A 56,844-nucleotide genomic window follows, 5' to 3' on the forward strand; every position below is an offset into this window, starting at 1 on the left:
AACACGGGGCGTCCCGCGTCCGAGGGTTCTGCCCGTCGGCTCTGCTGCAATGGGGAGGGCTCCTCCTCCGGCGGCTCCTCGAGGGAGCTCTGCTCGGACTCGTCGACCTCGTGATCGGCCTGCCTGGGATCGGGTGTCTCCTGCGAGGCCAGGCCCGGGCCGTCGAGGGGATGGTCCACTCCGGTGCGGTCCGTCGGCTGGGTCATTGCTGCTCCTCCTGCTCATCACTGCTCTGTTCGATCGAGGCGCCGTCGGCTCCGGCGCGGGCCAGGAAGTCGTCGGCGCCGCCCACCAGCTCGATGTGACCGGTGGGCACGTCGGCCGTGGCCATGCGCACGATCTCTGCAGCGAACTCGTCCACGGAGTAGAGGCGACCGGCGGCCTCACGCCGCGCCTCCAGAGCACCGGGGCGTGCCCGGTCCAGCAGGGTGGCGGTGACGGTTCCCTCGATCATGTCGGCGCTGACAACCACGAAGGAGACGCCCTTCTCGGACATCACCGGGATCTGCTCGCTCAGGGCGTCCTCGCCGGCGCGCTTGGAGCGGGCGACCGCCTCGTACTCCGGCATCGTCTCGACGTCCTTGATGAAGTGGGCCTGGTGACTGGTCACGAACACCACGCGGCCACCGGCACCGAGGTGCTCCAGGCCGGCCTCGAGCGCATCCAGCTGGGCGTCGCGGTTCAGGCGGGTGGCGTAGTCCTCCCCGAGGTCCTTCTCCATGCCGCCGGAGGCATTGAGGACCAGCAGGTCCAGTGCGCCGAACTCGTCGACGGCTGTGCGCATCAGAGTGCGCACGTCCTCGGGGCTGGTCAGATCGGCGCCGACGGCCACGGCCCGGCCACCGGCGGCCTCGATCTCGGCGACCACCTTGTTCGCCCGGGGCGCCTTCTGCCGGTAGTTGATCACCACGTTCGCACCCAGCTCGGCCAGCTGCTTCGCGGTGGAGGCTCCCACGCCGCGGGAGGATCCGGTGACGACAGCGGTCTTGCCTGAGAGGACGGCCATGTGAACTCCTGGTCCGATCGGGGGATGTGGTCGATGCAGCGACGGACAGGCGAGCGTCCGGGCTGGGTCCGAGCCTACCGGGAGGGCCCGCCCCAGCGGCAGTGCGGTCCGGGTGCCGTGACCCGCTACCCTGATCAGGCGCGCGAGTGGCGGAATTGGCAGACGCGCTGGATTTAGGTTCCAGTGCCCGAGGGCGTGAGGGTTCGAGTCCCTTCTCGCGCACGATCCCGAGGCGCCGAGCCCCGTTCGGCACCCGGCCCCATGGCACCCAGGCCATATGAGAGGTGAGCACTCGTGACCCTGTTCGGTCTCGTCCGCCACGGGCAGACGGAGTACAACCGCCGGAGCCTGTTCCAGGGCTCCTCGGACATCCCGCTCAACGACGACGGCATCGAGCAGGCCCATCGGGCGCTCGACCACATCCCGGACGTGGACTGGGACGTGGTGATCACCTCCCCCTTGCAGCGGGCCGAGCAGACCGGGCGCATCATCGCGGAGGACCACGGGATCCCCTTCGGCCAGGTTGTTGCTGACCTGCGGGAGATCGACTGGGGCCAGGCCGAGGGGATGGACGTCGACGAGGCGGAGGCTCGTTGGCCGCAGCGCTCCTTCCCCGGGCGTGAGGACCACCAGGAGGTGGCCGACCGCGGCTACGACTCCCTGGAGAAGCTCGAGGAGCAGTACCGGGGCAAGAACGTGCTGGTGGTGGCCCACGGGACGATCATCCGCTTCATCCTCTCGGGCATCGCCGAGCGCGCCCTGGACTCGATCCCCAATGGCACCCTGTCCCTGGTGCGCCTGGAGGGTACCGAGTGGACGGTGGAGATGATCGCCAACGAGCGCGTCCAGAACACCGTGCGCACCGCGTCGCGCGATCAGAACCCGCGCTTCGTCGTCGAGCACCGGAACCTGACCCCGGGGGCCGATCCCGCCGTGGACGCCACCGATCCGAACACTGAGCACTGAGCACTGAGCACTGAGCACTGATCGACCGCTGAGCCGAGGAGGCCCGATGAACAACACCGCCGTGGACACCGAGGGCGCCTGGTTCGAGCCCGAGCGCATCCGGGAGCTGCGACGCCGCCTGCCCATCCCCTACGTGGACATCGTGCCGGTGCGCACCGACACCGACGGCACCATCTCCGAGGTGGGCCTGCTGCTGCGCGCCTCCGGCGCCGGGCGCATCGTGCGGGCGATCGTCTCGGGTCGCGTGCTGGTGCACGAGACGCTGCGCGAGGCCATCGCCCGCAACGTGGAGAAGGACCTGGGGCCGATGGCCCTGCCCCGCATCCCGGTGGCGCCCCAGCCGTTCACGGTGGCCGAGTACTTCCCCACCCCCGGCCAGTCCCTGTTCACAGATGCGCGGCAGCACGCGATCTCCCTGGCCTACATCGTGCCCGTTGACGGCGAGACCGCCCCGCAGGAGGACGCCCTGGACCTGGCTTGGTGCTCGGTCCCCGAGCTGCTGGACTCCGGGATGCTGGACGAGATGGAGGGCGGGCACGACATCATCGTGCGCCGCGCCCTCGCCCACGGCGGGCTGATCTGACAGCCGTCAGTTAGCATGAGACAGCCCGCACGCCCGTGGGCCACGATCCTCTCCCGAAAGGACCACGGCCACATCGTGCCGGATTCACCATGAGCAATCCTCCCCAGCCTCCGCACCCGCAGGACCCCAGTGGCTCGCAGGACCCCCAGGGCCACCCGGGCCAGCAGCACTCCGCGCACCCCGAGGGCGCGCAGCCGCAGTACGCAGCCCCCGGCACCGGTGCCGGTCAGCCGCCGACAGGGGCCGAGGCACCGAAGTCCGGGATGGGCAAGGGGCCGATCCTCGCGGTCGTGGGATGCGTGGCGCTGTTCCTGGTGCTGCTGCTGGCACTCGGCGCGTTCTTCGGCATCCGCGCACTGACCGGAGGCGACGACAGCACCCCCGGGGAGCAGACCACCGCCCCGCAGGAGCAGACCCCCACCGAGGACGCCACCGAACCGGCCGGGGAGACCACCGAGGCCCGGACCACCACCGCAGAGGAGACGCCGTCCGAGGAGGCGACCACCTCCGCCGATCCCAGCGAGACCGAGAGCGAGGCCGTCGCCGGCGGTGAGGCCAATGCCGTGCCCAAGGGCACCGCTGTCACGCTTCCCGACTCGGACTACCAGCCCACCGGCACCGTGGACACCGTGATCGGTGACGTCAACTGGGACGCCACAGCCTGGGTCGCGGAGCAGAACAAGTTCAACGAGGTGCCGCCGGAGGGCCAGAAGTACATCATGGTCCAGGCCGAGCTGACCTACCACGGGCCTGATGAGTGGTCCACCTACGCGTGGCCGCCGGCAGACTTCGTGGACGCCGATGGCAACGCGTACGAGGACGCCGGGGTCGTCACACCGGACACCATCGACAAGCCGACCCTGACCGATGGAGGAACGGTCACCCGCCACTGGGTCTACCTGGTCCCTGCCGACACCCCTGAGGGCGGCCACTTCGTGCTCGCCAACCGCCTCCCCCTGGACGAGGCGCTCGTGGAAGGGCAGTGGGTCGAGGCGACCTGATGCATCGCTGCAGCAGGTGCTGACGCCACGGGCCCCGCAGTTCCGGATTCATCCGGTCTGCGGGGCCCGTGCCATGCAGACGTATCAGCTCTCCAGGAGCCGCGCCACGTGGGGGGCGATGGCCCGGAACGCCTTGCCGCGGTGGGAGATCGCGTCCTTCTGCTCGGGGGTCAGCTCTGCGGCGGAGCGCTGCTCACCGTCGGGCCGGAACAGCGGGTCGTAGCCGAAACCGCCGTCCCCGTGCCGCTTCGTCAGGAGCACACCGGTCATCTCCCCTCGCTCGACGACCTCGGCTGAATCGGGTGCCACCAGGGCCGCCGCGCACACGAACCGTGCAGCGCGGTGCTCGGTGGGCACGTCGGCCAGCTGGGCCAACAGCAGGTCGTTGTTGGCGTCGTCATCGCCGTGGCGGCCGCTCCAGCGGGCCGAGAAGATCCCGGGCGCGCCGCCCAGCACGTCCACGGCCAGCCCCGAGTCATCGGCCACGGCCAGCAGGCCCGTCGCTGCAGCAGCGGAACGGGCCTTCAGCAAGGCGTTGCCCTCGAAGGTGACGGCGTCCTCCACCACGTCCGGGAGCGCGATGCCGGCCGAGGAGATCACGGCCTCCTCGGCGAGTCCCGGGACGGCGGCGGTGAGGATGCGCCGCAGCTCCCGCAGCTTCTTCGCGTTATGAGAGGCCAGGATCACCCGGGCTCCCTCGGGAACGGGTGTCGTGACCGCAGCGTTCATCGGCCGACTGCCGGGCGGCCGGGGGTGGTCTCGAGGGTTGCCCGCTGGATGCCTGCCAGTTCGGCGCATCCGGCGACCGCCAGGTCCAGCAGCGAGTTCAGCTCGGCACGGTCGAAGGGCGCGCCCTCGGCGGTTCCCTGGACCTCCACGAAGTCACCGCTGCCGGTGACCACGACGTTCATGTCGGTGCCGGCGGCGACGTCCTCGCGGTACTCGAGGTCCAGCAGGGGCCTGCCGTCGATGATGCCGACGCTGACAGCGCTGACGGTGTCGGTGAGGACGGTGCGGGAGGAGGGGATCGCGGTGTGCCGCTTGCCCCAGGTGACGGCGTCGGCGAGGGCCACGTAGGCGCCGGTGATGGCGGCGGTGCGGGTGCCGCCATCGGCCTGGAGCACGTCGCAGTCGATCTGGATGGTGTTCTCGCCCAGTGCCTCCAGGTCGATGATCGCGCGCAGGGACCGGCCGATCAGGCGGGAGATCTCATGGGTACGGCCACCGATCTTGCCCTTGACGCTCTCTCGGCTGGAGCGGGTGTTGGTGGCACGGGGCAGCATCGCGTACTCGGCGGTGATCCAGCCGGAGCCGGAGCCCTTCTTCCAGCGCGGCACGCCCTCGGTGAAGGAGGCGGCGCACAGCACCCGGGTGCGGCCGAACTCGATCAGGGCGCTGCCCTCGGCGTGGTCGAGCCAGCCGCGGGTGATGCGCACCTCGCGCAGCTGCTGGGGGGTGCGGCCGTCCACGCGGTCGCCGTTGCTCTGGGGGGTGGTGCTGGTGGTGTCTGCGCTCACGGGCGCGACCTCCTCGGTGGGTGTCAGTGGGACACGTCGAGGATATCCATCGGGGACACGACCTCGATCGGCCCGTCGTACACGGCGCGCGCCTCCTCCAGTGCCTGCCGGGGCTCGGTCCACGCGGGGATGTGGGTCAGGGCCAGCACCTTCACCCCGGCCCTGGCGGCGCACTCCCCCGCCCGGCGGCCGGTCAGGTGGACCCCGGTGAAGCGGTCGTCGCGGCCCTCGAGGTACCCGGCCTCGCACAGGAACAGGTCCGCGCCGGCGGCGAGCTCGTCCAGCGCCCGGCAGGAATCGGTGTCCCCGGAGTACACGAACACCTCGTCACCGCAGGTGACACGGAACCCGTACGCCTCGACCGGGTGCAGCACCAGGCGGGTCTCGAAGCGCAGCGGCCCCACCTCGAACACGTGGCGGTCGCTGATCGCGTGGTACGCGAAGGGGACGGTGTCCACGCCGTCGGGCACATCGCTCTCCCGGCACATCACCGCGGCCAGGCGCTGCGGCAGGGAGGCCGGGGCGTGGATCGGCAGCTGGGGAAGGTCGGTGCGCTCGTGGTACGCCCAGAACACCTCCAGGCCCGTGAGGTCCAGGAAGTGGTCGGGGTGCAGGTGGGAGAAGACCACGGCGTCCAGTTGGGCGGGGTCGATCACCCGCTGCAGGGGGCCGAACGCACCCGAGCCCAGGTCGATCAGCACCCGCCAGGTGCGGCCGGTCTCGTCCTCGTGCTGCAGCAGGTAGGCGGACGCCGCGCTGCGGGGGCCGGCGAAGCTGCCGGAGCAGCCGATCACGTGGATCCTCATCCGGTCACCACCGGCAGGGTCGCGGTCATGGTGACCATGGGGCCAAGGAAGCGGCGGGAGAGGCGTGCGAAGGCGTTGTCGTCGCCGCGGCCGGTGGCGGTCTGGGCGAACACGTGGCGCGGCGGCGTGGGATCGGTGCGCAGCAGGTCGGTGCGGCGCAGCTGACGGTAGATGTCCAGTGCGGTCTCCTCGGCGGACGAGACCAGAGTGACCTCCGGTCCCATCACGTAGCTGATCGGGCCGGCGAGCATCGGGTAGTGGGTGCAGCCCAGCACCAGGGTGTCCACCCCGGCCTCGCGCACGGGTGCCAGGTACTGCTCGGCGACCTCGACGATCTCGTCGCCGGCGATCTCACCCCGCTCGACGAACTCCACGAAGCGGGGGCAGGCTGCGGTGACGATCTCCAGGGCGGGGGCCGCGGCGAAGGCGTCCTCGTAGGCGCGGGAGGTGATGGTGGCCTGGGTGCCGATCACGCCGACCCTGTGGTTGCGGGTGGCGGCAACGGCGCGGCGCACGGCCGGCTGGATCACCTCGACCACGGGCACCTCGTAGCGTTCACGGGCATCGCGCAGCACTGCGGCCGAGGCGGTGTTGCAGGCGATCACCAGCATCTTCACGCCGCGGTCCACCAGGGAGTCCATGATGTCCAGGGCCAGTGCGCGCACCTCGGCGATCGGGCGGGGGCCGTACGGGGTGTGTGCGGTGTCGCCGATGTAGACCAGCTCCTCCTGTGGCAGCTGGTCCAGCACGGCCCGGGCGACGGTGAGGCCCCCGACGCCGGAGTCGAAGATCCCGATCGGCGCGTTGTTCATCCCGGCCAGCGTAGGCTCCGGGGGGCCTGCCTGCAGTGACGGCGCGCTCACTGGGTGCAGGGTCACAGCAGGAGCGGCCGACGGGGCTCAGCGGGGCGGGCGGACGGGATGCGCGGCGGGCCCGTGACCCGGGTGCGGTCAGTCCATGGCGCGCAGCAGGCTCTCCTGAAGCCAGCTGAGCAGCTCGTACACGGCGATCACCACATCGCCTCCCACCTGCCCGGCATCGGCAGGGGTGGCGTCCTCCACCCGCTCCCCGATCTGCTGCAGCATGCGCACGGTGTCGAAGTCGCCGTCCCGCTCCAGCCCCAGGCGGTCCGCCAGCACGATCCGCACGTCGTTGACGGCACGCAGGAACGAGACGGCCTCCTCCTGGTCCAGTGCGACCTCGCTGCGGCCGGCCCCGGAGGCGTCCATCACGGTCATCACGCTGCGCAGATCGGCGATCTTGCCCTCGGCGAGGTCCAGCTGGCCCAGGCGCCGGTACTCGGCCGCCAGGGCCGGGTCGCGGGAGGCGTCGGGGAACAGGCGCTTCACGGCGGTATCCGACGGTTCGCGGGCGTCACGGGAGGCGAACTCGGCCTCCAGGCGCTGCAGCGGGTCCTCGCTGTCGGCGGCCTGCTGGATGGCGCTGGAATCAGCACCGATGCCCAGATCCGCCCGGATCAGATCGGCCGTCTCCTGCGCCACCTGGGCGATGATCGCCTTCTCCTCGGCGTCCAGGCGGCACACCAGGGAGCCGTCGGGTCGACGGCGGAATGCGTGGGCCATTCAGTCCTCCCCCGCCCTCTCCAGGGTGGCGTGCAGGCCGTAGGAGTGCATGGCCTGCACATCGGTCTCGACCCGCTCGCGGGAGCCGCGGGAGACGATCGCGCGGCCCTCCTGGTGCACCTGCATCATCAGCTGCTCGGCAATGGGGCGGGAGTAGCCGAAGTAGCGGCGGAACACGAACACCACATAGCTCATCAGGTTCACCGGGTCGTTCCACACCACGGTGCACCAGGGCCCGGTGGTCTCGGCCAGATCCTGGGGCGACCGGGAGGTGTCGGTGAGGCCGCCGGGTGCGGACGTGGCCCGCGGTGCCTGGACCGGCATCGATCTCCTCCTCGCTGGGGCCGCACAGGATCTCCGAGCGGTCCGCAAGATTCTACGTGCCGGGTGCGACGGAGGAGCCGTGCGACGCACTACGGTGGAGCGGTGACCACCTCTCTGCTCACCGACCTCTACGAGCTGACCATGCTGCGCGCCGCCCGTCAGGCGGGCGTCGCGGATCGCCACTGTGTGTTCGAGGTGTTCACCCGCTCCCTTCCCGAGGGCAGGCGCTACGGGGCGCTGGCCGGCACCGGCCGGGTGCTGGAGGCGATCGCCGAGTTCCGCTTCGACGACGCTGATCTGCGGTACCTGCGCAGTACGGGCACCCTGGACGAGGACACCCTGCAGCATCTGGCGGAGTACCGCTTCACCGGGGACGTGCACGGCTACGCGGAGGGCGAGCTGTACTTCCCGAACTCGCCGGTGCTGCGGGTGGAGGGCACCTTCGGCAACGCGGTGCTGCTGGAGACGGTGATCCTCTCGATCATCAACCATGACAGCGGCGTGGCCTCGGCCGGCTCGCGCATGGTCACCGCGGCGCGCGGCAGACCCTGCATCGAGATGGGAGGCCGGCGGGTCCACGAGGACGCTGCGATCCACGCGGCCCGCGCCGCGTATGTGGTGGGCTTCGACTCCACCTCCAACCTGGCAGCGGGTGCCCACTACCGGATCCCGGTGGCCGGGACCGCCGCCCACGCCTTCACCCTGCTGTTCGATACAGAGGAGGAGGCGTTCCGCGCCCAGCTGGCCGCCCAGGGCACCGACACCGCCCTGCTGGTGGACACCTACGACGTGGAGCAGGCGGTGCGCACCGCCGTGGAGCTGGCCGGTCCGGAGCTGGGCACCGTCCGCCTGGACTCCGGTGACCTCGAGAAGCAGGCCGCCTCCCTGCGTGAGCTGCTGGACTCCCTGGGGGCCACCGGCACCCGCATCACCGCCACCGGTGATCTGGACGAGTACCGGGTGGAGGACCTCAAGGACGACCCTGTGGACGGCTACGGGATCGGCACCAAGCTGGTCACCGGCTCCGGTCACCCCGCCCCCGGTTTCGTGTACAAGCTGGTGGAGCGCGAGGGCGCCGATGGCCTCATGCATCCCGTCGGCAAGATGTCCGAGTCCAAGGCCACCCTGGGTGCCGGCAAGCACGCCTACCGGATGCTGGTGGGCGGGAAGGCCCACGCCGAGCTGGTGCTGCCGGGCGAGGCCGAGGTGGCCGAGTTCGAGCGGGAGCTGCACGCGGAGCTGAACTCCGCTGGCGCCTCCCCCGAGTGGAGCCGCACGGACCTGCGGCCCCTGCAGGTACCTCTCATCCTGGGCGGGGAGCCGGTGGAGCCCCTCTCCCAGCCCGAGCTGGTGCAGCGGGCACGGCAGCGCCACCAGGAGTCCCTGGCCGAACTGCAACTGGACCCGGACGATGGTCCCGACGGCCCCGTCGCGATCCCGACCGTCACCGACGGCATCGAGGCGGCACGAGTGCTGCGCTGAGGCTCGCTCGGACCGGCAACGCAGCCTTGGCGGGGTCGAGGGGTGCATCCAACCCACTCTGTTCTTCGGCCCACAGGTCTGTCATCGAGAATTCCTCCGCGCGAATGGCCCCTGCCCGGCCAGCGCTGAGCGCGGCAACAATGGGCGTTCCGCGTCCGGGGGCGTGAGCCACGTTGCTCAGGAATTATCCCAGGAGGCAGCGCGAGGACGACAGCAACTCGGCAGGGAAGTGCCGTCGGCGGCTAGAGCTGGGGACGACGGCGGCGGGCTGTCGTCGCGGTGGTAGACCCCAGGAATGACGGCGCCACCCAGTCTTGACGAAATGCCTGGATGCACTGGTTGGCTCGGACCCGGTTCTCTGGCGCAGCGAGCGACCAAGCCTCTGCAGTTGTCGACAGACACTTCACCAAGTGATTCAGGTTCGCCCGCATTGACTTGCTCGGCACCGGCCTGAGCCCATCAGGCCCGGCGCAGGCCAGCAGGGTCACCGAGTCCTGCAAGTGACGTACAGGATTTGCACTGGGGACCTGATGAGCGGCGCCCTTCAGGGACAACGCTGAAGGCAGGTCGGGGATACGGATGCGCTCCCCGCTGGGGAGCAGGTGCACGATCGATCGTTTCAAGGCAGATCCAGACCCGGGAACCTTGACGAGATCACGACCAAGGTATCGCGGTGACCACGATTCCCGGTCAGAGACCATGAGGTCGACGGTGTCGCCATCCCGCACGAACCGGTGAAAGGGTGCGGCGGCGTCCACCGGCTCACGCGGGGTGAACCCCAGGTCCGCGAGTGCCAGAGCGTGGGCAACGTACGCCCCGGACTGGAGTTCCACGACGATGTCCGCGTCATCTGTGGGACGCACGTGCGTGACCCCAGCCCTCTGGGCGTGACGGTGCACCATGAGCCCACCCACAAGGAGCCAGCTGTCCAGCTCGAACGACATGGCCACCTCAGTCAGCAAGGCGTGCGGATCAGAGCGCATGGGCAACCGACTCCAGCTCGGAGGTTGCAGCAGCGGACTCCCGCGCATCACCGAGCACATACGTGTCCACCAGCCATCTGGCTCCGCGATTGTCGTGGGGCCGCTCGATGACGACGAGGTCGCCATCGGGATCTGCTGCAACCGGCTGGCTCGCCTCGAACTGGTCGAGGTCGACCACCTCGGCGAACCGCATCCACGACTCACCCGCCACGATCCCCAGGGCGGATAGATCTGCAATGCTGGGGCCGATCAGGTGAGCATCCACCTCGCCGAGGGTTCGATACCTCGACCATGTGCCGATCCACGACGAGGAGGCGATCTGCCGGGCGGTCATTTCGCGCAGTGCCGCCCGCAGTCTTGATCGCTCAGATGATGAGACCGAATCGCCTTGCCCGCCGGACAGCAGATCAATGGCTGCCTCGAGTGTCCTGCTGGACCACTTCCGTCCACGTGATGTCGTCCGGACCCACGCCTGCACGGCTAGGTCGTCCGTCGTGACCTGTCGCCCGAGCACCCGGGCCATACCAAGCCTTCCATCCCCCAGCGCCCGCTGCACCGTTCGCCGGCTCACGCCGGCAATCTGCGCTGCGTCTGCGACGGTCAACTCCATGCAGAAATCGTCGCATGAGCGACGCTTTCCGTCAATCACCGGGCCGCGGCTCACCAGACTGAATACCAGCGCTCGTGATTCCGGGCAGCGTTTGCCGTACCCCTCAGCGCCTTCCCACGAACCAGCCGCGCAGGGTGTCGATCCGCTCCTGCAGCTGATCGGCGCTGGCCTGGGGAACGGCGGGGCCGCCGCAGCGGTTGCGCAGGCTGGTGTGCACCGAGCCGTGCGGGGTGCCGGACTTGCGCGACCACGCCGAGACCAGGGAGCTGAGTTCCTTGCGCAGGTCCATGAGACGGCGGTGGTCCACCACGCCGGGCTGCGGGGCGCGGGAGGTGCCGTTCTGACGACGGGACTGCTGCTGGGCCTGGTGTTGCTGCAGCACGGTGCGCATCTGCTCGGTGTCCAGCAGGCCGGGGATCCCCAGGAACTCCTGTTCGTCCTCGCTGCCCACCACTCCCCCGGCGCCGTACTCGCCGCCGTCGAACAGCACCCGGTCGAAGGACGCCTCGGACTCGAGGGCCTCGAAGCCCATCTCCAGCTGCTCGGAGGCCCGCTCGGAGCGGTTGGCCTCCTCGATGAGGGCCTCGTCCAGCCCCGTGAGCGCATCGCCCGCATCGGGCCTGCGGTCCAGCACATGGTCCCGCTCGGCCTCCATCGCGGCTGCGTGCGCCATCAGGATCGGCACCGAGGGGATGAACACGCTGGCGGTCTCCCCACGGGTGCGGGAGCGCACGAAGCGGCCCACGGCCTGCGCGAAGAACATGGGGGTGGCGGTGGAGGTCGCGTACACGCCGACCGCCAGGCGGGGCACGTCCACGCCCTCGGAGACCATGCGCACCGCCACCATCCAGCGGTCCTCGGAATCGGAGAACGCCTCGATGCGCTTGCCGGCGCCGGCATCGTCGGAGAGCACCACGGTGGGCTGCTCGCCGGTGAGGTCGGCGAGGGTGGCGGCGTAGGCGCGGGCAGACTTCTGGTCGGTGGCGATCACCAGTCCCCCGGCGTCGGGCACGTGGCGGCGCACCTCGGTGAGGCGACGGTCCGCGGCCGAGAGCACGGCCTGGATCCACTCGCCCTTGGGGTCCAGGGCGGTGCGCCAGGCCTGCTGGGTGATGTCCTTGCTCTCCAGGGCGCCGAGCTGAGCGGAGACCTCGTCGCCGGTCTTGGTGCGCCAGTACATCCGTCCGGAGTAGGTCATGAACAGCACCGGGCGCACCACGTGGTCCTGCAGGGCGTCGCGGTAGCCGTAGGTGTAGTCGGCCTTGGAGCGCAGGAAGCCCTCGCCGTCCTCCTCGTAGGTGACGAAGGGGATCTGGGAGTCGTCGGAGCGGAACGGGGTGCCGGTCAGCGCGAGCCGCCGGGTGGCGGGGTCGAAGGCCTCACGCACGCCGTCGCCCCAGGTGAGGGCGTCGCCGGCGTGGTGGATCTCGTCCAGGATCACCAGGGTGCGATCGGCCTCGGTGCGGGCGCGGTGCAGTCCCGGGTTCATTCCCACCTGTGCGTAGGTGATGGCCACGCCCTGGTACTGGGCGCCATGGCGGCCCTGGGCGTTGGTGAAGTTCGGATCCAGGGAGATGCCCACGCGGGCGGCGGAATCGGCCCACTGCGCCTTGAGGTGCTCGGTGGGGGCCACCACGGTCACCCGACGCACCGTGCCGGCCGCGAGCAGCTGGGCCGCGACCTGCAGCGCGAGGGTGGTCTTACCGGCGCCGGGGGTCGCCACGGCCAGGAAGTCCTTCGGCTGGGCCTCGCGGTACTGGTCCAGCGCGGCCTGCTGCCAGGCTCGCAGCTTGGGGGCGGTGCCCCAGGCGGCGCGTTCGGGGTAGGCGGGCGGGAGCGACCGGGCTGCCGCCTCGGAGGGGCGGCGCGGGTCACTGGCGGAGAGATGGTTCGGTGCAGTCACAGCGTGCTCCACCGTACCGCCGCGCACCGACGAACCGGCGTCGTGCCGCGTGTGAGGAAGTTGCCTTCCCAACGCCGCCGGGGACCGAGCCGAGACACCGGAGACAGGTGACGGGTGCAGTACGGCCGCTGGACCAGTTGCTCGTTGTGGATGACCCCAGTCGCGGGCATACCGCCGCCTACACTGGCTCCGAGGCGCCAGTGTGGGGAACCGGCGCAACGAAGGGGGAAAGATGACCGAGTTCTGGGGAATGGACACCGCGCAGGTACTCGAGCACGTCGAGAAGCACCGTTCCGCAGTCGGTTCGTTCCTCGGGCTGGTGAAACGGCTCGATCAAGCGAATCCGGCGGAGGACACCTGGTTCGGGCCCGACGCTGCGGCCTTCAGCACAGCGCTGCACAGCACAGCGCTGGTTCCTCTTGCAAGATGCGCCGACGATCTCGAGGAGTTCGGCGAAGCACTCCGTACCCAGGCTCACGAACAACAGCGTGCCAGCGCAGCAGGGCGTGACCTCACCGTGTCCGACTCGATCCTCGCGGTGGCGAAGCTGGTCGAGGACCTACTTCTGGCAGGTCTCTCTTTCGGCGCCCGCATGCCGACTGCACCGCCTGGTCCGCTGTCGCTGCAGAACACCCTCAGTGAGGCATACACCGACGACGGCCTCGACGTGCCCGAGTCATCTCGGTGGGACCCGTTCGACCCGGGCGAGGTTCCTGAAGGGATGACCGAGACCGAGGCAACAAGGGATCGCATCAAGGCTCTCCGGGTGGCGGAAGGTGACTACGCGCTCTCCCAGGATGATGCCGATGCCATCCTGAAGCACTACCAAGTCGAAGAAGACGAGATGGTCATGTGGGAACTCTCGGGGCCGAATCGTTGGATCTCCGACTTGCTAGGAATGACTCCGGAGCCCGTACCGATGACCAGGACAGAGGCTCAGATGCTCGACGCGCTGGGACCTCTGGAAGCAAAGGCCTTCCACGATGACAAGCTCCGTGCCGAGCAGGAGGCCGATGCTCGATACGTAGTCGATGGGCACAACGGCCTGCATGACCAGGAGGACGCCTTCCGGCACGCGTACCTCAATGCACTGCATGCCCAGAGTCTCGGTGATGAATGGACAACAGACTTCTGGACTGCTCACGAGCGCAAGCCGAACAACCTGTCCGCAGAGGAGGCCATGGACCTCCACAACAATGAAGTAGGTCGACGGATCGCGGCGCAGAACCCGCACGCCTCGAAAGACGAACTGGCTGATCTCGTCGAGCAAGCAGTCGCGGACGGGCAGATGGTTGTCATTGACCCCTCCGGTCGTCTGGTCCCCTCGAACTCCGTCGGACTCGGGGAGACGGGCGCTCCGGAGAGGGAGACTCTGCCCGGCCACGGTCAGGAGAAAGCGAGCAACTGATGTCAGAAGTCATCCTGGTGCCGCGGTCGAAGGGGCTGCTGTCCGAACCGTCGCGACGTACTGCCTTGAAGGCTGCTGCCGCGACTGCCCTCTCCTTTCCGACCCTGACTGCGTGCGGGTTCCTGCACGACCCTGCAGACGACATCGTCCGAGGTCCACACCAGCCTTTCAGCGATGCGCTGCACGCTCTCGCAGAGGGGACATCGACGAGGTTCCAGATCGCGGATGTCGTCGACTGGCAGTGGACCCACGTGCACCTCTTCAACTATTCGAGCACGGGCGATGAGATCAACGAGGCCGCTGGCATGCGGGTTGCGACCCCAGGTCAGACTCTGTACTCCAACGGGATGATGATAATGCTCGTCTTCCACCTCGACGGGGTGACAACCGCTGCTATCAACGACGCTCACCCATGGCTGGACACTGAGCTTCCTCCCGATGAACTGGGAATCCGAACGTACGTCGAACTACACGACGACCGGGGGTTCGCCTTCGTCGATCCGGGCTGAACCCGGACCGCAGAGCGCACTGTCATCCGCCGCCGTAACGACTCAGCGGCGCCCGCCGAAGAAGCCGCGGAACCCTCCGCGACCGGAGCCCTTGCCGCCCTCGCCGCCGCCGTCCTGCGGGCCGCGGATGCCGTCGTAGATCTCCTTGCACGCCGGGCACACCGGGTACTTCTTCGGGTCACGGCCCGGCACCCACACCTTCCCGCACAGAGCGATCACGGGCGAGCCGTCCAGGGCGGCCTGGGTGACCTTGTCCTTGCGCACGTAGTGGGCGAAGCGGTCGTGGTCGCCGTCGTCGGTGGTCTGCTCCTTCTCCTGCACCTGCCTGTCCAGCACCGCGGTGGAGGTGGGCGAGGCGCCCGGGTCCTCCCGGTACGGATCGGTGTGCGAGGGGTCCGAGGTCATGCGAGCCCCGGGTGCGGAACCGACGGTGATGGTACGGGCAGCAGTGGTGCGGATGGTCATGGCGACTCCCTCGGTCGTTGCGCGGATGCCCCGAGCCTAGCGGCCCTGCCTCCCTGAGGCACGGGGGGATCCGTGCCACCATGCCCGCTATGAGCATCGCCTCGGACCTGATCGCCCGCACGCCCACCGAGATCCGCCGCGCCGGGGGCTCGGTGCCGTGGCGGCTGGGCCTGCTGGGCCTCGCTCTGCTGCTCAACATCGGCTTCTACCTGCCGACCGTCCCCTCGAGCATCCCGGGGCTCGCAGTGCCCGGCCTCGACAAGGTGGCCCACGTGCTGGTGTTCTCCCTGACCGTGTGGGCGGCCGGGCGCGTGCTGGCACCGGTGAAGCGGTTCCCGATGGGATGGGTGGTGATCGCAGCCCTGGCGCATGCTGTTCTGTCCGAGCTCGTGCAACTCGTGGCCCTCCCCGAACGTGCGGGGACGGCGGGCGATCTGATCGTCGACGTGGTCGGCATCGCCCTGGGCCTGGGGCTGTGGATCGGCGAACGCCAGCGCCGCCGGCGACTGCTGGAGACGATCGACGAGCTCGAGCCCGCGCCGCTGGCCCAGCGCTGAGCCGCAGGACGACCGGGGCAAGCCGCCATCGGGCCGGCGGCCGTCGTGCCGGGGTGGAAGCGCCGACGCCGACCGTGCTCAGCCCTCCAGGCTGATCTCGTCGGCGTACACGGCCTGGATGGCGCCGGTGATGGTGTCCACCGTCCCGGCGTCCTCCCGTGCCACCTTCTCCACTGCGCTCGCGACGGCCTTGGTGACACCTTCGTGGAACACGCTGGGCACGATGTAGGTGGGGTTGAGCTCCTCGGGCGTGACCACGTCGGCCAGGGCCTTCGCCGCGGCCAGCAGCATGCGGTCGGTGACCCGGGTGGCACGAGCATCGAGCAGGCCGCGGAAAACGCCGGGGAAGGCCAGCACGTTGTTGATCTGGTTGGAGAAGTCGCTGCGTCCGGTGGCCACGACCTCCGCGTGCTTGGCGGCCTCGGAGGGATCGATCTCCGGGGTGGGGTTGGCCATCGCGAACACCACGGAGCGATCTGCCATGGTGGCCACGTCCTCGGCGGTGAGGATGTTGCCGGCACTGACGCCGATGAACACGTCGGCCCCGGCGACGGCGTCGCGCAGGGTGCCGGTGATGCCGCGCGGATTTGTGACCTCGGCGATCCACGGCAGGCGACCGGCGAGCCGCTCGCGGCCCTCGTGGACGACGCCGTCGACGTCGGTGACCACGACGTCCCGCGCCCCGGCGGCGCGCAGCAGGCTGAGGATCGCGGTGCCGGCCGCGCCCGCGCCGGACAGCACGATGCGGGCGGTCTCGATCTTCTTGTCGACCACCCGCAGGGCGTTGCGCAGCGCGGCCACCACGACGATGGCGGTGCCGTGCTGGTCGTCGTGGAACACGGGGATGTCCAGCTCAGCCCGGAGGCGGTCCTCGATCTCGAAGCAGCGGGGGGCGGAGATGTCCTCGAGGTTGATGCCGGCGAACACGGGGGCGATCGCCTTGACGTGGGCGACGATGTCGTCGACCGAGTGGGCGTCCAGGCAGATCGGGAAGGCGTCGATGTTGGCGAAGCGCTTGAACAGGGCCGCCTTGCCCTCCATCACCGGCATGGCCGCCAGCGGCCCCAGGTCTCCCAGGCCCAGGATGGCGGAGCCGTCGGAGACCACCGCGACGGTGTTGCGCTTGATGGTCAGGCGGCGGGCGTCCTCGGGGTTCTCCGCGATGGCCTTGACCACCCGGGCCACGCCCGGGGTGTAGACCATGGAGAGATCGTCACGGTGGCGGATGGGAACCTTCGACTCGACGGTGAGCTTGCCGCCCAGGTGGGCCAGGAAGGTGCGGTCGGAGACCTTGCCCAGCTCCACGCCGTCCAGCACGCGCAGCTCCTCGACGATCTGCATCGCGTGATCGTGGCCGCCGGTGAGGACGGTGATGTCGGCCCGCATCCGCTCCGGCCCGGAGGCGGAGACGTCCAGGGCGGTGACCGAGCCCCCGTGGCGCTCGATGCTGCCGGTGATGTCGCTGACGGCGGCGGAGCGTGCCGCGAACTCGAGACGGATGGTGATGGAGTAGCTCACGGAGGGCATCGGTGACATGGGACACAGCGTATCCGTCGGCCCGCCGGACCGTGGTCATTCAGCCGGCGAACGGTGTCTCGTCGTGCGCGCGGCGCACCCAGATCGCCTGAGCGGCGGGCACCATCTGGCTGGGGCGCTCACCCCAGTTCTGCGATGGCCTTGCGGATCCGCTTGTCCGAGACGGTGTACTTCGTGCCCAGGGTCTGGGCGAACAGGCTCACGCGGAGCTCCTCGAGCATCCAGGGGATCTCACCGGCGTCCGGTTCGGCCAGGCGACGAGCGGAGAGCTTCGCCCGGACTCCCTCCCAGTACCGGGTGATGTCGTCGATCTGCCAGGCGAGCTGGTCGTCGCGACGGGGAATGCGCTGCAGCTTGTCCAGGCGAACCAGATCGGCCTCGAGATAGCGGCGCAGGTCCCCCAGGTGGTCCAGCCCCGTGCGGGAGATGAAGCCGTCGCCCAGCAGGGAGGCGGCGTGCTCGCGGATCGCGGTGAGCGTGTTCAGGATCGCCAGCGAGGAGGCGCGGGAGACCTCCTTCTGCAGCCGGCCGTGGACGGCGAGCGCACCGGCGGCGTCCTTGACGGCCTGGGCGGCGAGCACGTCGTGGCGTGCGCGCACCTTCTCCAGCAGTGCGTCGTACTCGGCACGGGTGCGGGCGGTGCCCTCCCCCACCAGGTGGGCGGTGGCCGCGCGGGAAGCATCGGCCAGCAGGGCCGCGGTGGAGGGGTAGTCCGAACCGGCCACGGCCAGCTTGGTGGGGTTGGGAAGGGAGTTCAGCACCCCGGACAGGTCCGTCCCCACCTCCCGGTCGATCAGGGCGATCAGACCGGCGCGGTGAGCCAGGGACTGCTCGTCCGCGGTCGCGAGGACGGCCAGGTCGATGCGGCTGACGGTGCCGTCCTTGTCGCGACGGGCCACCAGTGCGGGGTAGCCGGTGACCTTCAGCCCGCCCACGGTGGACTCGTGGACGCGCGGCACCCCGTCCTCGGGGAAGCTGCGCAGGTCGGTGCGGGCCAGGTCGTCACCGCGGGAGGAGACCGAGGCCTCCACGCGCTGTTTGAGGCGGGCCTTGAGATCGGCCAGGGAGTCGCCGCTGCCGATCTGGCGGCCCTTGGCGTCCACCACCCGGAAGTGCATGCGCAGGTGGGCGGGCAGCTTCGCCAGGTCGAACTCGGCCCCGTACAGGGGGAGGTCCTGGGGCACCCCGGGCAGGGCCACCAGCTCATCGGCCACGGCCTCCACGAAGGGCTCGCCCGCATCGGGGTCGTCGTCGTGGAGGGTTGCGGCCACGGCCTTGGCCCGCTCGGGGGCCGGCACCAGGTGGCGGCGGATCGGCTTGGGCAGGGAGCGGATCAGCTCGGTGATCAGCTCGTGGCGCATGCCGGGCACCAACCAGTCGAAGCCGCGCGGCTCGAGACGGTTCAGCACGGCCAGCGGCACGGTGGCGGTCACGCCATCGGCCCCCTTGGCCCCCACCTCGCCGAACGAGTAGCTCAGCGGCAGGGTGATGTCGCCCTGCACCCAGGTGTCCGGGTAGTCCCGTGCCAGGTGGGCGACGTCGGCGTCCGGGTCCAGCAGGTCGTCCTCGGTGAGGGTGAGCAGGTCCGGCGTCTCGTGCCGCTGCTTCTTCCACCAGGAGTCGAAGTGGGCGCCGGAGACCACCTCGGCGGGGATCCGCTCGTCGTAGAAGCGGAACAGCTGCTCGTCGGAGACCAGCAGGTCGCGCCGACGGGTCTTGGCCTCCAGCTCCTCGAGTCGGGCGATCAGGGCACGGTTGTCGCGGAAGAAGTGGTGGCGGGTGCGCCAGTCCCCCTCGATCAGGGCGTGCTGGATGAAGATGTCGCGAGCGGCCTCGGGGTCGATGCGTCCGTAGCCCACCACGCGGTCGGCCACGATGGGAACCCCGTACAGGGTGACCTTCTCGTGGGCCATCGCGCCGGCCCGCTTGGAGGACCAGTGCGGTGCGGAATGTGAGCGCCGCACCACGTGGGCGCCCACCTCTTCGGCCCAGGCGGGGTCGATGCGGGCGGCGGTGCGGCCCCACAGCCGGGAGGTCTCCACCAGCTCGGCGACCATCACGTAGTCGGGTCGCTTCTTGGCCAGGGCCGAGCCGAGCCAGATCGCGAAGCGGGCGCCGCGGGCCCCGGTGTACTCGCGGGAGCGCTCCTCGTACAGGCCCACATGGCTGAGCAGGCCCGCCAGCAGCGCCTGGTGGATGGCCTGAGGGCTCGCGGGGGTGTCGTTGCGGGAGAGCCCCACGTCCTTGGCCATGTCCCGCAGCTGGGAGTGCAGGTCCCACCATTCACGGATGCGCAGGTAGTGCAGGAACTCCGAGCGCACCTCGCGGCGGAAGGCGGAGCCGGACAGCGCATCGCGGCGCTGCTGCAGGTGCTCCCACAGCTTCAGATAGGCCAGGAAGTCGCTGGTCTCGTCCTCGAAGCGGCGGTGCTTCTCCTTGGCCTGCTGCTCCTGGCCCAGGGGCCGCTCGCGGGGATCCTGGATCTCCAGGGCCGCCACGATGATCAGCACCTCCCGCAGCGCCCCGAGGCGGTGCGCCTCGATCAGCATGCGCGCCATGCGGGGATCCAGGGGGAAGCGGGCCAGGGTGCGGCCCACCTTCGTCAGTCGGCGCCCGCCGGGCTGACCAGGGGCGTCCTCGATGGCACCCAGCTCCTCCAGCAGACGCACACCGTCGGTGATGGCGCGCGTGGCGGGGGGCTCGACGAAGGGGAAGGACTCCACGTCGCCCAGGCCCAGCGAGGTCATCAACAGCACCACGGAGGCCAGAGAGGTGCGCAGGATCTCCGGCTCGGTGTACTCGGGCCGGGCCTCGTAGTCCTCCTGGGAGTACAGGCGGATGGCGATGCCGGGGGCGGTACGGCCGGAGCGTCCCGAGCGCTGGTTCGCGCTGGCCTGGGAGATCGCCTCGATCGGCAGGCGCTGCACCTTGGTGCGCTGGGAGTACCTCGAGATCCGGGCCAGGCCCGAGTCGATCACGTACGTGATGCCCGGGACGGTCAGGGAGGTCTCGGCGACGTTCGTGGACAGGATGATGCGGCGGAAGGTGCCGGCGGGGGGCGGGGTGAAGATCTTCTGCTGGTCGGCGGCGGAGAGCCGGCCGAACAGGGGCAGCACCTCCACCGGCAGGGCGGCCCGGCCCCGGGTGCCGCGCCCCAGGTGGGAGCTGAGGGCATCGGCGATCTCCCGGATCTCCCGCTCACCGGGCAGGAACACCAGCATGTCGCCGGGGCCCTCAGCAGCCAGTTCGTCCACAGCGTCGGTGATGGCCTGGGTGAGGTCACGCTCGACGGAGTGGATGTCGTCCAGGTCGTCGTCCTCGCCCGCGTCCCCCTCGAGGTCGGGCTCGAGCACCAGGGGGCGATAGCGGATCTCCACGGGGTAGGTGCGGCCGGAGACCTCGAGGATCGGCGCCGGCTCCTGGTCGCCGGAGGGGAGGCGGCAAGAGAAGTGGGCCGCGAAGCGCTCGGGGTCGATGGTGGCGGAGGTGATGATGACCTTGAGATCGGGTCGCTCGGGCAGGATCTGCCGCAGGTAGCCCAGGATCACGTCGATGGTGAGGGAGCGCTCGTGGGCCTCGTCGATGATGATCGCGTCGTAGCGCTTCAGCAGCCGGTCCCGGCCGATCTCCGCCAGCAGGATGCCGTCGGTCATCAGCTTGAGGCGGGCCCCGCGGCTGGTCTCCTTGGTGAACCGCACCTGGTAACCGACGGTGCCCTCGCCCAGCTTCTCCCCCAGCTCCGCGGCGATCCGCTGCGCCACCGAGCGGGCGGCGATGCGTCGCGGCTGCGTGTGGCCGATCAGGCGGCCCTTGGCCCCGTACCCCAGCTCGAGCAGCATCTTGGGGATCTGGGTGGTCTTGCCGGATCCGGTCTCGCCGGCGATCACCACCACCTGGTTCTCGCGGATGGCCGCCTGGATGTCCTCGCGGCGCTGGGAGACGGGCAGGTCCGTGGGGTAGGTGATCCGCAGGTCAGTCCTGGGGCGGTCGGCGGGGGCGTTCTCGGTCATGACGGGCCAACTCTACGGCCCGTACCGAAGGAGCAGGCGGTGCGCCCGCACTAGGATGAAGGTCACTGATCGGACACGGGCTGCCGGCTGTCCTGGCCGGGCCCGTGGTGTGACCGAGGAGACGACCGCTGCGATGCGTGCGCTGCGCAAGACCGAGCCCGGGCCAGGCCTGATGCTCACCGAGGTGCCGGAGCCGAAGTGCGGCCCTTGGGACGTGAAGATCCGGGTGATGCGCGCCGGGATCTGCGGGACCGACCTGCACATCCTGGCCTGGGACGCCTCCGCCCAGGCCATGTGCGACACCGTCCCGTTCACCCCCGGCCACGAGTTCTACGGCGAGGTGGTCGAGGTGGGCGACCAGGTTCCCGATGTGCGCATCGGCGACCGCGTCTCCGGTGAGGGGCACGTGGTGTGCGGGACCTGCCGCAACTGTCGGGCCGGACGCCGGCAGATGTGCATCCGCACCCGCTCCGTGGGCGTGCAGAGGGATGGCGCCTTCGCCGAGTACGTGGTGATCCCGCACCTGAACGTGTGGGTGCACGAGTCGGGCGGCGGCACCGAGCTGATCTCCCCCGAGCTGGGCGCGCTGTTCGATCCGCTGGGCAATGCCGTGCACACCACCGTGAAGTTCCCCGTGGTGGGTGAGGACGTCCTGGTCACGGGCGCGGGCCCGATCGGTCAGATGTGCGTGGCCGTGGCGCGCCATGCCGGTGCCCGCTACATCACCGTCACCGACGTGGCGCCGCACCGGCTGCAGATGGCCGTCGAGAGCGGGGCGGACGTCACGGTGGACGTCTCCACCACCCGTGTGCGCGAGGCCCAGCAGGAGCTGGGCATGCGCGAGGGCTTCGACGTGGGTCTGGAGATCTCCGGGCAGGCCTCCGCCCTGCAGGAGATGATCGAGAACATGAACCACGGTGGCAAGATCGCGCTGCTGGGGCTCCCGCCCAGGCAGTTCGAGATCGACTGGACGGTCGTGGTCACGCGCATGCTCACCCTGCAGGGCATTTACGGCCGGGAGATGTTCGAGACCTGGAACGCGATGGCCGCGATGCTCACCAGTTCGCAGAAGCTGCGCGAACTGGTCACCCGCACCGTCACCGACGTGCTGCCTGCCTCCCGGTTCGAGGAGGGCTACGAGATCGCCCGCTCCGGCAGCGGCGGCAAGGTGCTGCTGGACTGGGAGAGCATCGATTGACCACTCACCCCCACCCCCAGGAAGGAACCCCGTGTACACGGACCTCAAGGATCAGCTGACCGCCGAGCTCGCACAGATCGAGGAGGCCGGGACCTTCAAGCACGAGCGGGTGATCACCACCGCTCAGTCGGGCCGCATCACCGCGGGCCCCATCGGCCGTGACGGCTCTGAGGTGCTGAACTTCTGCGCCAACAACTACCTGGGCCTGGCCGATCACCCCGACCTGGTCGCCGCCGCCCACGATGCCCTCGATGAGCGAGGTTTCGGCATGGCCTCGGTGCGCTTCATCTGCGGCACCCAGGACCTGCACCTCCGGCTCGAGGACGCCATGAGCGAGTTCCTGGGGACCGAGGCCACCATCCTGTTCTCCTCCTGCTTCGACGCCAACGGGGCCGTGTTCGAGCCCCTGTTCGGCAAGGAGGACGCCATCATCTCCGACGAGCTGAACCACGCCTCCTTGATCGACGGCATCCGCCTGTCCAAGGCGGCGCGCTTCCGCTACCGCAACGCCGACATGGCGGATCTGCGCACCCAGCTGGAGGCAGCCGCGCAGCTGCACGACGGGAAGGGCGCTCGCCGCACCGTGATCGTCACCGACGGGGTGTTCTCCATGGACGGGTACCTGGCACCGCTGGAGGAGATCTGCGACCTCGCCGAGGAGTTCGGCGCGCTGGTGATGGTGGACGACTCCCATGCGGTGGGCTTCATGGGCGCCACCGGGGCCGGCACACCGGAGCACTTCGGGGTCTCGAATCGGGTGGACATCTACACCGGTACCTTCGGCAAGGCGCTGGGCGGCGCGAGCGGCGGCTATGTCTCCGGTCGCGCCGAGATCATCGCCATGCTGCGGCAGAAGGGCCGTCCCTACCTGTTCTCCAACTCCCTGGCACCGGCGATCGTGGCCGCCTCGATCAAGGCCCTCGAGCTGGTGGCCGCCTCGCACGAGCTGCGCGGCACGCTGTTCGACAATGCAGCCCGGTTCCGTCGACGCATGGGCGAAGAGGGCTTCGAGCTGCTGGACGGCGAGCACGCGATCGTCCCGGTGATGTTCGGGGACGCCGCGCTGGCCGGTCGGATCGCCGATGCGATGCTCGAGGAGGGCGTGTACGTCACCGCGTTCTCCTACCCGGTGGTGCCGCGCGGAAGGGCGCGCATCCGCGTGCAGCTCTCCGCCGCGCACACCGAGGAGGACATCGAGGCCTGCGTGCAGGCGTTCGTGCGCGCTCGGGACCGGGTGCAGGCGAGCTGAGCCCCGGTCAGCCACCGCTGCGCGCGACGGCAACCGCTGCCAGCGCGGGCACGGGCTCTGCTTCGACTGAGCCACGGGTGGTGGCCGGCCCCCGCTCGGCTGTTCGTCGATCCTGCCCGGTGCCGTGCCCCCGTCACGACAACGGGCGGCAACCTGCCGCAGCAGGACCGGTCGCGCTGGATAGGCTGGTGCGCACCCGACTGCCTCGAGGAGAGTGCCATGGCGCGCATCGGAATCCAGCTGATGATGCTGAGGGACCACATCGCCGAGCAGGGGGTGCTGCCGGTCCTGGAGCGGGTGCGCGAGACCGGCTACAGCGTCGTCGAGGTCTCCCAGATCCCGATGACCGCGCAGAACGTGGCCGACATGGAGCGGGCTCGCACGGAACTGGGCATCGAGTACGCCGCGATCTCCGCGAAGACCACCGCGCCGCCCTCCTCCCAGGACCAGACTCTGGCCGATCACTTCGATCTGCTGGTGGAGGAGGCGCAGACGCTCGGCACCTCCATGATCCGGATCGGCATGATGCCGATAGAGGCCATGCGCTCCCCGGAGGCGTTCTTCGCGTTCTGCGATGAGACCGAGCAGTACGCGGCCCGGATGCAGGAGGCGGGCATCTCGCTGAGCTACCACAACCACCACGTGGAGTTCGCCCGGATCGACGGGCGCACGCTGCTGGAGCACCTGCGCGAGAAGGCCCCGAGCCTGCGCTTCGAGATCGACTGCCACTGGGTGCAGCGCGGCGGCCGTGACCCGGAGCGCACCCTGCGGCAGTTCGACGGCGTGCTGGACATGGTGCATCTGAAGGACTACCGGATCACCCTTCCCCCGGCCGAGGTGCTGGCGGCGATGGATGCAGGGGACACCACCGCCTTCCCCACCTACTGGCAGGGCTCCATCGTGCAGTTCGCCGAGGTGGGACAGGGAACCCTGGACTGGGCACCGGTGATCGAGCAGGGCATCGCCTCCGGTGCGGAGCACCTGCTGGTGGAGCAGGACCTCACCTACGGGCGCGACATCTTCGAGTCGCTGGCGATGAGCAGGGCGCACCTGGTGGAACTGGGGTACGGGGCACTGATCGACGGCTGAGCCGACAGTCGGCGCTGTCCGCGCCCTGGCGGCCCGATGTGCGCGCGCCACGGGCCGGCTGTGGTCACTCGTGCAGGGCGGCGTCACTCGTGCAGGGCGGCCCAGGCCTCCTGGCGGCGGATCTCCTCCGTCTCCAACTGGATCGTCGAGTGCTCGAACGCGATCGGGAAGTGGCTGCGCAGGCAGGACTGCACGTCGGCGAGGATTTGCGGGGCATGACCGGATTCGAAGCAGCCGTCCGCGATCACCACGTGCGCCGAGATCACCGGCAAGTCGCTGCCGATTGCGGAGGCGTGCAGGTCGTGCAGGTCTACCACGTGGTCCAGCGCCAGGATGTGCTCGCGGACCTCGTCCAGATCGACACCGCGCGGGGTGTACTCCATGAGGATCCGCAGGGTCTCGTGGAGGATCCGGAACGCCCGGGGGACGATCAGGGCGGCGATGAACAGTCCCGCCAGTGCATCGGCCCGCTGGAACCCCGTGGTGGCGATGACCACGGCTGCCACGATGACGCCCAGGGACCCCAGGGCGTCGTTGACCACCTCGAGGGTGGCGGCTCGCAGGTTCAGGTTGGCCGATCCGCTGCCCGAGAGGATCAGGATGGCGGCGATGTTCGCCGCCAGGCCGACGACGCCGAAGATCAGCAGCTCCCGGGAGGGCACCTCCGGGGGCGCGGCGAGCCGGGAGAGCCCTTCGACCGCCGTGTACAGCCCCACCACCAGCAGCAGCACCGCCTGCCCGAGGGCGGCGATGACCTCGATGCGCGCGAAGCCCCACGTGCGCGCGCTGCTGGGCGGACGCAGCATCATGGTGGCGGCGATCAGCGCCACGGCGAGTCCCGAGGCGTCCGCGAGGGCGTGGACTGTGTCCGTCAGCAGTGCCAGGGAGCCGGTGATCACGCTGCCCACGGCCTGGGCGAGCACGATCACCAGGGTGATCCCGAAGGCGATGGCCAGGCGCCCCCGGGCGGTGCGGGCGCTGCCGTGGGCATGGCCATGTGCGTGGCCGTGCGAGTGGACCCCGGCCATCAGAACCGATCCCGCACACGCGTCATGTCCATACCGGAGATGGTACCGATGGGACGGGAGCGCCGACACCGGGTGCAGCCAGGCGCGTGCGAGAAATGCTCACCGCGTGATGACGACGCATGCAGAAGGCCCCCTCCCCCGCGCTTCAGCGCAGGTGAGGGGGCCTTCTGGTACTTCTCATCGAGTGGAGACGGCGGGAATCGAACCCGCGTCCGATAGTGCGAAGCCAGGGCTTCTCCGGGCGCAGTCCGTGAAAGGCGCTTTCTCAGTCCCGACGCTCGCACGGACACGTCGTCGACGGACTCAGTCACTCTGAGGTGTTCACCCGGCCCCGATGACGAGGGACGGAAGCAGTGGCTCCTTTGATGATGGAACGATCCGGGTCAGGAGCACGCCCGGGGTTCCAGACTGCTGTCGCTGATCAGGCAGCGAGAGCGAAGTCAGTGCGCTTGGGTTCGGCACTTATTGGTTTCCAGAGGACATTAACGAGTTGACTCTGGATTCTCGGCCCGCTTCCCCTCGCTGGACAACTACCGTCGAAACCGATCGTCCCCGAGCGTGGAGCAGTGGCATGGAGCGGCAGCTGATGGGCTGCCGGTGCACTCGATGTTCACTTGTCAATCAGAGGAATCCTCAGCCGTACGGCTGGTGGACCCTCGTCCACGGTCATACCAGTGTAGCCGGTGGCGCGCGTTCGCCCAAGGTCTTTTCTACGTGGGCAGGCCCACCGGGATCCGGGGAATACCGGGTCCGGTGGGCCTGCGGACGGGCGGATCAGCCCGATTCGCCCTCGGTGGACTGGTCGCCGATCTCCAGGGCCACCAGCAGCCCGGGGTCGGAGTCCACGAACCACACAGCCATCGCCTCGGCATCGAAGCCGGCGTCGGTCGAGTGCTCCCAGACGACGTCGCACCCGACGGGATCCGGGGAGCCGGCCGGGAGCGCACCCTCGCACTCGGTCACCGCGATCGGGGAGTCGAGGGGGGCGTACCCGGCATCGCTGTTCGCAGTGGCCTGGACAGCCTCGCCGAGCTCCGCGGCACTCAGCTCATCCGTGCCGAACATGGAGCCCTGCCCCACTCCGACGAGATGGTTGTCCTGATCGGTGAAGGTCTCCAGTGCCTGCGCCGATGGCGGGGCACCGATGCTCACCAGCAGTGCCGGGGAACCGGCCGGGTCGAACCCCACCGGCGCGCGTACCGCCATCACGGTCAGCTCCTGCTCCCCGTCGAGGCCCTCCATGTCGAAGGATGCCGTGCAGTTCACGGAGGACCTATCGGTGTAGGCGAGCTCGCCGTCACAGGAGGGGGCGGTACGGTCGCTGATCACCTCGTGCCCGGCAAGCACGCCTGCCAAGCCGTCACCGGTGAGCGTCCACGGGGTCTGCGAGGTGTCCACGGCCTCCTCCACCCCGTCGACGATGTAGAGCACGGCCGGCGGCCTGCCTGCACTGCCCCGGGCCTCCGGGGCATCCGCCCCTCCCCCGTCGCTCGCTCCGACCTCCGACTGGTCGTCGGTGGCCTCATCGGAGTCGGTGGCGGTGCCTCCGCCGTCCGATGATGCCGGGCCCTGGTCGCCCCCGGTCGCCTCCTCGCCCGCTGTCGGCTGATCGACCGGTTCTGCATCGTTGCTGCATCCGACCATGCCGAGTGCCAGCACGGCGGCCGCCACTCCGGTCATGAGCGCTCGAGCCGTGCGGCCCGCCCTGGTCGTGCGCGATTCCCTCATCGGTACCCCTTCGTGGTCGAGCTGCTCCTCGCAGCTCCGTCGGTGTGCCTGGTCCGGCGCACGCCAACTGTATAAGGGAACCCAACATCAGCTCAAGCGATAGTAAAACTGTGTGGTCAGACGAGTTCTCGCCGGCGCATCGCGCGCTGGGCCTCACGCAGATCCTGCTGTTCGCGCAAGGTGTGCCGCTTGTCCCACTCCTTCTTGCCGCGGGCCAGGGCGATCACCACCTTCGCGTGGGATCCGAGGAAGTACATCTCCAGCGGGACCAGGGTGTAGCCCTTCTCACGGGTCTTCCCGGCGAGCTTGGCGATCTCGTGCTTGTGCAGCAGCAGCTTGCGCTTGCGGCGGGCGGCATGGTTGGTCCAGGTGCCCTTCACGTACGGGGCGATGTGCACGGCATCCATCCACACCTCGCCGCCATCGAGATAGCAGTAGCCGTCGACGAGGGAGGCACCGCGGTCACGGAGGGACTTCACCTCGGTGCCGGTCAGCACGATGCCGGCCTCCCAGGTGTCATCGATGTGGTAGTCGTGACGGGCCTTCTTGTTGGAGGCGATGAGCTTCTTGACGGGTCCGTCCGCAGCGCCCTGCCTCTTCGCGGCCTTGGTCGCCTTCTTCTCGGCCTTCGTGGCCATGGTCCCTCCTCACCTCGTGATCCACCAGCGCCACCGTTCGGCCTCACCGGAGCCGACGCGGTCCCCGCGCCAGCGTCCCAGCCTACGCGCCGCTCCTGGTCGTGTGCGAGCGATTATGCGCAGGGCGCGAGGGCACGGCACCGGGCGCCGGCCTCAAAACCGCTCCCGGGCGGCGCGTCCTGGTTCAGATGTACTTCGCGGGGTTGACGGCGTTGCCGTCCTCGTGGATCTCGAAGTGGAGGTGGCAGCCGGTGGAGCTTCCGGTGGTGCCCACGTAGCCCACGGTCTGCCCGGCTGAGACGCTCGCCCCCACCGGAAGTGCGAAGCCTTGCAGGTGGTGGTAGGAGCTGGTGATCAGCTTGCCGTTGTGGATGCCGTGGCTGAGCACGATCTTGTTGCCGGCGCCGCGGTTGTAGGTGCGCTGGATGACGCGGCCGGACTGGGTGGCGCCCACCGGGACGCCGCAGGCGGAGGGGAAGTCCACCCCGGCGTGGAGGCGGCGGGTGCGGTAGATCGGATGCACGCGCCAGCCGAAGTTGGAGTTCAGGCGCTCACCGACGGGGCGGGTCCATCCGCTGCCCGAGGGCGTGACTGCGGGCTGCGCCCCGCCGCTGCCGCTGCTCTCCTCCCGCTCGCGCTCCTTGCGGGCCAGCTCGGCGATCTCGTCGTCGAGGGAGGAGCTGCGCGACTCCAGGTTCTGCTCGTCGTCCTCGTACTGCTTCTTCTTGTCCTCGAGGTCGTCGCGCTGCTGCGTCTGCTGCGCATACAGGTCGTCGAGCTCCTGCTTGGCGTCCTCGGCGTCCTGCTCGGCCTGGGTCTTCCGCTCGAGGGTCTCCTCGGCCTCGGCCTTGAGGTCGTCGATCTCCTCGCGCACGGCGGTGAGGCGGTCGGCGGAGTTCTCGCTCACGGCCTGGTCGGTGCGCAGGGTGTCCAGGCGCGACCCCTGGGACGCCATGGTGAGGCGGTAGTTCATGGTGCGATCCACCGTGTCCTGGGGGCTGCCGCCCACGAAGACGGTGGCCGGGTTGGGAATCCCCGCGCCCTTGTAGGCCGACAGTGCCACCTGGGCGAGCTCGTCGTCGGTGCGGTCGACCTCGTCCTGGCCGGCGGCGACCTCGTCCTCCAGCTCCTTCTCCTCGTCCTGGGCCTTGCTCAGCCGTTCGCCGACCTCGCGGTCCTCCTCCTCGGCGATCGCGAGCTCCTCCCGGGCGTCGTCGAGAGCGTCCTGGGCCTGAGGGATCAGCAGCTCGGTCTCGGCCAGTTCCATGTAGGTGTCGGCGAGGTCGTCGTTGACCCCGTCCAGCTCCAGGCGGAGGTCCTCGAGCTGCTGCTCGATCGAATCGCGCTCGGCGATCTTGTCGTCCTTGGACCCCTCCGCGAGCGCCGTGGTCGGCACCGCCAGCAGCGGGAACAGCACCATCAGTGCGGAGGCGAGCACGCACAGCGGGCGGCGCAGGAGGCGATCGGTCATGCTCACACCTTCAGGTAGCGGTTCAGGGAGACCACACAGGACACGATGGACAGCGCCGCGCCCAGCACGATGATCACCGGCGCCGCCCACACCAGGTCGGCGGTTCCCACGGTGATCAGCTGGGGGCCGAGGGTCTCCACCAGCCAGCCCTCGACGATGTACCGCAGGCCCACCCACAGCATCGCTGAGGCGATCACTCCTCCGATGAGGGCGGCCGCGGCGCCCTCGAGCAAGAACGGTGCCCGGATGAACACGTTGGAGGCTCCCACCAGGCGCATGATCGCGATCTCGCGGCGGCGGTTGGCCACCGACATCCGGATCGTGGTGGCCACCAGCAGAGCGGCGGCGACCAGCATCAGCACCGCCAGTCCCAGGGCGAACATCGTGGACTGGTTGAGCACGTCGATGAACGGGGCGAACACGCTGAGCAGGTCGGTGACCTCGTCCACGCCGTCGCGTCCCTGGAAGAACTCGACCACCGCGTCGGAGTCCTCCGCGTTCTTCAGCGTGATGTGGAAGGAGACGGGCATGTCCGCGGCCGTGAAGTTCGAGACGAACCCCTCCCCCGCGAACTGCTCCTGGTAGATCTCCAGGGCCTCGTCCTGACTGCGTTCGGAGAACCTGTCGATGTACGGGGAGAGCACGTCCCCCTCGAGGGCCTCGCGCGCGGAGTCGATCTGCGCATCGGTGGCCGCTCCCCCGGCGCACGAGGCCGCCGTCGAGTGGGGCGAGCACATGAAGATGGTCACCTGCGACTGCTCCACCAGGGTGTTCTTCATCTCCAGGATCTGCTTCTGCATCAGCAGGCCGGTGCCCACGAAGGTCAGGGAGACCGCGGTGACGATCACCACCGAGATCACCATGGAGATGTTGCGCCACAGACCGGTGAGGATCTCGCTGAGGATGTACCGCGCCCTCATCGTGCGGACTCCGGATCGTGCAGGTCCTCGGCGAAGGCCTCGTCCTCCTCGCGCAGGTGGGCATCGCGCTCGTCGAGCAGGTCGTCGCCGTCATGGGGGACGCGGTGGGATCCGCCCGCCTGTCTCCCGGGACGGTCGTCGGGGGAGCGCTGGGCATCATCGGTGCTGTCCCGGTGATCCGTCTCCGGATCGGCGAGGGCCTGTGCGTCGAGGTCCTCGGCCCCGTCGGGGAGGTTGCCGGAGATGACGCTCTCCGGGGCGACGGACTCGTAGGTGCCGTGGGCGTCGTCGCGCACCACCCTGCCCGCGACCATCTCCACCACTCGGCGGCGCATGCGGTCGACGGCGGTGCGGTCGTGAGTGGCCATCACCACGGTGGTGCCGCGATCGTTGATCTCGGCCAGCAGGTCCAGGATTCCCTCCGCGGTGGAGGGGTCGAGGTTGCCTGTGGGCTCGTCGGCCAGCAGGATCGAGGGGCGGTTGACGTAGGCCCGGGCGATGGCCACGCGCTGCTGCTCACCGCCGGAGAGCTCGTGTGGCAGGCGGCGGCCCTTGTCCTCCAGTCCCACCATCTCCAGCATCTCGGGCACCAGGCGCCGCACCACCTTGCGGGGGGTGCCGATCACGGCCAGGGCGAACTCGATGTTCTGGTAGGCGGTCTTGGAGGGCAGCAGGCGGAAGTCCTGGAACACCATGCCGATGTCGCGCCGCAGCGCCGGCACCCGCCACGAGGGGATGCGGGAGAGGTCCTTGCCGGCCACGTGCACGGTCCCACTGGTGGGCGCGGTCTCCTTGAGCACCATGCGCATCAGGGTCGACTTGCCGGAACCGGAGGCCCCCACCAGGAACACGAACTCCCCGCGGGCGAACTCGATATCGAGGTTCTCCACCGCGGGGTTCTGTCCACGCATGTACGTCTTGGTGACGTCGTCGAAACGGATCACGAGCGCCTGTCGGGGTCGGGGAAGCTGAGCGCTTCCAGGGTAGGCGCCCCAGGAGCAGATGCGCCGTTGCCACCGTCACCGGGACGGTCAAGTCCTGGTCAAACCTCGGTGCGCAGCGGGACTCGACGGGATCAGGCGTCGGATTCCTTGCCCTGCTCGGCGCGCCAGCGGATGCCGGCGTCGATGAACTCGTCGATCTCGCCGTCGAACACGGAGGAGGGATTGCCCTCCTGGTACTCGGTGCGCAGGTCCTTCACCATCTGGTACGGGTTCAGCACGTAGGAGCGCATCTGGTCGCCCCAGCTGGCCTTCACGTCCCCGGCGAGCTCCTTGCGCTCGGCGGCCTCCTGCTCCTTCTTCAGCAGCAGCAGGCGGGACTGCATCACGCGCAGCGCGGCGGCACGGTTCTGGATCTGGGACTTCTCGTCCTGCATGGACACCACGATCCCGGTGGGGATGTGGGTCATGCGCACGGCGGAGTCGGTGGTGTTCACGCTCTGACCACCGGGGCCGGAGGAGCGGAACACGTCGATCTTCAGCTCGTTCTCGGGGATCTCGATGGAGTCGGTGGACTCGATCAGCGGGATCACCTCGACGGCGGCGAAGGAGGTCTGGCGCCGGCCCTGGTTGTCGAAGGGGCTGATGCGCACCAGGCGGTGGGTACCGCCTTCGACGGAGAGGGTGCCGTAGGCGAAGGGGGCACTGACCTCGAAGGTCACGGACTTCAGTCCGGCCTCCTCGGCGTAGGAGGTGTCCATCACCTTGGTGGAGTACCCGTGGCGCTCCGCCCACCGCAGGTACATGCGCAGCAGCATCTCGGCGAAGTCCGCTGCGTCCACGCCGCCGGCGCCGGCGCGGATGGTGATCACCGCGTTGCGCTCGTCGTACTCGCCGGAGAGCAGGGTGCGCACCTCGAGCTCGTCGAGGGACTTGCGAATGGCGGCGAACTCCGCCTCGGCCTCGGCGAGCGCCTCGGCGTCGTTCTCCTCGGCGGAGAGCTCGACCATGATCTCGAGGTCGTCGATGCGCTGGCCGAGCTCGGTGACGCGGCGCAGCTCGGCCTGGGCGTGGGACAGGGCGGAGGTGACGCGCTGGGCGTTGTCGACGTCGTCCCAGAGGTTCTGGTCCGATGCCTCCTTCTCGAGCTCGGCGATCTTCGCCTCGAGCGCGCTGACGTCCGTCACCTGCTCGATCGAGCTCAGGGTCGAACGGAGGTGCGGGATCTCTGCGGAGAAGTCGATGGCTGCCACAAGGGGGGAGTCTACGGCAGTGCTGCCGGGGAGCCGTCAGGAGGGTTCCCGGCCCTGGCCGAGCCGGGCCTCGCTCAGGTGCGCACCGATCTTGCGGCCGACGTCCTCGAGCAGCTCCTCGGTGCGGGCCATGGCCTGGGCGCTGCCGCCGGCCCGGGAGAGCAGGTCCCAGGCCCGCTCGATGCGGGCCTCACGCAGGCGGGACGGGTCCAGCCGGACCGCGCCGGCCACGGCGAGCACCGGCAGGCTCCGGGCGGCGGCGCGGCGCGCCACTTCGGCGGGGCCCTTGCCCTGGAGGGTCTGCTCATCGAGCGCTCCCTCCCCGGTGATCACCAGGTGGGCGCTATCGAGGTGCTGGTCGAAGCCGGCGAGCTCGAGCACGGCGTCGGCCCCGGAGCGCGGGAGCGCACCGAGCAGGTGCAGGGCGAAGCCCGCTCCCCCGGCCGCCCCAGCACCGGGCCGGTCCCGGAGGTCACCGCTGGGGTCGAGGACGGCGGCGGCCCGCTCGAGGATCGCCTCGGCCTCGTCGATCTCGGTGGCGGCGAGCCCCTTCTGCGGGCCGAACACGCCAGCAGCGCCCTCGGGCCCCAGAAGGGGGCTGGTGACGTCGCTGGCGATGATCAGCTGCACCCCGTCCAGGGCTTCTCGGGCAGGGTCCAGGTCCGCGGTCACCAGGCGCGCAAGACCGTCGAGCCCTGGCCCGATGCCGACCCCGTCCGCATCGAGCAGCCGCGCCCCCAGCCCCTGCAGCAGCCCTGCCCCGAGATCGGTGGAAGCGCTGCCGCCCAGGCCCACCATCACACTGCGAGCGCCCGCGGTGACGGCGGCGAGGATCAGTTCCCCGAGACCGCGGGTGGAGGCGGTGCGGCCGGCGAGATCGCCCCCGGGGAGTGCTTGGAGGCCGACGGTCTCGGCCAGTTCGACCACGGCGGTGCCGTCGGACCCCTGGGCCCAACGGGCGGCGCGCTTCTTCCCGGTGGGCCCGGTGACGGTGGCGGGGTGCTCGGTGTACCCGGCGGTGAGGGCGGCGTCAACGGTGCCGTCGCCGCCGTCGGCGATGGGGCAGTGGATCAGGCGGACCTCGGGGGCCGTGGCCAAGATGCCGCGGGCGAGAGCCTTCGCCACCTGGGCGGCGGTGGCCGAACCCTTGAACTTGTCGGGAGCCAGCAGCACGGTGTCGGCTGCTGACCGGAGCGGGCTGTGCGGGGAGCTCACTGCTGCGCCTGTGTTCATCGTGAGCGTGCCTGCCCTTCGACCGTGAGGGGGACGGCGATGCCCGTGCCCCGGGTGAACCATCCTGCCAGCGGTGGGTGGGTGGTGGCCGAGAGCTGGATGCGCACCGTGCCATCCGTGTCCACCTGTACCCCGGTGATGTCGAGATCCTCGGTTCGGGTGGAGTCGATCGGGTAGGTGGACAGATGCTCGATCGCGGCGGAGCGCGCATCGGCCTCGGAGGGGACGCCCCCGGATCCGTGGCCGTACAGGTCGGCAGGGTCCAGCGCCTGGGTGGCGGCCAGGGCGGCTCCGTCGGCGGCGTGCTGGAGCCGGTTGCGCTCCAGGTGCACCCCGGTGATCGAGGTGCCCACGGCGATCACCATCAGGATCACCACCAGGACGCCGGTGGTGAGGATCGTCATCGATCCATCGGTGCTGCGCAGCCGCGTCATCAGCGCGCCTGCTCCGTTCCCGCGCGGGATCATCCGTTGCCTGCCCGGTACTGGTCCACCTGCACCGCGTGTCCGGAGCTCACGGCCACCGGGCCCTTCTGGCCGAGGACCGGCCCGAGCCCGGGAATCGGCACCGGGATCCGGACGGTGGCAGTCACGGTGCCGCCGGCGGTGGCACAGGGATCGTGGGTGCAGGAGACCTCCACCGCATCGCGAGCGGACAGACCGAAGTCCTCCAGGACCATCTCGGCGTGATCGCTGCTGCGCTGCTGGGCACGCACGGGTTCCTGCTCGACGGCATGGATGCGGGCAGTGTCCCGGGCGATGATGTCGGCGGCGAAGACAGCGGACTGCACGGATCCCAGGGTCAGCACCAGGTACAGGGCAGGGAGCAGCAGTGCGACGGCCAGCACCACGAACTCCACCAGCGCATTGCCGTCCTCGGCCCGCCATCGGCGGTACAGAGTTCGCACGACATCCCTCCTTCCATCGTGACGAGCGCGCAGCGGTATCCGACTACCAGGTGCTCTCGTCGATCGCACGCCCTTCCACCTGCAGACCGGCCGAGGGCCCGATCATCCCCACCAGGGGCAAGGTGGCGCTCACCTGGACGCGAATGGTCCCGCTCCCGTCCGTGGTCGCTGTGGCCTCGGCATCGAGCGAGTCACCGAAGCGACCGCTGATGAGGGACTCGGCTCGGGCAGCACCGTCCTCGGGTGTCGAGCCGACCAGTGCCGCATGGTGCGCGCCCTGGACAGCCGCATCGATCAGGGTGTTGCGAGTGTGGAGTATCAGCGCCGCCTGGATCACCCCGAGCGCGATCATGATGATCAGCACGGACACCAGCGGGAACTCTGCCACGGCCGATCCGTCCTCACCGCGCAGCCGACGCGCCAGCCCCGCCAGAGGGCGCGGCCGGAGCGGGAGCGCCGGGGCCATCGCACCCACCATGGGCTGTCTCAGAGCTCCTCACCGAGGAACGGGCGCAGGGCGTTGTTGAAGATCGCCACGAACTGCTCGGATGCGATCGCCCACAGGGCGACCACGATCGCCGCGGTCATGAGCGTGATCATCACCCACCCCGGGACATCGCCCCTGTCAGCGGCGAGGCGAGCAAGAAGGCGCGCCCCCAGGGACGCACGTCGTCGGGCCTGGGACGGGATCGACGGGCTCTCCTGCCTGGATCGGACGGTGCGTGGGGCGACGGCGGATCGGGTGAGTCGGGTGCGGTGGATGGTCATCTCAGCCTCCTGGGGTGAGGCCCGGGAACCGTTCCCGGGCGAATGATGGGTTGTCAGGTCGATCGTTCACGGGGGGATCCTGGGCTTTCGGGGGTGATGGGCGCGTTCACAGGCTGATCTCCAGGACTGCGAGACCCGGGAAGATCGCGAACACGATCACCAGGGGAAGAACGAAGAAGACGACCGGGATCAGCATCAGCACCTCCCGCTGGCCGGCGGTCTCCATCAGCTGGCGCTTGGACGCCTCCCGTGCGTCCTGGGCCTGGGCCCGGAGCACCTCCGCCAGCGGGGTGCCGCGTTCGATGGCGATCGAGACCCCTTCGCCGAAGCGCGCCAGCGATTCGAGCGGGGTGCGGGAGCCCATTGCGGCCAGGGCCTGGGACACGCTCGACCCCGCGCGGATCTCCGCGACGGTGGCGGCGAACTCGTCCGGCAGCGCACCTGAGGATGATCGTGCCACCCGCTCCATGGCAGCGATCGGGCTCTCGCCGGCGGCCACCGCCAGGGCCAGCAGATCGGCCACCGTGGGGAACTCCCGGGCCATGCGCGCCGCTCGCCGCTTGATCTCGACGCCCAGGAGGTAGTCGCGCAGCAGGATGCCCGAGACCGTGCCGAGTACGACGATCACCAGACCCATCAGCGGGCTGGTACCGCGGATCCCGACCGCTGCCAGTCCCGCTGCCAGCCCGAGCACGAGCCCCGCTGCTCCGAACACGACCTGCTCGATCCGGAAGGAGTCCACGCTGCTGCGCCGGCCGGCCATTCGCAGGCGCCGCTCCAACTGATCCGCACCGCCGGTGAGGCGCTCCAGCACACCGATGGCACGCACCGCTACCGGGCCCAGGAGGGCCTCGAGGACCACCCTGGACCGTCCGCGCGGCCCCGCGGAGTCCAGCAGCGCACTCGCCGAGCTCCTGCGCAGGTAGGGATCGATGCGTGCCGCGAGATCCCGCTGTCGCAGCCACGGCAGGCGCCCGGCGATGAGGGCCAGGCCGGTCCCGAGCACCAGGCCCAGCAGAGCCCCGGCCGCCGCGGTTCCCGGGGCGCTCATCGCAGCACCCTCTCGTCCTGCGGGAGCCGCGCGATCATCAGCATCACCCGGTAGGCCACCAGCGACACGGCACCGCCGATCAGGATCATCACCAGTCCGGCCGTGGAGTCGTAGGCCTGGGCGGCCTGAGGACGGGTGGACATCAGTGCCAGGACGATCCACGGCGCGGCCAGGGCCAGACGGGCGGCGTTGATCGTCCACGACTGCCGGGCCTCGAGCTCGGACCGGGTCCGGGCGTCCTCCCGCAGGAAGGAGGAGAGGGTACGCAGCAGGACACCGAGATCGGTACCGCCGACATCGCGGGTGATCCGCAGGGCCTCGACGATTCGATCCCCGACGGGATCGGCCAGCCGGACCTTGAGCCGATCCAGGCTGTTGGAGAAGTCCCCACTGGCCTGGTAGTCACGGCTGAACTCGACGAAGGCGGGCTGCAGCTGCTCGGGCCCCGTCCTGCCGAGCTGCACCAGAGCCTCGGGAAGCGACATTCCCGCGCGGATCGCCGAGGCGATGTGATCGACTGCCTCGGGCCACACCTCTCGCAGGGCCGTGGTGCGGCGCCGGGCTGCGGCCCGCAGCACCAACGTGGGCAGGAGGCTCGCCACCAGCCCGAGCGCGAGGGCAGGGACCACAGCCCCGGATGGCGCCCATACAGCGGCTGCCACCACCAGGCCGAGCCCGGCACTCAGAGCGGGCACCGCTGCCGGGGGGACCGTTCCCAAGCCCACCCTCACCAGATCATCCCGCATCCGGTCGAGCAGACCGGCCACCGGCCCGGGACGGCTCTGGTTCTCCTCCTGCTCCCACATCGACCACCAGATCGCCAGCAGGCCCAGACCGGCCATGAGCCCCAGGAACGCGCCGTCTGTCATGCCGCCCTCCGCCCGCCCAGCAGGCGTGAGAGGTCGTGCCCGGCACGGGCGAAGCGCTCGGGGTGAGGCGGATGGCCGTCGCCCCGCACCAGCCTGTCATCACGCAGCGAGAAGATGTCGGAGACCTCGATGACATCGTTCTCGACGCGGCCGGTCAGCCCCGCGATCTCACGCACGCGCCGGCGGCCGTCCGCCAGCATGTCCAGGTGGACCACCAGATCGATCGACCCGGCGACCGTGGGCACGACGAACCTGCTGGACACGTTCTCACCAGCAAGAAGGGGAAGGGTGCACAGCTTCGTGACCGCATCGCGCGCCGAGTTGGCGTGGATCGAGGCCAGTCCCGGCAGTCCGCTGTTCAGCGCTATCAGCATGTCCAGCGCCTCGGCCTCACGCACCTCCCCGACGATGATCCGACTGGGCCGCATGCGCAGGGCCTCCTTGACCAAGCGGCGCATCGAGATCTCGCCGGTCCCCTCCAGATTGGCCTGCCGGGTCTGCATGGCAACCACATCGCGCAGTCCCAGGTCGAGCTCGAAGACCTCCTCGATGGTGACGACGCGTTCCCGGGCACCCACCGACTGGGCCAGGCACCGCAGAAAGGTCGTCTTGCCAGCGCCGGTTGCCCCGGACACGATCACGTTGAGCCCGGAGGCCACCGCAGCATCGAGGAACCCTGCGGCCTGGGGTGTGAGCGAGCCCAGCCCCACCATGCCCTCCAGGTCGTGCGCTCGAGCCACGAACTTCCGGATGTTGACGGCGAAGTGGGTGCGGGTGACCGCAGGGATGACACAGTGCAACCGGGAGCCGTCGGGCAGGAGCGCGTCCACGAACGGGGTGGAAAGATCCAGGCGCCGGCCGGAGCTGACCAGCATCCGCTCGACGATCCCGCGCACCTCGGCGTCGGTGAGCACGAGCGGTGTCAGCTCGCTGCGCCCGTTGCGGGCGACGAAGACCTCGCTGGGTGAGTTCAGCCAGATCTCCTCGACGGACGGATCATCCAGCATCTCCTGCAGGGGACCGAAGCCGCCGATCCGGGCAGCCACCTCCGCGATCAGCGGATCCATGTCGTGAACCAAGGGCACCGTGCCGGTGGAGGCCCGCCGGTCGTAGTCAGCGGCGACCTCCCGGATCAGCGGCTCCAACTGGTCCCCGCGCACGTCCAGACCTCGGCGGCGGATCAGTTCGCGCGATTCGCTCTCGAGGATCGTGACGGCATCCACCACGTCTTCTCCCCCTTGTGCTCCGAGCTCGGCGACTCCGATGTGATGTGGTCATCACGCTGGCCACGGTAGGCAGTTGTGCTCCCCGGCGCACTGCCCGGCCTCGGATTGTGGATAACCGCGAGCGCGCGCCCGATCCGTGTGGACAACCCCGGCCCGGACGACCCGCCCCTCGCGCGGCCACGGACCACCCGGTCCTTCCCACCCGCAGTCGGACCAGCCGCCCCTGATCGTGGCAGGATGAGGGCGCACCAGGTGCAGCACCCCGTGCCGCACGGTCCCCGAGTGCACCCCGATCCCCCAGGAGAGCGTTCATGGCCGCCTCGACCGATAAGTCGACCGAGAAGAAGGGCACCCGCCTGAGCGGGCAGTCCATCAAGTACATGGCCAAGCGGGTGCTCACCGAGTTTTCGCGCGACGGCGGGACGGACCAGGCCGCGAAGCTCACCTACTTCATGGTGCTGTCGATCGCGCCCACCCTGCTGGCACTGTTCTCGCTGGCCACCCTGCTGCTGTCGGACCTCAAAGATGAGATCGCGGAGCTGATCAAGCAGGCCGCCGCGTCCTCCTCGGGGGCCTCCGAGCAGGGCCTGGGCAGCCTGGTCGACTCCACCGTCGAGTCCCTGATGGGATCGGCGACCGGCGGCACCATCGCCCTGATCATCGGTATCGCCACCGCGCTGTGGTCCGCCTCCGCGTACGTCAAGGCGTACTCGCGAACCTCCAACCAGATCTACGACATCCCCGAGGGCCGCGGCTTCGTGAGGCAGACCGGCACCATGCTCGCGATCACCCTGGGGCTGATCCTGAGCCTGCTGATCATCGCGATCTCGATCCTGCTGAACCAGACCCTGGTGGACGCCCTGCTGGGGCCGATCGCCAGCACCATCGGCGCCGGTGGACTGCTCACCTTCCTCACCGAGTCGTTCCTGCCGATCTGGGCCTGGGTGAAGTGGCCCGTGATCCTGCTGTTCCTGTTCGTGATCCTCTCGCTGCTGTACTGGGCCGCCCCGAACATCAAGAAGCCGTTCCGCCTGGTCTCCCCCGGCGGTGTGTTCGCGGTGCTGGGCATCATCATCGCGGCGGTGGCGGTGTCGATCTACATGGCCACCCTGGCCAGCTACTCCAGCTACGGTGCGATCGGCAGCATCATGGCGGTGCTGTTCGCTCTGTGGGTGATCAACATCGTGATCATCATGGGTGCCGAGGTGGATGCCGAGTACGAGCGTGCGATGGAGCTCGAGTCCGGCAAGCCCGCCGAGGACTCCCTCACCCTCCCGCTGCGCGACGACGAGGGCGCCAAGAAGCAGGAGGAGAAGTACCAGGGAATCGTGGACGACGGCCGCGACATCCGCCTGCAGAACCTGCACCGCGACTCTGACTCCTACGTCTCCGAGGATGCCCGCCTCACCCCCCGCGCGGGCACCGAGGGCGGCTCCTCCGTTCCCTCAGAGGGCGAGATCGACCCCGAGACCGGGTCCCTCGGCACCAAGAGAGACGGCACGAGCGACCCGAACGGCCCCAAGGGCGCCTGAGATGTGCGGCCGCTTCGCCTTCTACCAGGAGATCGAGCCGCTGCTGGATGACCTGGGCGCGGTGGACCTCACCGATCCGGGCCTGCGCAAGCGCTGGAACATCCCTCCCACCGCCCCCATCCACGTGGTCACCGAGTCGATCGACAAGGAGACCGGTGAGGTGCTGCGGGCCCTGCGGGTGGCCCGCTGGGGGCTGTTGCCCCCGTTCGCGAAGGACGAATCGTTCTCCTCGCGCACCTTCAACGCGAGACGGGAGACCATCCTCGAGAAGCCCAGCTTCCGCGGCAGCCTGGCGCGGCACCGGGCGATCGTCCCCATGGACGGGTACTACGAGTGGGTGCGGGGCGAGGACGGCAAGCGCAAGCAGCCGTTCTTCATCGCCCCGGCCGACGGCTCCCGCCTGTACATGGCCGCGCTGGTCTCCTGGTGGAAGGGTCCCGGCGGTCACCAGGGCCCTGCGGCCAGCGAGGACGGCGCCTTCCTGCTGAGCGCCACCATCATCACGCGCGAGGCCACCGGTGACCTCGCCCAGATCCACGACCGCACCCCGGTGATGCTCCCGCGCCACCAGGTCGACGCTTGGCTGGACACCTCGATGGATCACAAGGAAGCCGCCGCGGCCTGGATCAACGACGACTCCCATCTGCTGGAGGACTCGCTGCTGGCCGTGCGCGAGGTCGACCCAGCCGTGGGCAAGGTGGGAAACGAAGGGCCCGAGCTGCTCGAGCCGCCCCAGCGTCTGCTATGACCGCAGCGTCACGCGGTCCGGGCCGTCCGGAGGCGAGAGTCACACGCGTGACGGGCCCCGCAGGCACACGGCCCTTCCGTCCGACTGCGGTCTGACGCCGCGGCGCCGCCGCGCCCGTACTCTCGTGGACATGACCACCGGCCGCTCCCCCGACGCTCCCGCGGGGCCGCACAGCGCCGGTTCGGCCCCGCAGCCCGGCCGGACCGGTCGCGGATTCCGCGACCCGTTCCGCTGGATCATCGAGAACCCCGGCACCGTCGACCTCATCGGCTTCGGCACGGCCGCCGCCCTCATGCTGCTGTTCGGCGCCGGGGGTGCCGGCTGGTGGGTGCTGTTCTCGGTCCCGATGGTGCTCGCGGCGGCGGTCTGCCGCACCCGCCCCCTGCTGGGCGTGATCGTGATCGGCGTGCTCGCCGTCTCCCACGTGCTGGTCGGCATACCCGTCGTCGCGGGCGACGCGATGACCTTCTACGCGATGTTCTGCGCCGTCGCCTACGGCACCACCGCCGTGCACCTCATCGGCGTGGCCGCGGGGATGCTCGGTGTGCTCGTCCAGGCGACCTGGTTCGGGATCGCCACGGCGTTCGGCGAGTACGGCAGCCTCGGGCAGGGGGCGATCACCTTCGTCGGCCTGGGGATCATCGGGACCATCACGATCGTCGCGATCTGGGCGCTCGCCAACCTGCAGCGGGCCCGGGTGCGCCAGCTCGCCCTGACCCGCGACCGAGCCGAGCAGGCGGTGCGCGAGCGGGAGCAGCGCACCGCGCTCGCCGTCGCCGACGAGCGCGCCCGCATCGCCCGCGAGATGCACGACGTCGTGGCCCACTCCCTCTCCGTGATCATCGCGCAGGCCGACGGCGGGCGCTTCGTCGCCTCCCAGAAGCCGGAGAAGGCCGTGGAGGTGCTCGGCACGATCGGAGAGACCGGCCGCGCCGCGCTCGCGGACATGCGCTCCCTGCTGGGCGTGCTGCGTCAGGAGGACGAGACCAGCTTCGGTCCGCAGCCGGGCCCCGAGCAGCTGCCCGAGCTGCTCGAGCGCGTCCGCGCCGCGGGCCTCGAGGTCGACCTCGAGGTCGAGGGCTCCCTCGGCCAGCTCCCCTCGTCGGTCGGCATGTCCGTGTTCCGCCTGGTGCAGGAGGCGCTGACCAACGTGCTCAAGCACGCCGGGCCCGGCGCGAGCGCCTCCGTACGCCTGGTCCGAGGCGCCGAGGGCCTCGTGATCGAGGTCGTCGACGACGGCCAGGGCACCGACCCGACCTCCGACGGACTCGGCCACGGCCTGACCGGGATGCGGGAGCGGATGAGCGTGCTCGGCGGGGCGCTGCAGGCCGGGCCGCTCCCCTCCCGCGGCTACCGTGTGCGGGCGACCGTGCCGCTGCCCGCCGACCACGGCACCCCCGCCGAGGCCGACGGCCCCGCCTCCCCCTACACCACCACCGACCCCGGCCCCGCGGCCGACGACCCTCGAGGAGAGACCCCATGACCGAGATCGCCGACCATCCCCTGCGCGTCGCGCTGGTGGACGACCAGCCGCTGGTGCGCACCGGCTTCGCCATGGTGATCGACTCCCAGGACGACATGGAGGTCGTGCTGCAGGCCACCGACGGCGCCGAGGCCGTGCGCGAGCTGTCCGCCCGCAGCGTCGACGTGGTGCTGATGGACGTGCGGATGCCGCGGATGGACGGGATCGAGGCGACCTCGACGCTCCTGGAGCGGCTGCCCGTCGAGCGGGCCCCGAAGATCATCGTGCTGACCACCTTCGATCTCGACGAGTACGTGGTCGCCGCGATCCGCGCCGGGGCCAGCGGCTTCCTGCTCAAGGACGCCCAGCCCGAGGACCTCCTCGGCGCGATCCGCACGGTCCACCGCGGCGACGCGGTGATCGCCCCGTCGGCGACCCGCCGGCTCCTCGAACGGGTGGTCGCCACCCCCGAGCCCGCCGAGCAGGACAGCTCCGTCCTCGCGGAGCTCACCGAGCGCGAGCGCGAGGTGCTGACCCTGATGGGTCGGGGCCGCTCGAACCGCGAGATCGGCGCGCAGCTGTTCGTCGCCGAGGCGACGGTGAAGACCCATGTGGGGCGGGTCCTCGCCAAGCTCGGCGCCCGCGACCGGGTCCAGGCCGTGATCATCGCCTTCGAGACCGGGCTGGTCACCCCCGGCGAGCAATGACCCGCAGGCGGCGCCGGACTCCGGCCCGCGCTGCCGCCCTCACGCGCCGCACGGCCGGCGGTCGCGGCCGCGTCATCCCTGGGTATGACGGCCTCCCCTCCCTCGGTCTCCCCCGGTCCGCGAGGCCGCGACCGGGGGCTGACGACCGCGGGGCCCGCGCTCGGGAAGCATCGGGATCGACATCATGACCCCGTCGCGAAGGACTCCCGATGACCACCGCCGCCCAGGCCGCTCCCCCGCCCTCCCCCCCCCCCCCCCCCCCCCCCCCCGGTGGTCATGGCGCCGTGATGGCGCTCCGATGCAGGGCGTCGCTCAGGCGCTCTGATGGAAGGTGCGATCCAGCACGTCCAGCTGCTGCTCGCGGGTGAGCTTCACGAAGTTCACGGCGTAGCCGGAGACACGGACCGTGAGGTTCGGGTAGTTCTCCGGGTGCTCCATCGCGTCCACCAGGGTGTCCTTGTTCAGGACGTTGATGTTGGCGTGGAACAAGCCGGACTCCATGTTGTTGGCGGCCCGGTTGGCCTTCATGGACTCCAGGCGCTCGGCGTAGGTCTTGGCAGACATCGGTTTCTCCTCGAGTGGTTGAGTTCGACGGTTGATGATCGGGGTGATCAATTGGTCAGGGAGCAGTCGTCGTCCATCACGAAGCCGGCGTCCAGGATCCCGACCAGGTTCTTGACCTGCTCTTCCTTGTCGCGACCCAGACCCTGCGGGGTGATGGTGTTGGTGAGCGAGATGCCGTCGAGCGCGTCGTTGTAGTCGAGCTTGCCGACCGACAGCATCGAGGCGACCATCCCGTGGGAGTCCGCTCCGTTCTCCGGGTTCGCACCCGGGGAGAAGGGGGTGCCCTTCTGGTGACCGGAGGGGAAGGAGCCGGTGGCCTTGCCGTACACCACGTTCGAGGTGATGGTCAGGACCGACTGGGTGGGGATGGCATCCCGGTACATCGGGATCTCCTTGATCTTGCTCATCACCGTGTGCACGATCGTCGCGGCGATGTCGTCGGCGCGATCATCGTCGTTGCCGTAGCGGGGGAACTCGCCCTCGGTGATGTAGTCCACGATCAGGCCGGTCTCATCACGCACCGGGGTGACCGTGGCGTGCTTAATGGCCGACAGGGAGTCCGCCACGATCGACAGGCCTGCGATGCCGCAGCCCATGGTGCGCACGATCTCGCTGTCGTGCAGCGCCATCTCGATCGACTCGTAGGCGTACTTGTCGTGGCTGTAGTGGATGATGTTGAGCGCCTCGACGTAGGTGCCGACCACCCAGTCGAGCATGAGCTCGTACTTCTCCCACACGTCGTCGAAGTCCAGCGGGCCGTCGCCCTGGACGGGCGTGAACTCGCCCTCCTTCGTGACCTGCTTGCCGCTGACCTCGTCGCGGCCGCCGTTGATGGCGTACAGCAGGGCCTTCGCGGCGTTGACGCGAGCGCCGAAGAACTGCATCTGCTTGCCGACCCTCATCGGGGAGACGCAGCAGGCGATCGCTGCGTCGTCGCCCCAGCGGCCGCGGATCTGCTCATCGGACTCGTACTGGATCGAGGAGGTCTCGATCGAGATGGCCGAGCAGAACTCCTTGTAGCCCTCGGGCAGCTTCGGATCCCAGAACACGGTGATGTTCGGCTCCGGGGCCGGCCCCAGGTTGCGCAGGGTCTGCAGCAGGCGGAACGAGGTCTTGGTGACCTGCGAGCGGCCGTCCTCGGTCATGCCGCCGTCCGACCAGGTGGCCCAGTACGGGTCACCGGAGAAGATCTGGTCGTAGTCGATGGTGCGCAGGAACCGCACGATGCGCAGCTTGATCACCAGCGCATCGATGATCTCCTGGGCGTCGGACTCGGTGATCTTGCCGGCCTTGAGGTCGCGCTCGAAGTAGACGTCCAGGAACGCGGAGAGGCGGCCGAGGGACATCGCGGCGCCGTCCTGGCTCTTCACGGAGGCGAGGTAGGCCATGTAGGTCCACTGCACCGCTTCCTGCGCGTTGGCGGCGGGACGCTTGAGGTCCAGGCCGTAGATCTCACCCAGGGTGACGAGCTTCTTGAGAGCCTTGATCTGCTCGGAATGCTCCTCGCGGTAGCGGGCCCAGTGCTCGCTGAAGGGCTGGTCCGCCACGGCGTCCTTGGCGGCCATCTTCTCGGCGATCAGGAAGTCCGCCCCGTACAGGGCGAGACGACGGTAGTCCCCGATGATGCGGCCACGGCCGTAGGCGTCCGGCAGGCCGGTGATGATGTGGCTGGAGCGGGCAGCGCGGATGCGCGGGGTGTAGATGTCGAAGACACCGTCGTTGTGCGTCTTGCGGTACCTCGTGAAGACCTTCTTGATCTCGGGGTCCGGCTCCTTGCCGGCCTCCTTGATCGCGGTCTCCACCATGCGCCAGCCGCCGTTGGGCATCATGGCGCGCTTGAGCGGGACGTCGGTCTGCAGGCCGACGATGACGTCGTCCTCGGGGCAGATGTATCCGGCTGGGAACGCATCGATGTCGGCGGGGGTCTTGGTGTCGACGTCGTAGACGCGGCGGCGACGCTCCTCGGAGAGGTAGTTCTTCTCCAGGTGATCCCAGACCTTCAGGGTCTTCTCGGTGGGGCCGGCGAGGAACGAGGCATCACCTTCGTACGGGGTGTAGTTGCGCAGGATGAAGTCGCGCAGATCGATGGACTCCTGCCAGGGACCCGGCTCGAAGCCCTCCCACGCGTCACCTCCTGCAACCGCATCGGTGGGGCGCTCGGTGGTGGCGGACGTCATCTGATCCTCCTCGTGGTGCCGGAGGGCCGGTCGGCGCACGGCCCTCCTGGGTTGACACCACCATAAGGCCAGGTCCTGACACCTCCCAGGCAGAAGGTCCCGGAAAATGGCCCCTGACCTGCGGCGTGGCTCACATGAGACGCCTCACATCCCAGGGTCTGCGAGGGGTCTCAGGTGGGCCCTGCGGGCGCGTCAGCCCCGCTTGTCGATCTCCGCCTTGAGCTCCGCCAGGCGCAGCTCGCTGGTGCCGGTACGCTCCTCCATCGCCTGGTACGGGCGCTCGGGGTGGCCGGTGTAGATCTGGCGCGGGCGGCCGATCTTGGTGTCCGGGTCGTGGATCATCTCCTGCCACTGCGCGATCCAGCCGGGCAGGCGACCGATCGCGAACAGCACCGTGAACATCTGGGTGGGGAAGCCCATCGCCTTGTAGATGATGCCGGTGTAGAAGTCCACGTTCGGGTACAGCTTGCGCTCGACGAAGTAGTCGTCGTTCAGCGCGATCTCCTCGAGCTTCATCGCCAGCTCCAGGCGCTCGTCGTTGACGCCCAGGCGCTCCAGCACGGTGTCGGCGATGCTCTTGACGATGCGGGCGCGGGGGTCGTAGTTCTTGTACACCCGGTGGCCGAAGCCCATCAGCCGGATGCCGTCCTCCTTGTTCTTCACCTTCTCCATGTAGTCGCGGGGGTCGATGCCCTCGTCGCGGATCAGGTTGAGCATCTCCATCACCGCGGCATTGGCGCCACCGTGCGCAGGGCCGGACAGCGCGCCGATGCCGGCCGAGATCGAGGTGAACAGGTTGGCCTGGGCCGAGCCCACCAGGCGCACCGCGGAGGTGGAGCAGTTCTGCTCGTGGTCCGCATGCAGGATCAGCAGCTGCTCCATGGCCCGCACCACGGCCGGGTCGGCGATGTACTCCTCGACCGGGAAGCCGAAGGTCAGGCGCAGGAAGTTCTCGATCAGGGAGAGGCGGTTGTCCGGGTACAGCAGCGCGTGGCCCTGCGCGATGCGATGGGCGTAGGCCGCCATCGTGGGCATCTTGGCCAGCAGCCGCACCGAGGACAGCCGCACCTGCTCCTCGTCGAAGGGATCCAGGGAGTCCTGGTAGAAGGTGGACAGCGCGGAGACGCCGGCCTGCAGCACCGCCATCGGGTGGGCATCGCGCGGGTAGTCGTCGAACAGCCGACGGAAGCGCTCGTCCAGCAGGGTGCGGCGCTCCACCTGGGCGGAGAAGTTGTCGAGCTGGCCGCGGGTGGGCAGCTCGCCGTGGATCAGCAGGTAGGCCACCTCGAGGTAGGTGGAGTGCTCGGCGAGCTGCTCGATGGGGTAGCCGCGGTAGCGCAGGATCCCCTCGTCACCGTCGATGTAGGTGATCTCCGAGGTGGTGTTGGCGGTGTTCATGAAACCGGGGTCGTAGGTGACCGCGCCGGTCTCCTTGCGCAGCGGCCCGATCCCGATGCCCGGATTGCCCTCCACGGCGTCGATGCGCGGCAGATCGAGGGTCTTCTCGTCGTAGCTGAGGCGGGCGGGCGTCGTCGCGTGATCCATGGGCTCTCCGTTGTGCGTGGTCGGATCGTTCAGTGGCGCTGCAGGCGCCGGGCGGCGGCGGCGATCCGCTCGTCGGTGGCCGTCAGTGCCACGCGGACGAAGGTCCCGCCTGCTTCACCATAGAACATCCCCGGGGCCACCAGGATCCCCAGACCGGCCAGTGCGCGCACGGACGTGGCGCAGTCCTCGCGGAAGGTGGTCCACAGGTACAGGCCTGCGTCCGATCCGTGGATCTCGCCACCGGCGTCGCGCAGTGCGCCGGCGAGCAGTGCGCGACGCGCCCGGTAGGTCTCGCGCTGAGCCGCCACCGCGTCGTCATCGTCCAGGGCTGCGGCCATGGCGGTCTGGATGGGGCCGGGGATCATCATTCCGGCTTGCTTGCGCACCGCCAGCAGCTCCCCCACCAGGGCCGGGTCACCGGCCACGAAGGCAGCGCGGTAGCCGGCCAGGTTGGACTGCTTGGACAGCGAGTACACGCACAGCAGGCCGCTGAGGCTCCCCTCGTTCACGCGGGGGTCCAGCACCGAGGGCACCTCGTCGACGGTCCACGGCAGCAGGGCGTAGCACTCGTCGGAGGCCACCACGATGCCGCGCTCGCGGGCCCAGCGCACGATCGCGGCGATCTGGTCCGCCTCCAGCACCGCGCCGGTGGGGTTCGAGGGCGAGTTCAGCCACAGCAGGCGGATCCGGGAGGCCAGCGAGGGATCGGGTAGGGCAGCCTCCCCCTCGGCGGCCAGGCGCACCATGTCCACCGGCAGGGGCTGGGCGCCCACCAGGCGGGCTCCGATGTCGTAGGTGGGATAGGCCACGTGCGGGAACGCGACGGCATCCCCGGGGCCGAGGCCGAGCTGGAAGGGCAGGTGCGCCACCAGCTCCTTGGAGCCGATGGTGGGAAGCACGTTCTCCACTCCCAGGGAGGGCGGGGCACCCCGGTGCCGGTGCAGGAAGGAGACGATGCCCTCGCGCAGGGCGGGGGTGCCGATGGTGGTGGGGTAGCCGTGGGAGTCGGCCGCATCGGCGAGCGCCTGCTGCACCGAGGCGGGTGTGGGATCCACGGGCGTGCCGACGGAGAGGTCGACCATGCCGTCCGCGTGCGAGGCGGCCAGGTCGCGGGCCTCGGCCAGGGTGTCCCACGGGAAGACCGGCAGGCGGGAGGCGAGCGAGGTGCGCGGTGCTGCTCCCACGGGCTCAGGCCAGCGGGTTGGGCTGGGGCGGGAGCGCCTCGATCAGCGGGTGGTCCTTGTCGATCACACCCATCTTCGCCGCGCCGCCGGGCGCGCCGAGCTCGTCGAAGAAGTCGACGTTGGCGTCGTAGTACTCGGCCCACTGGTCCGGGACGTCGTCCTCGTAGAAGATCGCCTCGACCGGGCACACCGGCTCGCAGGCACCGCAGTCCACGCACTCATCGGGCTGGATGTAGAGCATCCGATTGCCCTCGTAGATGCAGTCCACCGGACACTCGTCCACGCACGCCCGATCCTTCACATCGACACAGGGCAGGGCGATGACGTACGTCATGGTGCAGTTCCTTCCGACGGGGACCGTCCCATCATCGCACTGTGCGGCGCGGTACGGGGAACCGGCGCCCGGCGCGGCGGCTGCGGCGTGACGGGCCGAACATCCCCAGACCCTCGCGCGCGGTGGTCACCGCACCCTTCCCGGCAGTAACCTGCCAGCCTGGAAACGGACGGATCGATCGAGTCGAGAGGATGTCGGAGGCATACGTGATGATGAACGACGGCCACCGCCGCCGCCCGGGATGGGCCCCGTTCCTGGAGCCCGGACGCCGAGTGGTGCTGCGCTACGCGATCGACCGCACCTCCTCGCCGCACGGCGAATCGATGACCGACGCCCTGGGCACGATCCTGGAGGTCGATCAGAAGGCGGTCGACGTGATGACCAGGCGTGGCCGCGTCACGGTGCCCCGCACCCTGGTGGTCGCCTCCAAGGAGGTGCCCCCTCCCCCGCCGCGCCGACAGCCCGTCGTCCAGCCGGAGGGCTGAGGGGTCAGGCCCGCGGCGCTCGCCCTCGACGACGCACCAGGGTGATGACGCCGATCATCACGAACGGCAGCAGTACGCCGATCCCCTGCACGATCCAGCCGGAGTACTGGATCTGGTCGCCGATCGCGGCGGGGAACAGCACGCCGCCGCCCACGCCACGGCCCAGGAAGGGCATCGCCAGCAGTCCCCACAGCGAGCCCACCACCGCCAGCGGCAGTCGCGAGCCGGTGGCCGCGTAGAGGAACACGCAGGTCGTCGCCTGGAACACCGTGCCGAACAGCAGTCCGGCGGGCAGCTCGAGGCCACCGATGTCCAGCCGCAGCCGGTGCGTGGTCACCAGCAGCACCACCGACAGGATCGTGAGAACGATCGCCAGTGCCACCTGGGAGAAGCGGGCGGCCAGGGACTGGGTGTCGATCGGCGGGGGCTGCTGCGTCACGGGGCGCTCTCGGTCCGGTCCCTCAGGCGCCGGCCTTGGCACGGGAGCGGGCCCGGGCGCGCTCACCCGCATCCAGGATCACCTTGCGGATGCGCACGATCTGCGGCGTGACCTCGACGCACTCGTCCTCGGCGGCGAACTCGAGGGACTCCTCCAGGGTGAGCCTGCGCGGCGGCACCAGGTTCTCGAAGGAGTCCGCCGAGGCGGCGCGCATGTTCGTCAGCTTCTTCTCCTTGGTGATGTTGACGTCCATGTCCTCGCTGCGGGAGTTCTCCCCCACCACCTGGCCCTCGTAGACCTCGCTGGTGGGCTCCACGAAGAAGGAGCCGCGCTCCTGCAGGTTGATCATCGCGTACGGGGTGACGGCACCGGCGCGGTCGGCCACCAGGGAGCCGGTGCTGCGGAACTCGATGGTGCCCATCCACGGGGCGAAGCCGTCCGCGTAGGAGGAGGCGATGCCGTTGCCGCGGGTCTCGGTGAGGAAGCGGGTGCGGAAGCCGATCAGGCCGCGGGAGGGGACGGTGAACTCCATGCGCACCCAGCCGGAGCCGTGGTTGCTCATGGTCTCCATGCGGCCCTTGCGGGCGGCCATCAGCTGGGTGACGGTGCCCAGGTACTCCTCGGGCACGTCGATGGTCATCCGCTCCACGGGCTCCTGGACCACACCGTCGATCTGGCGGGTCAGCACGGTGGGCTTGCCCACGGTGAGCTCGAAGCCCTCGCGCCGCATCTGCTCCACCAGGATCGCCAGGGCCAGCTCGCCGCGGCCCTGCACCTCCCAGGCGTCCGGTCGCTCGGTGGGCAGCACCCGCAGGGACACGTTGCCCACCAGCTCGGAGGCCAGGCGGTCCTTCACCTGACGGGCGGTGAGCTTGTGGCCCTTGGCGTTCTTGCCGGCGAGCGGGGAGGTGTTGATGCCGATCGTCATGGAGATCGCCGGCTCGTCGATCTCGATCAGCGGCAGGGGGCGGGGATCGTTCGGATCGGCGAGGGTCTCGCCGATCATGATCTGCGGGATGCCTGCCACGGCCACGATGTCGCCGGGGCGGGCAGTGCGGGTCATCGGCTCGCGGGTGAGTCCCTTGGTCTCCAGCAGCTCGGTGACCTTGACGGTGCGGATCTCACCATCGGACTGGCACCACGCCACCTGCTGGCCCTTGGCCAGCTCACCGCTCTTGATGCGCAGCAGGGCCAGGCGGCCCAGGAACGGGGAGGCGTCGAGGTTGGTGACGTGGGCCTGCAGCGGCACCTCGTCGTCATAGGTGGGAGCGGGGATCGACTCCAGGATGGTGGCGAACAGCGCCTCCACCGTGGTCTCCTCCGGGAGGGTCCCGTCGACCGGCTTGGTCAGCGAGGCCCGGCCGGCCTTGCCGGAGGCGTACACCACCGGCATGTCCAGCACCGAGTCGAGGTCGAGGTCCTCGACCTCCTCGGCGACATCGGAGGCCAGACCCAGCAGCAGGTCGGTGGTCTCGCCCACGACCTCGTCGATGCGGGCGTCGGGCCGGTCGACCTTGTTGACCACCAGGATCACGGGAAGCTTGGCGGCCAGGGCCTTGCGCAGCACGAAGCGGGTCTGCGGCAGGGGGCCCTCGGAGGCGTCCACCAGCAGCACCACGCCGTCCACCATGGACAGGCCGCGCTCCACCTCGCCGCCGAAGTCGGCGTGGCCGGGGGTGTCGATCACGTTGATGGTGATGCCGCCGGGCTCGCCGGCCTCCGCGGCCGAGGGGCCGGTGTAGCGGATCGCCGTGTTCTTGGCGAGGATCGTGATGCCCTTCTCGCGCTCCAGCTCACCGGAGTCCATCGCCCGCTCGTCGTGCTTGTCGTGGTCGCTGAAGGCGCCGCCCTGGGTGAGCATGGCGTCGACCAGGGTCGTCTTGCCGTGGTCGACGTGGGCGACGATCGCGACGTTGCGCAGGTCGGTGCGGTGGCGAAGTGTCATACGGGTGAGTGCTCGTTTCGAGTCGCAAGGTGGGGTGCAGCAACTGGCGCGCCCCGGGCCGTGGCGATTCTACAAGTGCTCAGGCCCGACGGCGCGCGATCGTCGTGGAGGACACGTCGGCGATGCGCCGGGTCAGACCACGCCGCCGGTGGTGTACGGGTCCTCGCCCTCCGACGCGATGGGGCCGCGGACGGCCTGCTCCTGCTCGTCCTCGCTGACCATGCTGTCGGTGGTGGGGGCTTGCGCCTCCTCGAGGTCGCCGAGGATCCGCGAGCCCGCCAGCTCGATGCTGCGGCCGGGAATGGCGTCCAGCAGACGTCGGGTGTACTCCTGCTGCGGGTCGGTGAACACCTGCTCGGTGGGCGCGTGCTCGACGACCCGGCCCTGCTCCATCACCAGCACGTCATCGGCGATCTGGCGCACCACCGCGAGGTCGTGCGTGATGAAGATGTAGGACAGCCCCAGTTCGCTCTGCAGATCGTTGAGCAGTTCGAGCACCTGGGCCTGCACCAGCACGTCGAGGGCGGACACGGCCTCGTCGCACACCACCACCTCCGGCTCCAGGGCCAGCGCGCGGGCGATGGCCACACGCTGCCGCTGACCGCCGGAGAGTTCATTGGGGTAGCGGTCCATCACCCCGGTGGGCAGCGCCACCTTGTCCAGCAGGTCCCGCACCCGGGCCACCCGTTCGCGCCGGGTCCCGATGCCGTGCAGGCGCAGCGGCTCCTCCACGGTGCGGAAGATCGAGTACGTGGGATCGATGGTGCCGTAGGGGTTCTGGAAGATGGGCTGGACGCGGCGCCGCAGCTCGAACAGCTCCTTGGAGGACATCTGCGCCAGATCGCGCCCGTCGAACCGCACCTGGCCGGAGGTGGGCTCCAGGAGCTTCAGCACCATCTGCGCGACGGTCGACTTGCCGGAGCCGGACTCGCCGACGATCGCGGTGGTGGTGCCGCGACGCAGCCGGAAGGAGACGTCGTCGACCGCGGTGAACGGGGTGGGCTTCTCCCACGGTGCGCGACCGCGGATCGAGAACACGCGCGTGAGGTTCTCCGCCACGATCACGTCGTCGCCGTCGTCGTGCCGTCCAGGCAGGGGGTCACGGGCCCGGGCCGCCTTCTCGGCGTCCTGGCGGGTGCGGGCGCGCTCACGCTGGGAGACCAGGCGCCGGCTGGACAGGGAGGGGGCCGCGGCGATCAGGCGCTGGGTGTACGCGTGCTGCGGGTCCTGCAGCAGCTGCAGGGCGGGACCGGACTCCACCACGTGACCGCGGTACATCACCACCAGATGCTGGGCGCGCTCGGCGGCCAGGCCCAGGTCGTGGGTGATCAGCAGCACGGCCACGTCGAGGCTGTCGGTGAGGTGGTCCAGGTGGTCCAGGATCTGCCGCTGCACGGTGACGTCGAGCGCGCTGGTGGGCTCGTCGGCGATCAGCAGGGAGGGGCGCGCCGCGAGCCCCATGGCGATCAGCGCCCGCTGGCGCATGCCTCCGGAGAACTCGTGGGGGAACTGGTTGGCGCGGCGCTCGGGGTCGGGCAGCCCTGCCTCGGCGAGCAGCTCGACGACGCGACGGTCCGCCTCCTTCCCCTTGGCGATGCCGTTGGCGACCAGGGCCTCCTTGATCTGGAATCCCACCCGCCACAGGGGGTTGAGGTTGCTCATCGGGTCCTGGGGAACCAGGCCGATCTCACTGCCGCGCAGGGCGAGGATCTGCTTGCGGTCGGCCGCGGCGATGTCGGTGCCCTGGAATTCGATCCGACCCCCGGTGATGGCGCCGTTGCGCGGCAGCAGCTGGGAGATCGCCATGGCGGTGGTGGACTTGCCCGAGCCCGACTCGCCCACGATGGCGACCGTCTGCCCCGGGTAGACGGTGAGGTTGGCACCGCGCACCGCGGGCACGGGTCCCGCGGAGGTGGTGAAGGTGACGTCGAGGTCCTGGATGTCCAGCAGCGGGGTCGATGCGTGGTCATGTCCGCTGCTGGAGGCCTGGCCGTCGCGGAGCTCGCCGTCGCGGAGCTCGGGGTTCGGGTCCTCCCGGAAGGAGATCCTGCCGGTCTGTGTCATCGCTTCTTCGCCTTCGGGTCGAGGACGTCGCGCACCGCATCACCCATCATGATGAAGCTGAGCACGGTGATGGCCAGCGCACCGGCCGGGTAGAACAGCAGCGTGGGGCGGTCGCGCAGGGCGGACTGGGCCTTGGAGATGTCCACCCCCCAGGAGACGGTGGAGTCGGGCAGGCCCACACCCAGGAACGACAAGGTGGCCTCCACCACGATGTAGACCCCGAGGTTCACGGTGGCGGTCACGATCACCGGGGCGACCGCATTGGGCAGGATGTGCTTGACCAGGTTGGTGGTGCGGCCGGCGCCCAGAGCGGTGGCGGCGGTGACGAACTCGGCGTTCTTCACGCTCATCACGCTCGAGCGGGCGATGCGCGCGATCGAGGTCCACCCGAACACCACCATCACCGACACCAGCAGCACCACCCCGGCGTGCTCGCGGAACAGCTGCATGACCACGATGGCGCCCAGCACCAGCGGGATCGCGAAGAAGATGTCGGTGACGCGGGAGAGGATCGAATCGAACCAGCCGCCGAAGTAGCCGGCGATCGCGCCGATGGCGCCGCCCAGCAGCACCACCCCGATGGTGGTGAGGACTCCGACGCTGACGGAGGCGCGGGCACCGTGGATGACCCGGGCGTACACGTCGCAGCCCTGCTGGTCGAAGCCGAACGGATGCCCGGCCTGCGGGCCGCCGTAGCTGTTGCGCAGCTCGCAGAACTTCGGGTCGTTGTCGGTGAACAGCCCGGGCAGCAGGGCCACCAGCAGGATGAACGCGATCATGATGCCGGCGATGATGAAGATGGGGTTGCGGATGAGCGAGTGCCAGGCCTCGCCCCACAGCGAACGAGGCTCGGCCTCGGTGTCGACGGCGTCGACCGCGCGCAGCGGCACCTCGTTCGAGGGCGCGACGTAGTGGTGCTGCCCGGGGAGGGTGTCAGGACTTCGAGACATAGCGGATCCTCGGGTCGAGAAGGGCGTACAGGATGTCGACGATCAGGTTCGCGATGACGAACACCGTCACCAGCAGGGTCACGATCGTGACGACCTTCGTGTTCTCGCCGGCTCTGATGGCGTCCCACAGGTGGAAGCCGATGCCGGGGATGTTGAAGATGGACTCGGTGACGATGGCGCCGCCCATCAGCATGCCCAGATCGATGCCGATGTACGTGATCACCGGGATCAGGGAGTTGCGCAGCACGTGGGCGGAGACCACGCGGTGGCGCGGGAGGCCCTTGGCGGTGGCGGTGCGCACGTGGTCCTGCGCGGCGACCTCCGCGACCTGGGTGCGGGTCAGACGCAGCACGTAGGCGAAGGACACCGCGCCCAGCACCATCCCGGGAACCAGGAGGTTCTCCCAGCTGGGGTCGCGGCCGACGTTGACCGGCATCACCCGCAGTTGGACGCCCAGCACGAACTGCGCCACGAAGCCCAGCACGAAGGTGGGAACCGCGATCACCAGCAGCGAGAGCATCAGGAAGGTGGTGTCGATCCAGGTGCCCTTGCGCAGGCCGGAGATCACGCCGGCGGCGATGCCGAGCACGGCCTCGAAGACGATGGCGATGATCGCCAGGCGGATGGTGATGGGGAACGCGTCGGCCAGCTGCTTGCTGATCGACTGGCCGCGGAAGGTGGATCCCAGGTCACCCTGGAAGATGTTCGCCAGGTACAGGAAGTACTGCACCAGGAACGGCTTGTCGAGGTTGAACTCCTCGCGCAGACGGGCCTGCGCAGCCTCCGGGAGCGGCTTGTCGCCTCCCAGAGCGGCGATCGGATCGCCGGGCATGAAGAACACCATGAAGTACACGAGGAGCGTGGCGCCGAAGAAGACCGGGATCATCTGCAGCACGCGACGAAGCACGTACCAGGTCATACTGCACTTCCCAAGGGGGTAGGGGACGGGACGGGCACGGCACGGGGCGGGGACCCAGGGCGCAGCCGTCGGCCGCGCGCCCGTGCCCCCGCCCGTGCGTGATCAGGCCTGCTTGGTGATCTGATGGTAGATCGGCTGGGAGTCCCAGCCGAAGACGACGTTCTCCACCGTCTCGGCGTAGCCGCCGGCGACGTTGTTGAACCACAGCGGGATCGACGGGAGGTCCTGGAACAGGATCTCCTGCGCCTTCTGGCCGAGGGTGTACGACTCCTCCTCGTCCGTGGCGGACAGGCCCGCCAGCAGCGCCTCGTCGAACTCGGGGTTCTTGTAGTCGGCGTCGTTGGAGCCCTGACCGTCGGCCGCGGCCGAGGTGTAGAGCGGGCCCAGGAAGTTGTACATCGAGGGGTAGTCGGCCTGCCAGCCGGTGCGGAACGCGCCCTCGATGGTGCGGGCGGTGACGTCGTCGCGCAGGGACTTGAAGTCCGGGTAGGAGTTGCCGGCGGCCTCGATGCCCAGCACGTTGCGGATCGAGTTGCAGACCGCGTCCACCCACTCCTGGTGCCCGCCGTCGGCGTTGTAGGAGAGGCTGAAGGAGCCCTCGAAGGGCTGGATGGCCTCGGCCTCGTCCCACAGCTTCTTCGCCTCGGCCTCGTCGAACTCGAGCACCTCGTTGCCGGGGATGGAATCCGAGTAGCCGTTGACCACGGGGGTGGTGAAGTCGGTGGCGGCGGTGCGGGTGCCACCGTAGATCGCCTCGCAGATCTCCGGGCGGTTGATGGCGCGGGAGATGGCCTTGCGGCGCAGCGTCCCGGCCTCCCCGGAGAAGTTGGGGTCGTCCACGTGGATGGTGATGGTCGCGTTGCCCGCCGCGGGCTGGTTGACCGCCCGCTCCCCCAGCTCGCTCTCGAAGCTCGACAGGGCGCTGGGCGGGATCGCGTCGATGACGTCGAGGCCGCCGGAGAGCAGGTCGT

54 protein-coding genes, 1 tRNA gene and 1 other RNA gene (1 of these 56 only partly in view) are annotated in these 56,844 nt (G+C 69.6%); 16 read left to right on the top strand and 40 right to left on the bottom strand.

Annotated elements, in window-relative coordinates; all coding sequences use genetic code 11:
- Positions 1–206: hypothetical protein (locus tag M3B01_RS02120; protein WP_259789192.1), on the bottom strand; the 206-nt coding region annotated here is incomplete at its 3' end.
- Positions 203–1,006 carry an SDR family oxidoreductase gene (locus M3B01_RS02125; protein WP_193864743.1) on the bottom strand — a complete coding sequence of 268 codons (804 nt, stop codon included), beginning with the start codon at positions 1,004–1,006 and terminating at the stop codon, positions 203–205. The genes M3B01_RS02120 and M3B01_RS02125, both read right to left, overlap by 4 nt.
- 140 nt (positions 1,007–1,146) lie before the next feature.
- Here M3B01_RS02125 and M3B01_RS02130 point away from each other — a divergent pair.
- From M3B01_RS02130 to M3B01_RS02145, 4 genes are all read left to right on the top strand, one after another.
- Positions 1,147–1,228: transfer RNA gene (locus tag M3B01_RS02130), tRNA-Leu, on the top strand.
- A gap of 72 nt (positions 1,229–1,300) precedes the next feature.
- Complete coding sequence (locus M3B01_RS02135; RefSeq protein ID WP_259789193.1) at positions 1,301–1,972, top strand: histidine phosphatase family protein; 672 nt, start codon at positions 1,301–1,303, stop codon at positions 1,970–1,972.
- A 46-nt stretch (positions 1,973–2,018) separates the two neighbouring features.
- Positions 2,019–2,555, top strand: coding sequence for an NUDIX hydrolase family protein (locus M3B01_RS02140; RefSeq protein ID WP_259789194.1), 537 nt, complete (start codon positions 2,019–2,021; stop codon positions 2,553–2,555).
- Between the two features lie 89 nt (positions 2,556–2,644).
- A complete protein-coding gene (locus M3B01_RS02145; RefSeq protein ID WP_259789195.1) occupies positions 2,645–3,556 on the top strand; it encodes a hypothetical protein in 912 nt (303 codons plus the stop codon).
- Between the two features lie 84 nt (positions 3,557–3,640).
- Here the strand turns inward: M3B01_RS02145 and rdgB are convergent, their stop codons facing one another.
- The 6 genes from rdgB to clpS form a co-directional block, all read right to left on the bottom strand.
- Positions 3,641–4,285: an RdgB/HAM1 family non-canonical purine NTP pyrophosphatase gene (gene rdgB / locus M3B01_RS02150; RefSeq protein WP_259789196.1), complete on the bottom strand. Its 645-nt coding sequence runs from the start codon at positions 4,283–4,285 to the stop codon at positions 3,641–3,643.
- Positions 4,282–5,073, bottom strand: coding sequence for a ribonuclease PH (rph, locus tag M3B01_RS02155; protein ID WP_311203188.1), 792 nt, complete (start codon positions 5,071–5,073; stop codon positions 4,282–4,284). The genes rdgB and rph overlap by 4 nt, the downstream gene beginning before the upstream one ends.
- Before the next feature lie 23 nt (positions 5,074–5,096).
- A complete protein-coding gene (locus M3B01_RS02160) occupies positions 5,097–5,879 on the bottom strand; it encodes an MBL fold metallo-hydrolase (RefSeq protein ID WP_259789197.1) in 783 nt (260 codons plus the stop codon).
- A complete protein-coding gene (gene murI / locus M3B01_RS02165; protein WP_259789198.1) occupies positions 5,876–6,691 on the bottom strand; it encodes a glutamate racemase in 816 nt (271 codons plus the stop codon). The genes M3B01_RS02160 and murI overlap by 4 nt, the downstream gene beginning before the upstream one ends.
- Positions 6,692–6,829: 138 nt before the next feature.
- Positions 6,830–7,462: a DUF2017 domain-containing protein gene (locus tag M3B01_RS02170; RefSeq protein ID WP_259789199.1), complete on the bottom strand. Its 633-nt coding sequence runs from the start codon at positions 7,460–7,462 to the stop codon at positions 6,830–6,832.
- Positions 7,463–7,786: an ATP-dependent Clp protease adapter ClpS gene (clpS, locus tag M3B01_RS02175; RefSeq protein WP_259789200.1), complete on the bottom strand. Its 324-nt coding sequence runs from the start codon at positions 7,784–7,786 to the stop codon at positions 7,463–7,465.
- 102 nt (positions 7,787–7,888) lie between these two features.
- Between clpS and M3B01_RS02180 the strand changes: the two genes are divergently transcribed.
- Positions 7,889–9,268 (top strand): nicotinate phosphoribosyltransferase, encoded by a 1,380-nt coding sequence (locus M3B01_RS02180; protein WP_259789201.1) that lies wholly within the window; start codon positions 7,889–7,891, stop codon positions 9,266–9,268.
- 972 nt (positions 9,269–10,240) lie between these two features.
- Here M3B01_RS02180 and M3B01_RS02185 read toward each other — a convergent pair.
- Both M3B01_RS02185 and M3B01_RS02190 read right to left on the bottom strand, forming a co-directional pair.
- A complete protein-coding gene (locus M3B01_RS02185) occupies positions 10,241–10,861 on the bottom strand; it encodes a helix-turn-helix domain-containing protein (RefSeq protein ID WP_259789202.1) in 621 nt (206 codons plus the stop codon).
- 103 nt (positions 10,862–10,964) lie between these two features.
- A complete protein-coding gene (locus M3B01_RS02190) occupies positions 10,965–12,764 on the bottom strand; it encodes a DEAD/DEAH box helicase (protein ID WP_259789203.1) in 1,800 nt (599 codons plus the stop codon).
- 232 nt (positions 12,765–12,996) lie between these two features.
- Here M3B01_RS02190 and M3B01_RS02195 point away from each other — a divergent pair, with 232 nt between their 5' ends.
- Positions 12,997–14,172 carry a wnt family protein gene (locus M3B01_RS02195; RefSeq protein ID WP_259789204.1) on the top strand — a complete coding sequence of 392 codons (1,176 nt, stop codon included), beginning with the start codon at positions 12,997–12,999 and terminating at the stop codon, positions 14,170–14,172.
- The gene (locus M3B01_RS02200; protein WP_259789205.1) at positions 14,172–14,681 is read left to right on the top strand and encodes a hypothetical protein; all 510 of its coding nucleotides are present in this window, start codon (positions 14,172–14,174) and stop codon (positions 14,679–14,681) included. The genes M3B01_RS02195 and M3B01_RS02200 overlap by 1 nt, the downstream gene beginning before the upstream one ends.
- A gap of 42 nt (positions 14,682–14,723) precedes the next feature.
- Here M3B01_RS02200 and M3B01_RS02205 read toward each other — a convergent pair whose 3' ends face one another.
- The gene (locus tag M3B01_RS02205) at positions 14,724–15,146 is read right to left on the bottom strand and encodes a DUF3039 domain-containing protein (protein ID WP_396123323.1); all 423 of its coding nucleotides are present in this window, start codon (positions 15,144–15,146) and stop codon (positions 14,724–14,726) included.
- A gap of 89 nt (positions 15,147–15,235) precedes the next feature.
- On the opposite strand from M3B01_RS02205, the gene M3B01_RS02210 reads away from it, so the two are divergent.
- The gene (locus M3B01_RS02210; RefSeq protein WP_259789206.1) at positions 15,236–15,703 is read left to right on the top strand and encodes a VanZ family protein; all 468 of its coding nucleotides are present in this window, start codon (positions 15,236–15,238) and stop codon (positions 15,701–15,703) included.
- Between the two features lie 78 nt (positions 15,704–15,781).
- Here the strand turns inward: M3B01_RS02210 and M3B01_RS02215 are convergent, their stop codons facing one another.
- Positions 15,782–17,239, bottom strand: coding sequence for an NAD-dependent malic enzyme (locus M3B01_RS02215; protein ID WP_259789207.1), 1,458 nt, complete (start codon positions 17,237–17,239; stop codon positions 15,782–15,784).
- Between the two features lie 119 nt (positions 17,240–17,358).
- Positions 17,359–21,249, bottom strand: coding sequence for an ATP-dependent RNA helicase HrpA (gene hrpA, locus M3B01_RS02220; protein ID WP_259789208.1), 3,891 nt, complete (start codon positions 21,247–21,249; stop codon positions 17,359–17,361).
- A gap of 133 nt (positions 21,250–21,382) precedes the next feature.
- Between hrpA and tdh the strand changes: the two genes are divergently transcribed.
- From tdh to M3B01_RS02235, 3 genes are all read left to right on the top strand, one after another.
- Positions 21,383–22,447 (top strand): L-threonine 3-dehydrogenase, encoded by a 1,065-nt coding sequence (tdh, locus tag M3B01_RS02225; protein ID WP_259789209.1) that lies wholly within the window; start codon positions 21,383–21,385, stop codon positions 22,445–22,447.
- A gap of 31 nt (positions 22,448–22,478) precedes the next feature.
- Positions 22,479–23,696: a glycine C-acetyltransferase gene (locus M3B01_RS02230; protein WP_259789210.1), complete on the top strand. Its 1,218-nt coding sequence runs from the start codon at positions 22,479–22,481 to the stop codon at positions 23,694–23,696.
- Positions 23,697–23,915: 219 nt separating this feature from the next.
- On the top strand, positions 23,916–24,785 hold the full coding sequence (locus M3B01_RS02235; RefSeq protein WP_259789211.1) for a sugar phosphate isomerase/epimerase: 870 nt from the start codon (positions 23,916–23,918) through the stop codon (positions 24,783–24,785).
- An 83-nt stretch (positions 24,786–24,868) separates the two neighbouring features.
- Here M3B01_RS02235 and M3B01_RS02240 read toward each other — a convergent pair whose 3' ends face one another.
- The 16 genes from M3B01_RS02240 to M3B01_RS02315 all read right to left on the bottom strand — a co-directional run bounded on the left by M3B01_RS02240 (position 24,869) and on the right by M3B01_RS02315 (position 38,815).
- On the bottom strand, positions 24,869–25,813 hold the full coding sequence (locus M3B01_RS02240; RefSeq protein WP_259789212.1) for a cation diffusion facilitator family transporter: 945 nt from the start codon (positions 25,811–25,813) through the stop codon (positions 24,869–24,871).
- A 182-nt stretch (positions 25,814–25,995) separates the two neighbouring features.
- Positions 25,996–26,367, bottom strand: a transfer-messenger RNA (tmRNA) gene (ssrA, locus tag M3B01_RS02245).
- Positions 26,368–26,587: 220 nt separating this feature from the next.
- Complete coding sequence (locus M3B01_RS02250) at positions 26,588–27,493, bottom strand: hypothetical protein (RefSeq protein WP_193864724.1); 906 nt, start codon at positions 27,491–27,493, stop codon at positions 26,588–26,590.
- Between the two features lie 164 nt (positions 27,494–27,657).
- Positions 27,658–28,179 carry an SsrA-binding protein SmpB gene (smpB, locus tag M3B01_RS02255; protein ID WP_228018478.1) on the bottom strand — a complete coding sequence of 174 codons (522 nt, stop codon included), beginning with the start codon at positions 28,177–28,179 and terminating at the stop codon, positions 27,658–27,660.
- Between the two features lie 184 nt (positions 28,180–28,363).
- The gene (locus M3B01_RS02260; protein ID WP_193864723.1) at positions 28,364–29,650 is read right to left on the bottom strand and encodes a murein hydrolase activator EnvC; all 1,287 of its coding nucleotides are present in this window, start codon (positions 29,648–29,650) and stop codon (positions 28,364–28,366) included.
- A 2-nt stretch (positions 29,651–29,652) separates the two neighbouring features.
- Positions 29,653–30,570 carry a permease-like cell division protein FtsX gene (gene ftsX / locus M3B01_RS02265; protein WP_259789213.1) on the bottom strand — a complete coding sequence of 306 codons (918 nt, stop codon included), beginning with the start codon at positions 30,568–30,570 and terminating at the stop codon, positions 29,653–29,655.
- A complete protein-coding gene (gene ftsE, locus M3B01_RS02270) occupies positions 30,567–31,514 on the bottom strand; it encodes a cell division ATP-binding protein FtsE (RefSeq protein ID WP_193864721.1) in 948 nt (315 codons plus the stop codon). Before ftsE ends, ftsX begins: the two co-directional genes overlap by 4 nt.
- Before the next feature lie 131 nt (positions 31,515–31,645).
- On the bottom strand, positions 31,646–32,764 hold the full coding sequence (gene prfB / locus M3B01_RS02275) for a peptide chain release factor 2 (protein WP_193864720.1): 1,119 nt from the start codon (positions 32,762–32,764) through the stop codon (positions 31,646–31,648).
- Between the two features lie 36 nt (positions 32,765–32,800).
- Positions 32,801–33,997, bottom strand: a complete 1,197-nt coding sequence (locus tag M3B01_RS02280) for a glycerate kinase (RefSeq protein WP_259789214.1) — start codon at positions 33,995–33,997, stop codon at positions 32,801–32,803.
- The gene (locus tag M3B01_RS02285; RefSeq protein WP_228018477.1) at positions 33,994–34,401 is read right to left on the bottom strand and encodes a pilus assembly protein TadG-related protein; all 408 of its coding nucleotides are present in this window, start codon (positions 34,399–34,401) and stop codon (positions 33,994–33,996) included. The genes M3B01_RS02280 and M3B01_RS02285 overlap by 4 nt, the downstream gene beginning before the upstream one ends.
- A gap of 59 nt (positions 34,402–34,460) precedes the next feature.
- Positions 34,461–34,904 (bottom strand): hypothetical protein, encoded by a 444-nt coding sequence (locus M3B01_RS02290; protein ID WP_259789215.1) that lies wholly within the window; start codon positions 34,902–34,904, stop codon positions 34,461–34,463.
- Positions 34,905–34,947: 43 nt separating this feature from the next.
- The gene (locus tag M3B01_RS02295; protein ID WP_259789216.1) at positions 34,948–35,292 is read right to left on the bottom strand and encodes a TadE family protein; all 345 of its coding nucleotides are present in this window, start codon (positions 35,290–35,292) and stop codon (positions 34,948–34,950) included.
- A gap of 98 nt (positions 35,293–35,390) precedes the next feature.
- Positions 35,391–35,672, bottom strand: coding sequence for a hypothetical protein (locus tag M3B01_RS02300; protein ID WP_259789217.1), 282 nt, complete (start codon positions 35,670–35,672; stop codon positions 35,391–35,393).
- Between the two features lie 106 nt (positions 35,673–35,778).
- Positions 35,779–36,723, bottom strand: coding sequence for a type II secretion system F family protein (locus tag M3B01_RS02305; protein WP_259789218.1), 945 nt, complete (start codon positions 36,721–36,723; stop codon positions 35,779–35,781).
- On the bottom strand, positions 36,720–37,592 hold the full coding sequence (locus M3B01_RS02310) for a type II secretion system F family protein (protein ID WP_259789219.1): 873 nt from the start codon (positions 37,590–37,592) through the stop codon (positions 36,720–36,722). Before M3B01_RS02310 ends, M3B01_RS02305 begins: the two co-directional genes overlap by 4 nt.
- Positions 37,589–38,815 (bottom strand): CpaF family protein, encoded by a 1,227-nt coding sequence (locus M3B01_RS02315; RefSeq protein ID WP_193864714.1) that lies wholly within the window; start codon positions 38,813–38,815, stop codon positions 37,589–37,591. The genes M3B01_RS02310 and M3B01_RS02315 overlap by 4 nt, the downstream gene beginning before the upstream one ends.
- Positions 38,816–39,129: 314 nt before the next feature.
- Here M3B01_RS02315 and M3B01_RS02320 point away from each other — a divergent pair, with 314 nt between their 5' ends.
- The 4 genes from M3B01_RS02320 (at position 39,130) to M3B01_RS02335 (ending at position 43,267) form a co-directional block, all read left to right on the top strand.
- Positions 39,130–40,350 (top strand): YihY/virulence factor BrkB family protein, encoded by a 1,221-nt coding sequence (locus M3B01_RS02320; protein ID WP_259789220.1) that lies wholly within the window; start codon positions 39,130–39,132, stop codon positions 40,348–40,350.
- 1 nt (position 40,351) lies between these two features.
- Positions 40,352–41,098, top strand: coding sequence for an SOS response-associated peptidase (locus tag M3B01_RS02325; protein ID WP_259789221.1), 747 nt, complete (start codon positions 40,352–40,354; stop codon positions 41,096–41,098).
- Between the two features lie 130 nt (positions 41,099–41,228).
- Entirely contained in the window at positions 41,229–42,581 is a 1,353-nt protein-coding gene (locus tag M3B01_RS02330) for a sensor histidine kinase (protein ID WP_259789222.1), read from the top strand.
- Entirely contained in the window at positions 42,578–43,267 is a 690-nt protein-coding gene (locus M3B01_RS02335) for a response regulator transcription factor (RefSeq protein ID WP_259789223.1), read from the top strand. Before M3B01_RS02330 ends, M3B01_RS02335 begins: the two co-directional genes overlap by 4 nt.
- A gap of 312 nt (positions 43,268–43,579) precedes the next feature.
- Here M3B01_RS02335 and grcA2 read toward each other — a convergent pair whose 3' ends face one another.
- The 5 genes from grcA2 to fdxA all read right to left on the bottom strand — a co-directional run bounded on the left by grcA2 (position 43,580) and on the right by fdxA (position 49,071).
- On the bottom strand, positions 43,580–43,831 hold the full coding sequence (grcA2, locus tag M3B01_RS02340; protein WP_193866150.1) for an autonomous glycyl radical cofactor GrcA2: 252 nt from the start codon (positions 43,829–43,831) through the stop codon (positions 43,580–43,582).
- A 47-nt stretch (positions 43,832–43,878) separates the two neighbouring features.
- Positions 43,879–46,008 (bottom strand): pyruvate formate lyase family protein, encoded by a 2,130-nt coding sequence (locus tag M3B01_RS02345; RefSeq protein WP_259789224.1) that lies wholly within the window; start codon positions 46,006–46,008, stop codon positions 43,879–43,881.
- A gap of 192 nt (positions 46,009–46,200) precedes the next feature.
- Entirely contained in the window at positions 46,201–47,553 is a 1,353-nt protein-coding gene (locus M3B01_RS02350; protein ID WP_193866146.1) for a citrate synthase, read from the bottom strand.
- 29 nt (positions 47,554–47,582) lie between these two features.
- Complete coding sequence (gene dapC / locus M3B01_RS02355) at positions 47,583–48,737, bottom strand: succinyldiaminopimelate transaminase (protein WP_259789225.1); 1,155 nt, start codon at positions 48,735–48,737, stop codon at positions 47,583–47,585.
- Between the two features lie 4 nt (positions 48,738–48,741).
- Entirely contained in the window at positions 48,742–49,071 is a 330-nt protein-coding gene (gene fdxA / locus M3B01_RS02360) for a ferredoxin (protein WP_193866144.1), read from the bottom strand.
- A gap of 191 nt (positions 49,072–49,262) precedes the next feature.
- Between fdxA and M3B01_RS02365 the strand changes: the two genes are divergently transcribed.
- A complete protein-coding gene (locus M3B01_RS02365) occupies positions 49,263–49,556 on the top strand; it encodes an acetyltransferase (protein ID WP_259789226.1) in 294 nt (97 codons plus the stop codon).
- Between the two features lie 4 nt (positions 49,557–49,560).
- Here the strand turns inward: M3B01_RS02365 and M3B01_RS02370 are convergent, their stop codons facing one another.
- From M3B01_RS02370 to M3B01_RS02395, 6 genes are all read right to left on the bottom strand, one after another.
- On the bottom strand, positions 49,561–49,995 hold the full coding sequence (locus tag M3B01_RS02370; RefSeq protein WP_259789227.1) for a hypothetical protein: 435 nt from the start codon (positions 49,993–49,995) through the stop codon (positions 49,561–49,563).
- A 22-nt stretch (positions 49,996–50,017) separates the two neighbouring features.
- Positions 50,018–51,940 (bottom strand): translational GTPase TypA, encoded by a 1,923-nt coding sequence (gene typA, locus M3B01_RS02375; protein WP_259789228.1) that lies wholly within the window; start codon positions 51,938–51,940, stop codon positions 50,018–50,020.
- Between the two features lie 132 nt (positions 51,941–52,072).
- Entirely contained in the window at positions 52,073–54,004 is a 1,932-nt protein-coding gene (locus tag M3B01_RS02380) for an ABC transporter ATP-binding protein (protein WP_228019512.1), read from the bottom strand.
- On the bottom strand, positions 54,001–54,954 hold the full coding sequence (locus tag M3B01_RS02385; protein WP_193866142.1) for an ABC transporter permease: 954 nt from the start codon (positions 54,952–54,954) through the stop codon (positions 54,001–54,003). The genes M3B01_RS02380 and M3B01_RS02385 overlap by 4 nt, the downstream gene beginning before the upstream one ends.
- Complete coding sequence (locus M3B01_RS02390) at positions 54,938–55,873, bottom strand: ABC transporter permease (protein ID WP_259789229.1); 936 nt, start codon at positions 55,871–55,873, stop codon at positions 54,938–54,940. The genes M3B01_RS02385 and M3B01_RS02390 overlap by 17 nt, the downstream gene beginning before the upstream one ends.
- 102 nt (positions 55,874–55,975) lie before the next feature.
- Positions 55,976–56,844 carry the 3' portion of an ABC transporter substrate-binding protein gene (locus tag M3B01_RS02395; RefSeq protein ID WP_259789230.1) on the bottom strand. It continues 799 nt past the right edge of the window, so 869 of the gene's 1,668 nt are visible here — the last part of the coding sequence; its start codon lies off the right edge, out of view — the gene reads right to left on this strand; its stop codon occupies positions 55,976–55,978.

This window comes from Brachybacterium sp. p3-SID957, assembly GCF_025144775.1.
In the GTDB taxonomy this organism is placed as follows: Bacteria; Actinomycetota; Actinomycetes; order Actinomycetales; family Dermabacteraceae; genus Brachybacterium; species Brachybacterium epidermidis.

Bases quoted from the DNA above. Each gene is read 5' to 3' on its own strand.
- M3B01_RS02125 (WP_193864743.1), bottom strand. From the start codon at position 1,006: ATGGCCGTCCTCTCAGGCAAGACCGCTGTCGTCACCGGATCCTCCCGC.
- M3B01_RS02140 (WP_259789194.1), top strand. From the start codon at position 2,019: ATGAACAACACCGCCGTGGACACCGAGGGCGCCTGGTTCGAGCCCGAG.
- M3B01_RS02145 (WP_259789195.1), top strand. From the start codon at position 2,645: ATGAGCAATCCTCCCCAGCCTCCGCACCCGCAGGACCCCAGTGGCTCG.
- rdgB (WP_259789196.1), bottom strand. From the start codon at position 4,285: ATGAACGCTGCGGTCACGACACCCGTTCCCGAGGGAGCCCGGGTGATC.
- M3B01_RS02160 (WP_259789197.1), bottom strand. From the start codon at position 5,879: ATGAGGATCCACGTGATCGGCTGCTCCGGCAGCTTCGCCGGCCCCCGC.
- murI (WP_259789198.1), bottom strand. From the start codon at position 6,691: ATGAACAACGCGCCGATCGGGATCTTCGACTCCGGCGTCGGGGGCCTC.
- M3B01_RS02170 (WP_259789199.1), bottom strand. From the start codon at position 7,462: ATGGCCCACGCATTCCGCCGTCGACCCGACGGCTCCCTGGTGTGCCGC.
- clpS (WP_259789200.1), bottom strand. From the start codon at position 7,786: ATGCCGGTCCAGGCACCGCGGGCCACGTCCGCACCCGGCGGCCTCACC.
- M3B01_RS02185 (WP_259789202.1), bottom strand. From the start codon at position 10,861: ATGGAGTTGACCGTCGCAGACGCAGCGCAGATTGCCGGCGTGAGCCGG.
- M3B01_RS02195 (WP_259789204.1), top strand. From the start codon at position 12,997: ATGACCGAGTTCTGGGGAATGGACACCGCGCAGGTACTCGAGCACGTC.
- M3B01_RS02200 (WP_259789205.1), top strand. From the start codon at position 14,172: ATGTCAGAAGTCATCCTGGTGCCGCGGTCGAAGGGGCTGCTGTCCGAA.
- M3B01_RS02205 (WP_396123323.1), bottom strand. From the start codon at position 15,146: ATGACCATCCGCACCACTGCTGCCCGTACCATCACCGTCGGTTCCGCA.
- M3B01_RS02210 (WP_259789206.1), top strand. From the start codon at position 15,236: ATGAGCATCGCCTCGGACCTGATCGCCCGCACGCCCACCGAGATCCGC.
- M3B01_RS02215 (WP_259789207.1), bottom strand. From the start codon at position 17,239: ATGTCACCGATGCCCTCCGTGAGCTACTCCATCACCATCCGTCTCGAG.
- hrpA (WP_259789208.1), bottom strand. From the start codon at position 21,249: ATGACCGAGAACGCCCCCGCCGACCGCCCCAGGACTGACCTGCGGATC.
- tdh (WP_259789209.1), top strand. From the start codon at position 21,383: ATGCGTGCGCTGCGCAAGACCGAGCCCGGGCCAGGCCTGATGCTCACC.
- M3B01_RS02235 (WP_259789211.1), top strand. From the start codon at position 23,916: ATGGCGCGCATCGGAATCCAGCTGATGATGCTGAGGGACCACATCGCC.
- M3B01_RS02240 (WP_259789212.1), bottom strand. From the start codon at position 25,813: ATGGCCGGGGTCCACTCGCACGGCCACGCACATGGCCATGCCCACGGC.
- M3B01_RS02250 (WP_193864724.1), bottom strand. From the start codon at position 27,493: ATGACCGGAGTGGCGGCCGCCGTGCTGGCACTCGGCATGGTCGGATGC.
- smpB (WP_228018478.1), bottom strand. From the start codon at position 28,179: ATGGCCACGAAGGCCGAGAAGAAGGCGACCAAGGCCGCGAAGAGGCAG.
- M3B01_RS02260 (WP_193864723.1), bottom strand. From the start codon at position 29,650: ATGACCGATCGCCTCCTGCGCCGCCCGCTGTGCGTGCTCGCCTCCGCA.
- ftsX (WP_259789213.1), bottom strand. From the start codon at position 30,570: ATGAGGGCGCGGTACATCCTCAGCGAGATCCTCACCGGTCTGTGGCGC.
- M3B01_RS02280 (WP_259789214.1), bottom strand. From the start codon at position 33,997: ATGAACACAGGCGCAGCAGTGAGCTCCCCGCACAGCCCGCTCCGGTCA.
- M3B01_RS02285 (WP_228018477.1), bottom strand. From the start codon at position 34,401: ATGACGATCCTCACCACCGGCGTCCTGGTGGTGATCCTGATGGTGATC.
- M3B01_RS02300 (WP_259789217.1), bottom strand. From the start codon at position 35,672: ATGACCATCCACCGCACCCGACTCACCCGATCCGCCGTCGCCCCACGC.
- M3B01_RS02305 (WP_259789218.1), bottom strand. From the start codon at position 36,723: ATGAGCGCCCCGGGAACCGCGGCGGCCGGGGCTCTGCTGGGCCTGGTG.
- M3B01_RS02310 (WP_259789219.1), bottom strand. From the start codon at position 37,592: ATGACAGACGGCGCGTTCCTGGGGCTCATGGCCGGTCTGGGCCTGCTG.
- M3B01_RS02320 (WP_259789220.1), top strand. From the start codon at position 39,130: ATGGCCGCCTCGACCGATAAGTCGACCGAGAAGAAGGGCACCCGCCTG.
- M3B01_RS02325 (WP_259789221.1), top strand. From the start codon at position 40,352: ATGTGCGGCCGCTTCGCCTTCTACCAGGAGATCGAGCCGCTGCTGGAT.
- M3B01_RS02330 (WP_259789222.1), top strand. From the start codon at position 41,229: ATGACCACCGGCCGCTCCCCCGACGCTCCCGCGGGGCCGCACAGCGCC.
- M3B01_RS02335 (WP_259789223.1), top strand. From the start codon at position 42,578: ATGACCGAGATCGCCGACCATCCCCTGCGCGTCGCGCTGGTGGACGAC.
- grcA2 (WP_193866150.1), bottom strand. From the start codon at position 43,831: ATGTCTGCCAAGACCTACGCCGAGCGCCTGGAGTCCATGAAGGCCAAC.
- M3B01_RS02345 (WP_259789224.1), bottom strand. From the start codon at position 46,008: ATGACGTCCGCCACCACCGAGCGCCCCACCGATGCGGTTGCAGGAGGT.
- M3B01_RS02350 (WP_193866146.1), bottom strand. From the start codon at position 47,553: ATGGATCACGCGACGACGCCCGCCCGCCTCAGCTACGACGAGAAGACC.
- fdxA (WP_193866144.1), bottom strand. From the start codon at position 49,071: ATGACGTACGTCATCGCCCTGCCCTGTGTCGATGTGAAGGATCGGGCG.
- M3B01_RS02365 (WP_259789226.1), top strand. From the start codon at position 49,263: ATGTCGGAGGCATACGTGATGATGAACGACGGCCACCGCCGCCGCCCG.
- typA (WP_259789228.1), bottom strand. From the start codon at position 51,940: ATGACACTTCGCCACCGCACCGACCTGCGCAACGTCGCGATCGTCGCC.
- M3B01_RS02380 (WP_228019512.1), bottom strand. From the start codon at position 54,004: ATGACACAGACCGGCAGGATCTCCTTCCGGGAGGACCCGAACCCCGAG.
- M3B01_RS02385 (WP_193866142.1), bottom strand. From the start codon at position 54,954: ATGTCTCGAAGTCCTGACACCCTCCCCGGGCAGCACCACTACGTCGCG.
- M3B01_RS02390 (WP_259789229.1), bottom strand. From the start codon at position 55,873: ATGACCTGGTACGTGCTTCGTCGCGTGCTGCAGATGATCCCGGTCTTC.